The 56291-nt window shown below is 55.4% G+C and carries 54 protein-coding genes, 1 other RNA gene and 1 pseudogene (2 of these 56 cut by a window edge); 32 read left to right on the top strand and 24 right to left on the bottom strand.

Going from position 1 to position 56291, the window contains the following annotated elements:
- A protein-coding gene (gene panE, locus ACNQ0W_RS02735) for a 2-dehydropantoate 2-reductase (RefSeq protein ID WP_047051146.1) crosses the window boundary here: on the bottom strand, positions 1-65 show its 5' end (the start). 847 nt of this gene lie to the left of the window's left edge; the window shows 65 of its 912 coding nt (coding positions 1-65); its start codon is at positions 63-65; its stop codon lies beyond the left edge, outside the window.
- A gap of 125 nt (positions 66-190) precedes the next feature.
- On the opposite strand from panE, the gene ACNQ0W_RS02730 reads away from it, so the two are divergent.
- Positions 191-682 carry a YajQ family cyclic di-GMP-binding protein gene (locus ACNQ0W_RS02730; RefSeq protein ID WP_017383179.1) on the top strand — a complete coding sequence of 164 codons (492 nt, stop codon included), beginning with the start codon at positions 191-193 and terminating at the stop codon, positions 680-682.
- Between the two features lie 32 nt (positions 683-714).
- Here ACNQ0W_RS02730 and ACNQ0W_RS02725 read toward each other — a convergent pair whose 3' ends face one another.
- From ACNQ0W_RS02725 to ACNQ0W_RS02695, 7 genes are all read right to left on the bottom strand, one after another.
- Positions 715-2076 (bottom strand): MFS transporter, encoded by a 1362-nt coding sequence (locus ACNQ0W_RS02725; protein ID WP_180261498.1) that lies wholly within the window; start codon positions 2074-2076, stop codon positions 715-717.
- A 115-nt stretch (positions 2077-2191) separates the two neighbouring features.
- Entirely contained in the window at positions 2192-2839 is a 648-nt protein-coding gene (gene fucA, locus ACNQ0W_RS02720; protein ID WP_023296022.1) for an L-fuculose-phosphate aldolase, read from the bottom strand.
- A 28-nt stretch (positions 2840-2867) separates the two neighbouring features.
- Complete coding sequence (locus tag ACNQ0W_RS02715; protein WP_062932303.1) at positions 2868-3863, bottom strand: LacI family DNA-binding transcriptional regulator; 996 nt, start codon at positions 3861-3863, stop codon at positions 2868-2870.
- Positions 3864-3924: 61 nt separating this feature from the next.
- On the bottom strand, positions 3925-5514 hold the full coding sequence (locus ACNQ0W_RS02710; RefSeq protein WP_062932302.1) for an FGGY-family carbohydrate kinase: 1590 nt from the start codon (positions 5512-5514) through the stop codon (positions 3925-3927).
- Positions 5515-5525: 11 nt separating this feature from the next.
- Positions 5526-6476, bottom strand: coding sequence for an ABC transporter substrate-binding protein (locus ACNQ0W_RS02705; RefSeq protein ID WP_000858088.1), 951 nt, complete (start codon positions 6474-6476; stop codon positions 5526-5528).
- 46 nt (positions 6477-6522) lie between these two features.
- Complete coding sequence (locus tag ACNQ0W_RS02700) at positions 6523-7506, bottom strand: ABC transporter permease (RefSeq protein WP_417933169.1); 984 nt, start codon at positions 7504-7506, stop codon at positions 6523-6525.
- A 2-nt stretch (positions 7507-7508) separates the two neighbouring features.
- Positions 7509-9008: a sugar ABC transporter ATP-binding protein gene (locus ACNQ0W_RS02695; RefSeq protein ID WP_017383184.1), complete on the bottom strand. Its 1500-nt coding sequence runs from the start codon at positions 9006-9008 to the stop codon at positions 7509-7511.
- Positions 9009-9415: 407 nt separating this feature from the next.
- Between ACNQ0W_RS02695 and fucI the strand changes: the two genes are divergently transcribed.
- From fucI to fucU, 3 genes are read left to right on the top strand one after another with little or no spacing between them, the layout of a single operon-like run.
- A complete protein-coding gene (gene fucI, locus ACNQ0W_RS02690) occupies positions 9416-11194 on the top strand; it encodes an L-fucose isomerase (protein ID WP_062932301.1) in 1779 nt (592 codons plus the stop codon).
- A gap of 49 nt (positions 11195-11243) precedes the next feature.
- A complete protein-coding gene (gene fucK, locus ACNQ0W_RS02685) occupies positions 11244-12647 on the top strand; it encodes an L-fuculokinase (RefSeq protein WP_062932314.1) in 1404 nt (467 codons plus the stop codon).
- Positions 12640-13068, top strand: a complete 429-nt coding sequence (fucU, locus tag ACNQ0W_RS02680) for an L-fucose mutarotase (protein ID WP_022650472.1) — start codon at positions 12640-12642, stop codon at positions 13066-13068. Before fucK ends, fucU begins: the two co-directional genes overlap by 8 nt.
- A 41-nt stretch (positions 13069-13109) precedes the next feature.
- On the opposite strand, the gene cyoE is transcribed toward fucU, so the two are convergent.
- From cyoE to ACNQ0W_RS02645, 7 genes are all read right to left on the bottom strand, one after another.
- Positions 13110-13997, bottom strand: coding sequence for a heme o synthase (cyoE, locus tag ACNQ0W_RS02675; RefSeq protein ID WP_003859062.1), 888 nt, complete (start codon positions 13995-13997; stop codon positions 13110-13112).
- 11 nt (positions 13998-14008) lie between these two features.
- Positions 14009-14335, bottom strand: coding sequence for a cytochrome o ubiquinol oxidase subunit IV (locus tag ACNQ0W_RS02670; RefSeq protein WP_006809888.1), 327 nt, complete (start codon positions 14333-14335; stop codon positions 14009-14011).
- Positions 14335-14949, bottom strand: coding sequence for a cytochrome o ubiquinol oxidase subunit III (locus tag ACNQ0W_RS02665; protein WP_003859057.1), 615 nt, complete (start codon positions 14947-14949; stop codon positions 14335-14337). The genes ACNQ0W_RS02670 and ACNQ0W_RS02665 overlap by 1 nt, the downstream gene beginning before the upstream one ends.
- Positions 14939-16930 (bottom strand): cytochrome o ubiquinol oxidase subunit I, encoded by a 1992-nt coding sequence (cyoB, locus tag ACNQ0W_RS02660; protein ID WP_022650473.1) that lies wholly within the window; start codon positions 16928-16930, stop codon positions 14939-14941. Before cyoB ends, ACNQ0W_RS02665 begins: the two co-directional genes overlap by 11 nt.
- A 16-nt stretch (positions 16931-16946) precedes the next feature.
- Complete coding sequence (gene cyoA, locus ACNQ0W_RS02655) at positions 16947-17894, bottom strand: cytochrome o ubiquinol oxidase subunit II (protein WP_062932300.1); 948 nt, start codon at positions 17892-17894, stop codon at positions 16947-16949.
- 478 nt (positions 17895-18372) lie between these two features.
- Complete coding sequence (gene ampG / locus ACNQ0W_RS02650; RefSeq protein ID WP_062932299.1) at positions 18373-19848, bottom strand: muropeptide MFS transporter AmpG; 1476 nt, start codon at positions 19846-19848, stop codon at positions 18373-18375.
- Between the two features lie 45 nt (positions 19849-19893).
- A complete protein-coding gene (locus ACNQ0W_RS02645) occupies positions 19894-20472 on the bottom strand; it encodes a lipoprotein (protein ID WP_062932298.1) in 579 nt (192 codons plus the stop codon).
- Between the two features lie 303 nt (positions 20473-20775).
- Here ACNQ0W_RS02645 and bolA point away from each other — a divergent pair, with 303 nt between their 5' ends.
- The 11 genes from bolA (at position 20776) to ACNQ0W_RS02590 (ending at position 31854) form a co-directional block, all read left to right on the top strand.
- A complete protein-coding gene (gene bolA, locus ACNQ0W_RS02640; protein WP_417933168.1) occupies positions 20776-21093 on the top strand; it encodes a transcriptional regulator BolA in 318 nt (105 codons plus the stop codon).
- Between the two features lie 331 nt (positions 21094-21424).
- Entirely contained in the window at positions 21425-22723 is a 1299-nt protein-coding gene (gene tig, locus ACNQ0W_RS02635) for a trigger factor (RefSeq protein ID WP_015571277.1), read from the top strand.
- Positions 22724-22983: 260 nt separating this feature from the next.
- Positions 22984-23607, top strand: coding sequence for an ATP-dependent Clp endopeptidase proteolytic subunit ClpP (gene clpP / locus ACNQ0W_RS02630; protein ID WP_006809880.1), 624 nt, complete (start codon positions 22984-22986; stop codon positions 23605-23607).
- 127 nt (positions 23608-23734) lie between these two features.
- Complete coding sequence (clpX, locus tag ACNQ0W_RS02625) at positions 23735-25009, top strand: ATP-dependent protease ATP-binding subunit ClpX (RefSeq protein WP_006809879.1); 1275 nt, start codon at positions 23735-23737, stop codon at positions 25007-25009.
- 184 nt (positions 25010-25193) lie between these two features.
- Positions 25194-27548, top strand: a complete 2355-nt coding sequence (lon, locus tag ACNQ0W_RS02620) for an endopeptidase La (protein WP_006809878.1) — start codon at positions 25194-25196, stop codon at positions 27546-27548.
- 210 nt (positions 27549-27758) lie between these two features.
- Positions 27759-28031 carry a nucleoid-associated protein HU-beta gene (gene hupB, locus ACNQ0W_RS02615; protein WP_002444653.1) on the top strand — a complete coding sequence of 91 codons (273 nt, stop codon included), beginning with the start codon at positions 27759-27761 and terminating at the stop codon, positions 28029-28031.
- 212 nt (positions 28032-28243) lie between these two features.
- Entirely contained in the window at positions 28244-30115 is a 1872-nt protein-coding gene (gene ppiD, locus ACNQ0W_RS02610) for a peptidylprolyl isomerase (RefSeq protein ID WP_045142051.1), read from the top strand.
- A 148-nt stretch (positions 30116-30263) separates the two neighbouring features.
- On the top strand, positions 30264-30644 hold the full coding sequence (locus ACNQ0W_RS02605; protein ID WP_062932296.1) for a helix-hairpin-helix domain-containing protein: 381 nt from the start codon (positions 30264-30266) through the stop codon (positions 30642-30644).
- Between the two features lie 97 nt (positions 30645-30741).
- On the top strand, positions 30742-31140 hold the full coding sequence (locus ACNQ0W_RS02600; RefSeq protein WP_017694410.1) for a YbgC/FadM family acyl-CoA thioesterase: 399 nt from the start codon (positions 30742-30744) through the stop codon (positions 31138-31140).
- Between the two features lie 47 nt (positions 31141-31187).
- Entirely contained in the window at positions 31188-31538 is a 351-nt protein-coding gene (locus ACNQ0W_RS02595) for a type II toxin-antitoxin system RelE/ParE family toxin (RefSeq protein WP_062932295.1), read from the top strand.
- A complete protein-coding gene (locus ACNQ0W_RS02590) occupies positions 31525-31854 on the top strand; it encodes a DNA-binding protein (protein WP_062932294.1) in 330 nt (109 codons plus the stop codon). Before ACNQ0W_RS02595 ends, ACNQ0W_RS02590 begins: the two co-directional genes overlap by 14 nt.
- A gap of 3 nt (positions 31855-31857) precedes the next feature.
- Here ACNQ0W_RS02590 and queC read toward each other — a convergent pair whose 3' ends face one another.
- Both queC and ACNQ0W_RS02580 read right to left on the bottom strand, forming a co-directional pair.
- Positions 31858-32553, bottom strand: coding sequence for a 7-cyano-7-deazaguanine synthase QueC (gene queC / locus ACNQ0W_RS02585; protein WP_045142053.1), 696 nt, complete (start codon positions 32551-32553; stop codon positions 31858-31860).
- A 66-nt stretch (positions 32554-32619) separates the two neighbouring features.
- Positions 32620-34320, bottom strand: coding sequence for an SgrR family transcriptional regulator (locus ACNQ0W_RS02580; RefSeq protein WP_062932292.1), 1701 nt, complete (start codon positions 34318-34320; stop codon positions 32620-32622).
- A 101-nt stretch (positions 34321-34421) separates the two neighbouring features.
- Between ACNQ0W_RS02580 and cof the strand changes: the two genes are divergently transcribed.
- On the top strand, positions 34422-35240 hold the full coding sequence (gene cof / locus ACNQ0W_RS02575) for an HMP-PP phosphatase (RefSeq protein ID WP_045142054.1): 819 nt from the start codon (positions 34422-34424) through the stop codon (positions 35238-35240).
- 42 nt (positions 35241-35282) lie between these two features.
- Here the strand turns inward: cof and ACNQ0W_RS02570 are convergent, their stop codons facing one another.
- The gene (locus ACNQ0W_RS02570; RefSeq protein WP_062932291.1) at positions 35283-36329 is read right to left on the bottom strand and encodes a PLP-dependent cysteine synthase family protein; all 1047 of its coding nucleotides are present in this window, start codon (positions 36327-36329) and stop codon (positions 35283-35285) included.
- A 115-nt stretch (positions 36330-36444) separates the two neighbouring features.
- Between ACNQ0W_RS02570 and ACNQ0W_RS02565 the strand changes: the two genes are divergently transcribed.
- The 5 genes from ACNQ0W_RS02565 (at position 36445) to amtB (ending at position 42334) form a co-directional block, all read left to right on the top strand.
- Positions 36445-36903 (top strand): Lrp/AsnC family transcriptional regulator, encoded by a 459-nt coding sequence (locus tag ACNQ0W_RS02565; protein WP_015571267.1) that lies wholly within the window; start codon positions 36445-36447, stop codon positions 36901-36903.
- A gap of 30 nt (positions 36904-36933) precedes the next feature.
- Positions 36934-38688, top strand: a complete 1755-nt coding sequence (locus ACNQ0W_RS02560) for a SmdA family multidrug ABC transporter permease/ATP-binding protein (protein ID WP_062932290.1) — start codon at positions 36934-36936, stop codon at positions 38686-38688.
- Entirely contained in the window at positions 38681-40462 is a 1782-nt protein-coding gene (locus tag ACNQ0W_RS02555) for a SmdB family multidrug efflux ABC transporter permease/ATP-binding protein (protein WP_417933167.1), read from the top strand. Before ACNQ0W_RS02560 ends, ACNQ0W_RS02555 begins: the two co-directional genes overlap by 8 nt.
- 211 nt (positions 40463-40673) lie before the next feature.
- On the top strand, positions 40674-41012 hold the full coding sequence (gene glnK / locus ACNQ0W_RS02550; protein WP_006809867.1) for a P-II family nitrogen regulator: 339 nt from the start codon (positions 40674-40676) through the stop codon (positions 41010-41012).
- A gap of 35 nt (positions 41013-41047) precedes the next feature.
- A complete protein-coding gene (amtB, locus tag ACNQ0W_RS02545; RefSeq protein ID WP_022650485.1) occupies positions 41048-42334 on the top strand; it encodes an ammonium transporter AmtB in 1287 nt (428 codons plus the stop codon).
- Between the two features lie 95 nt (positions 42335-42429).
- Here amtB and tesB read toward each other — a convergent pair whose 3' ends face one another.
- A complete protein-coding gene (tesB, locus tag ACNQ0W_RS02540; protein WP_062932288.1) occupies positions 42430-43290 on the bottom strand; it encodes an acyl-CoA thioesterase II in 861 nt (286 codons plus the stop codon).
- 203 nt (positions 43291-43493) lie between these two features.
- Here tesB and ACNQ0W_RS02535 point away from each other — a divergent pair, with 203 nt between their 5' ends.
- Positions 43494-44021: a YbaY family lipoprotein gene (locus ACNQ0W_RS02535; RefSeq protein ID WP_006809864.1), complete on the top strand. Its 528-nt coding sequence runs from the start codon at positions 43494-43496 to the stop codon at positions 44019-44021.
- Positions 44022-44058: 37 nt separating this feature from the next.
- Here the strand turns inward: ACNQ0W_RS02535 and ACNQ0W_RS02530 are convergent, their stop codons facing one another.
- Complete coding sequence (locus tag ACNQ0W_RS02530) at positions 44059-44370, bottom strand: MGMT family protein (protein ID WP_003859016.1); 312 nt, start codon at positions 44368-44370, stop codon at positions 44059-44061.
- Between the two features lie 170 nt (positions 44371-44540).
- On the opposite strand from ACNQ0W_RS02530, the gene ffs reads away from it, so the two are divergent.
- The 3 genes from ffs to ACNQ0W_RS02515 all read left to right on the top strand — a co-directional run bounded on the left by ffs (position 44541) and on the right by ACNQ0W_RS02515 (position 45348).
- Positions 44541-44637, top strand: an RNA gene (gene ffs, locus ACNQ0W_RS02525) — signal recognition particle sRNA small type.
- A 247-nt stretch (positions 44638-44884) separates the two neighbouring features.
- Positions 44885-45136 carry a hypothetical protein gene (locus ACNQ0W_RS02520; RefSeq protein WP_006809862.1) on the top strand — a complete coding sequence of 84 codons (252 nt, stop codon included), beginning with the start codon at positions 44885-44887 and terminating at the stop codon, positions 45134-45136.
- Entirely contained in the window at positions 45133-45348 is a 216-nt protein-coding gene (locus ACNQ0W_RS02515) for a hypothetical protein (RefSeq protein WP_015571263.1), read from the top strand. The genes ACNQ0W_RS02520 and ACNQ0W_RS02515 overlap by 4 nt, the downstream gene beginning before the upstream one ends.
- Positions 45349-45418: 70 nt before the next feature.
- Here the strand turns inward: ACNQ0W_RS02515 and ACNQ0W_RS02510 are convergent, their stop codons facing one another.
- Positions 45419-46840, bottom strand: a complete 1422-nt coding sequence (locus ACNQ0W_RS02510) for a PLP-dependent aminotransferase family protein (RefSeq protein WP_062932287.1) — start codon at positions 46838-46840, stop codon at positions 45419-45421.
- Between the two features lie 84 nt (positions 46841-46924).
- Between ACNQ0W_RS02510 and ACNQ0W_RS02505 the strand changes: the two genes are divergently transcribed.
- From ACNQ0W_RS02505 to ACNQ0W_RS02495, 3 genes are all read left to right on the top strand, one after another.
- Positions 46925-47536 (top strand): YczE/YyaS/YitT family protein, encoded by a 612-nt coding sequence (locus tag ACNQ0W_RS02505; RefSeq protein WP_062932286.1) that lies wholly within the window; start codon positions 46925-46927, stop codon positions 47534-47536.
- 77 nt (positions 47537-47613) lie between these two features.
- A complete protein-coding gene (locus tag ACNQ0W_RS02500) occupies positions 47614-48684 on the top strand; it encodes a LacI family DNA-binding transcriptional regulator (RefSeq protein WP_062932285.1) in 1071 nt (356 codons plus the stop codon).
- A gap of 103 nt (positions 48685-48787) precedes the next feature.
- The gene (locus ACNQ0W_RS02495) at positions 48788-51877 is read left to right on the top strand and encodes a beta-galactosidase (protein ID WP_048973760.1); all 3090 of its coding nucleotides are present in this window, start codon (positions 48788-48790) and stop codon (positions 51875-51877) included.
- Positions 51878-51912: 35 nt separating this feature from the next.
- On the opposite strand, the gene ACNQ0W_RS02490 is transcribed toward ACNQ0W_RS02495, so the two are convergent.
- The gene (locus ACNQ0W_RS02490) at positions 51913-52728 is read right to left on the bottom strand and encodes a nickel/cobalt efflux protein RcnA (protein WP_062932284.1); all 816 of its coding nucleotides are present in this window, start codon (positions 52726-52728) and stop codon (positions 51913-51915) included.
- A 134-nt stretch (positions 52729-52862) separates the two neighbouring features.
- Here ACNQ0W_RS02490 and ACNQ0W_RS02485 point away from each other — a divergent pair, with 134 nt between their 5' ends.
- Complete coding sequence (locus tag ACNQ0W_RS02485) at positions 52863-53135, top strand: metal-sensing transcriptional repressor (RefSeq protein ID WP_015571258.1); 273 nt, start codon at positions 52863-52865, stop codon at positions 53133-53135.
- Here ACNQ0W_RS02485 and ACNQ0W_RS02480 read toward each other — a convergent pair.
- Positions 53128-54696: an EAL domain-containing protein gene (locus ACNQ0W_RS02480; protein WP_062932283.1), complete on the bottom strand. Its 1569-nt coding sequence runs from the start codon at positions 54694-54696 to the stop codon at positions 53128-53130. The genes ACNQ0W_RS02485 and ACNQ0W_RS02480 overlap by 8 nt on opposite strands.
- Before the next feature lie 217 nt (positions 54697-54913).
- Between ACNQ0W_RS02480 and ACNQ0W_RS02475 the strand changes: the two genes are divergently transcribed.
- Positions 54914-55174 (top strand): type B 50S ribosomal protein L31, encoded by a 261-nt coding sequence (locus tag ACNQ0W_RS02475; RefSeq protein ID WP_015571255.1) that lies wholly within the window; start codon positions 54914-54916, stop codon positions 55172-55174.
- A gap of 2 nt (positions 55175-55176) precedes the next feature.
- Entirely contained in the window at positions 55177-55317 is a 141-nt protein-coding gene (ykgO, locus tag ACNQ0W_RS02470; protein WP_003859006.1) for a type B 50S ribosomal protein L36, read from the top strand.
- On the opposite strand, the gene ACNQ0W_RS02465 is transcribed toward ykgO, so the two are convergent.
- Positions 55314-56024, bottom strand: a complete 711-nt coding sequence (locus tag ACNQ0W_RS02465; protein ID WP_062932282.1) for a GNAT family N-acetyltransferase — start codon at positions 56022-56024, stop codon at positions 55314-55316. The two genes, ykgO and ACNQ0W_RS02465, sit on opposite strands and share 4 nt — an antisense overlap.
- A 101-nt stretch (positions 56025-56125) precedes the next feature.
- Between ACNQ0W_RS02465 and ACNQ0W_RS02460 the strand changes: the two are divergent.
- A pseudogene (locus ACNQ0W_RS02460) lies at positions 56126-56291 on the top strand (PLP-dependent aminotransferase family protein) (it continues 1278 nt past the right edge of the window).

The following is a 56291-nucleotide window of genomic DNA, read 5'->3' as shown; positions in this document are numbered from 1 at the left end:
TGTTTGCATAGCGCTGTAAGCCAGAGTTGGCCAAGGGCTCCGCATCCAAGCACTGTTACTTTCATCGTTCCTCCTCACCTGCAACGGCGCCAGGTGCTATGACGCTAAGTATAGCGCCATCAGCTAAGCTTCTCGTTATGCCTCGTTGCGGGTATTATGCAACGCAACAAAAATGAAGGGAGAAGAAAAGATGCCATCTTTCGATATTGTTTCTGAAGTTGATTTGCAGGAAGCGCGTAACGGCGTAGAAAATGCTGTCCGTGAGGTTGAGTCACGTTTCGATTTTCGTGGCGTTGAGGCGACCATTGAACTGAACGACGCGAACAAGACGATCAAAGTCCTGAGCGAGTCTGATTTCCAGGTTAACCAGTTGCTGGATATCCTGCGCGCCAAGCTGCTCAAGCGCGGCATTGAAGGGACCTCACTCGATGTACCGGAAGATTTTGTTCACAGCGGCAAAACCTGGTTTGTGGAAGCGAAGCTGAAGCAGGGGATTGAGAGCGCGGTGCAGAAAAAAATCGTTAAGCTTATCAAAGACAGTAAGCTCAAAGTGCAGGCGCAGATCCAGGGTGAAGAGATCCGCGTGACCGGAAAATCCCGTGATGACCTGCAATCCGTGATGGCGCTGGTGCGTGGCGGCGATCTCGGTCAGCCATTCCAGTTTAAAAACTTCCGCGATTAAGACAATCATGCCCGGCTAAACCGGGCATTTTTTCAGGCCTTCAGCGCCTGCTCCACCTCAAAGCGGTTAGTCACTTTGCTGTCAATTTTGACATACGCACTGCGCTCTTCCGGGACAATCAGCACTTCGCTCACGCCCTCTGTCGCTTCCAGACGCTGTTTTAAGGCGTCACCGATTGCCACGTCATCGGGAATTTCTACCCGCAGGCTACTTACATAGCGCGGCTCTTTCATGGTGCTGGCAACAAACAGCCAGAGCATCGCCAGCAGCGCACCGGCGAGGAAAACGGTCTGGGAGTCAAACAGACCGTCCACCCAGCCGCCGAGCGACCCGCCGATCGCCACGCCGAGAAACTGGCTGGTGGAGTAAATGCCCATCGCGGTGCCTTTGTATCCTGCCGGAGACTCTTTGCTGATAAGCGACGGCAGCAGGGCTTCCATCAGATTAAACGCCAGGAAGAACAGCTGTACGCCGGCGATCAGTTCCCAGAAATGCGGGCCGGCGCCCCACAGCACAATCTCGGCAATCAGCAGTAACGCCACGCAGCCCACGAAGACGCGTTTCATTTTGCGCTTCACTTCGGCGTAAATAATGAAGGGCACAACGGAGACAAACGAGATCAGCATTGTGACCAGATAAATTTTCCAGTGCTCTGCCGCCGGGAAACCGGCTGCGGCAAGTTGACCGGGCAGGGCGACGAAGGTGGACATCAGCAGAATGTGCAGGCACATAATGCCGAAGTTCAGCTTAAGCAGGCGCGGCTCGACGATGACTTTGCTGAAGCAGCCTTTCACCATCCCGGATTCACGGTTCAGGACATGGTTTTTACTGTCAGGCACAACCCACAGCGTGAGTGCGATCCCGATGGTCGCCAGCCCCGCAATCATCCAGAACAGGGCGTGCAGGCCGAGCGCATGAGTGATGACAGGCCCCAGCACCATGGCAATGGCAAACGTGACCCCGAAGCTGACGCCGATAAACGCCATGGCTTTGGTGCGGTTTTGCTCGCGGGTTAAGTCTGACAGCAGCGCCATCACGGCGGCGGCAATCGCCCCGCAACCTTGCAGGGCGCGCCCAAGAATAATTCCCCAGATGGAGTGGGAGAGGGCGGCGATGATGCTGCCAAGTACAAACACCAGCAGCCCGCCGACAATCAGCGGTTTGCGACCCACGCGGTCGGAGAGCAGGCCAAAGGGGATCTGGAATATCGCCTGCGCCAGACCGTAGATACCAATCGCCAGACCGATCAGCGCTTCGCTGGCGCCCTGTAACGCCATGCCATATGTGGTCAGAACGGGCAGGACCATAAACATGCCAAGCATCCGCAGCGAGAAAACAGTCCCTAAACCCCAGGTCGCACGCAGTTCGCCTGGCGTCATTTTATAATCGTTCATTACCACCTCTACCAAAAAGCAGGCCATAGTTTAGGCGGGGTGATAAGTGCGGTAAATAGGTGTTTGTTTAAGAGATATTACGAGGGTGTGATAAAAGCACCCCCGGATAAAAAAATTACGCCTCGACGCGCAATCCGTAGCTTTTGAATTTCTCAAGAACAATGGCAATTTCATCGTCACTGAGTACCGGAACGGGATCCACTATCGCCAGCGTGGTCAGGTAGAGTTTTGCCAGCACCTCTACCTCCTGCGCCAGCCACAGTGCCTTTTCAAGATTTTCTTCGCAGGTTATCAGGCCGTGGTGCTGCAAGAGCGTCGCTTTGCGATCGCGTAACGCGACCGCGACATGCTCTGACAGCGCGCGCGTCCCGAAGGTCGCGTAAGGGGCGCAGGGAATGGAGTTTCCCCCGGCGGCGGCAATCATATAGTGAATAGCAGGAATGGGGCGGTTGAGTATCGAGACGGCGGTACAGTTAACCGCATGGTTATGGACGACGGCGTTAGCATCCGGGCGGGTCTGATACACAACCTGATGAAAACGCCATTCGCTGGAGGGCAGTTTATCTTCTTCGTGTCGCCCCTGTGCATCTACATAGACGATACTCTCTTCGGTCAGATGCTCGTAGGGAATTCCGGTCGGCGTAATCAGCATGCCGTCGCGATAGCGAACGCTGATATTGCCGGCGGTGCCCTGATTTAACCCCATGCGGGTCATCTCAAGGCAGGTGTCGATAATGTCTCTGGCTAATCGGGCTCGTTCCATTTTTTATTCTCCGGGTACAGTTTTATTTTTACTGGCGGGAACGTTTGACCAGCTTCATATCGACTTTCGCCGTCTCGTTGACCGCTTCGCCGTCGATGGCTCGCTGCATCAGTTCAAACGCTTTTTCCGCCCAGGTATCTTCATCCTGCTGCATGGACCAGACGCTGTTAGGCAGGAACCCCAGCATGGGGTGCTCATCGAAGGTGCCGATATTGATGTGTTGGGGCACGGTGCCGGTACGCGTCCGCAGGGCTTCGATTGCCCCTTCCAGAACGGGTAACGATGAGGCGATAAATGCCTGCGGAACACCCTGGCTGTCGATAAGCGAATCCATCAGGGCATATCCGCCCTCCGGCGTATTGTCCGGCCCTTCGATGACCCACTCGCGATGGTGAATACCGGCTGTTTTCAGGGCCTGTAAGTAGCCGTTCAGACGGTCCGTAATACTGGGCAGTGCGGTATCGCCCACAAGGAACCAGAGCGGCGTTTTTCTCTCTGCCAGCATGTTGCGGGCCAGTTCATCCCCCCCGGCCTCGTTATGACTCTCAACCAGCGCGTTGTCAGTAAAGCCAAAATCCCGGTCGAGGAGCACCAGTGGTTTTTGGATCTGCCGCAAATGATGCTGCTGGTTTTCCAGCGTTGAGGGAACGATAAACAAGCCGTCCACGTTGCGCGCCATCAGGGCTTTTACCAGCTTGTTTTCGTAATCCACATCGTTGTAAGTACAGCTGATCATCAGCTGGTAGCCCGAACGGCGGCAGCGCAGTTCGAGTTTCTCGGCGAGCGTTGCAAAGAACACGTTCGAGATGTTGGGCACGATGAGCCCCAGCGTCTCGGTTTTGTTTAGCTTAAGACTGCGCGCCGAATGGTTGAGGATATAGCCGAAGCGCTCGACGTGTTCATTAATTCGGGACTGTGTTTTCACGCTGATCCGATACTGTTCGGCTTTCCCGCTCAGTACCAGCCGCACGGTGGTGACGGATAAATTCAGATCCTTCGCTATCTGTTCAACTGTTTTGGCCATCGCTACGCCTCAATCCTTAACGTACGTAAAAAACTGCTGATAAAGCATACGCATCCTGCCATTACATTTCCTGCTGCATCAGGAGATTAAGCGCCTGCTGCTGGGTCCACAGCATCAGGTACGCCTCATATTTTTGCCGGTGGAAAGCCGCGGTTTCCGGCCGACGGGTGATGATGTCGCCGGCTTTGACCATTTCCCGGGTGGCATCGGTGAGCGTTGCCCATGCACCGCTCGCCACAGCGCCGCAAATGGCCGCGCCGAGAGTGACGGCATCTTCTTCGGCTAAGAGATGAATATCGCAGCCCGTGGCATCGGCATACTCCCGCAGCCAGAGCCGGTTATGGGTGGCTCCTCCACAAATGACAATGCGCGACAAGGTGTGCCCGTGATGTTTCAGGGTATCCATAATATGTCGTGTGCCATAGGCTATGGCCTGTAGCGTGGCCAGGTAGAGCCTCGCCAGCGCACGTTCACCTGTTTCTAATGTCAGACCGACCACGCTGCCCCGAGCATCCGGACGCGAACGCGGCGAGCGGTTGCCGTGGTGATCGGCCAGAATGTGCAGGTTGCGGGTGGGATATTTTTCTTCCTGTTCAAGTGCGGCTACCCAGTCGTTGAGCAGCGCCACCGGATGGCGTTGCGCCGCTTCTGCTTTTGCAAACAGGTCTGCGCTGGCTCCGTGCTCGCGCAACGTCCAGTCGACCAGCGCCCCGGCAGCACTTTGCCCGCCTTCCGTCAGCCAGTAGCCCGGCAGCATGGCGCTCCAGTAAGGCCCCCAGACGCCGGGCGTATGGATCTCCGTCTGACTGGCAAGCATATGGCAGTTCGAGGTTCCGCTGATGAGCGCCAGCGTGCCCTCCGGGTGTGAGCCCGTCAGCGCCACGCCACCCGCGTGGGCATCGATCATGCCGCTTGCCACAACCACCTCTTCGGGCAACCCCAGAGCTTGCGCTGCCTGTGGGCTGAGTTTCCCGACGCATTCAGCGACGTCCAGAATAGTATCGGGAATTTTTGTCAGTAAGGTCTCCAGCCCCACCTCCCTGAGCAGCGATTCGCTGAACTGCGCCTCATGCGCAAGGTAGTTCCATTTGCAGGTGAGGGTGCACAGGCTGGCGGCGTCCTGGCCCGTCGCTTTCCAGACCAGAAAATCGGCAAGGTCGAAAAAGCGCCAGGCCTGATTCCAGGTTTCAGGATGATGTCGCTGCAACCACAGCAGTTTTGGCAGTTCCATTTCAATACTCACCTCGCCGCCCACGTAGCACAGGGCCGGATCGCGTGTGGCATTGATGCGAACGGTTTCTTCGTGAGCACGATGATCCATCCACATAATGATGTCCTGCGATGCCGGACTGTCGGGGGACACGCTCAGGCCGTTACCCTCAGCATCCAGCGCGACCAGCGAGCAGGTGGCGTCGAAGCCAATCGAACGAATGGCGTCGGGTGAGATCCCAGAGGAGTCGACGGCTTCCCGCACCACCGCGCAAACCTGCTGCCAGATCTCCGCGGAGGACTGTTCCACGCGCGCGTTGCTGGCGTGAAACTGCGAAATCGGACGGGTCGCGAAGCTCAAACGCTCGCCTTGCGCAGAGTAAACCCCAGCACGAACGCTGGCTGAACCCACATCGACCCCGAGGAAATAGCCGTCACTCATCATGAACTTCCTTATTTTTTACCAAACGGATGTAACAGTTTATCAATTTCAGGGGTGTTGATATTCTGCGCATTGACATATTTCACTGGAATATCAATTTCTTTAGCCACCGTCTGTCCGGAAATCACCGCGTTCAGCGCCTTTATGCCCTGATAACCAATCTGGTACGCGTCCTGCACCACGAAGCCCTGAATCACGCCGTTTTTGAGGAAGTTAATGATGGCTTCGGTGCTGTCAAAACCGATGACTTTCACTTTGCCCTTCAGATTCTGGCTGTCGATAGCGTTCGCAACGCCCAGGGTTGAGCCTTCGTTGGTGGCATAAATACCGGCGATATCCGGGTTGGCCTGAACCATATCAATGGTTTTATCCATCGCTTTTTGCGGGTCGCCATCGCTATATTGCACCGGCAGTACCTGAATATTCGGGTACTTCTCTTTCATTCGCTCGCTGAATCCTTCAGAGCGCTCAATGGCGGACGTCGTTCCGGCTACGTGGGCGATAATACCCACTTTCCCCTTCTGGCCTACCTGCTCCGCCAGCGCATCCGCAGCCTGTGCGCCCGCCTTACGGTTATTGGTGGCGACAAAGCTGGCCGGGATATCGGAGTTCACGCCCGAGTCGAAGGTCACCACTTTGATCCCCCGGCTGTTGGCGGTTTCGACCAGCGGGGCAAGGGCGTTTGCATCAAGCGCGGCCAGCAACAGGCCGTTTGGCTTTTGTGCCATGGTGTTTTCGACTAACTGGATCTGCTCGGCGATTTGCGTTTCATCGGCAGGGCCAACGTAGCTGGTTTTGTCACCCAACTCTTTTGCGGCAGCTTCCGTCCCCATTTTGACCGTCTGCCAGAATTCGTGCTGGTAACCTTTACTGACTACCGGCAGGTTTAAATCTTTTGCCAGCGCGCTGCTGGACAGGATGGCAACGAGCGACAGGGCGCTCAGGATATGGCTGGTTTTCATTATTTTGCTCCGTTGTAGGGTTGGCAGGGCTTGTTGTATCGAGAACCTAACGCATTCTTTTACGTAACGTGTCCAGGTAGACGGCGGCAACGACGACCACGCCCATCGCCACCATCTGCCAGAACTGGGACACGCCCATGAGATTGAGGCCGTTTTTCAGCACGCTCATAATGAACGCGCCTATGACGGTGCCGCCAATCGTGCCCACGCCGCCCATCAGACTGGTACCGCCGATCACTACCGCCGCAATGGCTTCCAGCTCATAACCCACGCCTACGGTTGGCTGGCCTGAATTGAGACGAGAGGCGAGGATCACCCCGGCCACGCCGGTTAACAGGCCGCATAAGGCGTAAACGAAAATTTTCACTCGCTGGACTTTGATCCCGGAAAGATGTGCCGCCGTTTCATTGCTGCCGACAGCGTAGATATAGCGGCCCATCACCGTTTTCTTCAGGATCCACATGGCGATCAGTGCCACGATGACCAGGTAGAACACCGGGTAAGGCAGGACGTCGAACAGGCGACCCTGCGCTAGCAACTTGAACTGCGGGTAGTCAGAAAAATAAATCGCGCGGCCATCGGTCATCACCATATTGATGCCGCGTACCGACATCATTAAGCCGAGGGTGGCAATAAACGGTGGTATGGTCATTTTGGTGACCAGAAACGCGTTCACATAGCCGCAAAGCCCGCCGGCGAGCACGCCTGCCAGAATACAGACCGGCAGCGGCATACCAAACCCGGCGGCGATGCCCACCGCAACCCCTGAGAACGCCACCACCGATCCGAGCGACAGGTCGATCCCGGCGGTAATAATCACAAAGGTTACGCCAATGGCCATGATGCCAATCACCGCCGTTTGCAGGGCGATAGTCATGATATTTTCAGTATTAAAGAAGAACGGTGAGCTGAAGCTGAAAAACAGAACCAGCAATACCAGGCTAAAAAGAGGCGCCAGACGCATCAGGAGCGCTTTATTTATTTTCATCGTATGACTTCCGCTTTGCGGCGATGGAACGGTAACGGACATGATTAATCCTCCAGCGTGGCGTATTGCATGATTTTTTCCTGGGTGGCGTGCTCAGCCTCTATTTCGCCGGCAATGTGGCCGCTGCGCATCACAAGTATGCGGTCGCACATTCCTAATACTTCCGGCAGTTCGGATGAAATCATGATGATCGATTTACCTTTAGCGACAAGGCGGTTCATTAGTTCATAAATTTCCAGCTTGGCGCCAACATCAATTCCCCGGGTTGGCTCATCAAAAATTAAAATATCGGTATCTTTACAGACCCAGCGGGCAATAATGATCTTCTGTTGATTACCGCCGCTTAAATTCAGTGCCGCCTGTTCCAGATGCGGCGTTTTTATTCGCAGCGCATCCACCAGTTTCTGGCTGGACTCCCGGCAGCGTTTTTCATCGACATTACCCGCGGCGCCGGCGTAGTCCGGGTAATTGCCGAGCATAATGTTCATCTCAACGGAAAGGCCGAGGGCGAGTCCCTCTTTTTTGCGGTCTTCTGTTAAATAGCTGATGCCTTTCTCAATGGCGTCAGCCACGTCTTTAATCCGTGTGGGGGTGCCGTTCAGCGTCAGGGTACCGGCGTCGATCGCATCGGCGCCAAACAGGGCCCGGCCCAGTTCCGTTCGGCCTGCGCCCATTAAGCCAGCGAGGCCGAGGATCTCACCGCGCCAGAGGGTAAAGTTGATGTCGTGCAGTACACCATTTCGCGTCAGGCCGTTCACCTCCAGCACTTTTTCTCTGCGCTGATGCGGCGGGCGTTTTGGGTAGATGTTATCGAGATTGCGGCCAACCATCATGGCGATAAGCTCGCCGATCTGAACCGTTTCATAATCTACGGTGGCGATGTATTGTCCGTCGCGCATGACGGTCGCGCGATCGGCGATCAGCGCCAATTCTTCCAGACGGTGCGAGATGTAGACTATCCCCGTGCCCTGAGCCTTGAGCATCCGCGTGACGTCAAATAAACTCTCGATTTCACTTTCGGTCAGCGCGGCGGTGGGTTCATCCATTATTAGCACTTTGGCATTGACCGAAATCGCTTTGGCAATTTCCACCATCTGCTGCTGGGCTACGGTTAATTCACTGACGCGGGCGTCCGGGGCGATTTTTAAATTCAGCGTGTGCAGTATTTTCTCAACCGCCTGTCGCTGGGCGCGTTTATCTAACTGCCAGCGACTATTTTTGCAGAATTCACGGCCAATAAAGATATTCTCTTCCACGGTTAAATCGGGAAAGAGATTAAATTCCTGATGGATAATCGTAATACCTGCGTGCTGAGCACTTAGCGGATCGCTGAATGATACGGATTGCCCTTCAAAGCGAATTTCACCGGAATCGGGTTGGTAAACACCGGATAATATTTTCATCAGCGTCGATTTGCCGGCACCGTTTTCACCTAACAGGGCATGAACTTCGCCGCGGCGTAAATCGAAATCAACCTGATTCAGCGCCAGCACGCCGGGAAAGCGTTTGGTGATGCGCGTCATCTGAATAAGAGTCTCTGACATTGCAAAATTCCTGTGTTGGAAAGGCAATGAATCACAAGCCACAGTGATTTAGTTATTAAGCTAACTCGACTTAGCTTTCGTCCTTAAAAGCTATTTTAGGGTCATAATTTAGCCAAATCATTTGTATTCAAATTGTGACGTCGTGCAAAGGTATTTTGTTATTTAATTGAATTTAAACGGTATGTTTAGTTTTTGCTGAATCGTAATACCTGACGCTGATCGAATTTTGACCTCTCATCGTGAAACTGCTCACAGATTCTGCACATTTATCTTGTCTCATTTTTAGTGAGAACCCTAAGCTAATTCGAGTTAGCAAATTTCACCGCTTTCCGTTCACGGTGCTGCCCGGGCGCTTTTTCACGGCTATGCCCCTGAGACGGAGAGGTTAACCAACGTGAGGAAGGGCTATGAAAACGATAAAAGCGTTACCCCGGATTGGCATTCGACCTGTTATTGATGGCCGCCGAATGGGCGTACGTGAGTCTCTGGAAGAGCAGACCATGAACATGGCGAAAGCCACGGCGGCGCTACTCAGTGAAAAATTACGCCACCCCTGCGGTACGCCCGTAGAGTGCGTAATTGCCGACAGCTGCATTGCCGGAATGGCGGAATCCGCCGCTTGCGAAGAGAAGTTCAGCACGTGCCACGTTGGTCTGACGATCACCATCACCCCCTGCTGGTGTTACGGGAGTGAAACCATTGATATGGATCCGCTGCGCCCGAAAGCGATCTGGGGCTTTAATGGCACCGAGCGTCCGGGGGCGGTATACCTCGCAGCGGCGCTGGCAGCGCATAACCAGAAAGGGATCCCGGCGTTTTCCATTTACGGCCACGATGTACAGGATGCGGGCGACGAGACCATCCCGGCAGACGTTGAGGAAAAATTGTTGCGCTTCGCCCGGGCGGGCCTGGCGGTCGCCAGCATGAAGGGGAAAAGTTATCTGTCGGTGGGCGGGGTCTCAATGGGGATCGCGGGCTCGATTGTCGATCACAACTTCTTTGAATCCTGGCTGGGGATGAAGGTGCAGGCGGTGGATATGACCGAACTGCGTCGCCGCATCGATCATAAGATTTACGACGAACAAGAACTTGAGCTGGCCCTGAGCTGGGCGAAGGCACATTTCCGTTTCGGCGAGGATAAAAACGCAGAGCATTATCGTCGCAATGAACAGGAAAATGCCGCGATCCTGCGGGAGAGCCTGCTAATGGCGATGTGCATCCGCGACATGATGCAGGGCAACCCTAAACTCGCTGCGATGGGCCGCGTGGAGGAATCGCTGGGCTATAACGCCATTGCGTCCGGTTTCCAGGGGCAGCGCCACTGGACGGATCAGTATCCAAATGGCGATACCGCAGAGGCGCTGCTGAACAGCTCTTTCGACTGGAACGGTATTCGCCAGCCGTTGGTAGTGGCGACGGAAAATGACAGCCTTAACGGGGTAGCGATGCTGTTTGGGCATCTGATGACCGGCACCGCGCAGATTTTTGCTGATGTACGCACCTACTGGTCGCCGGAGTCGGTTGAGCGTGTTACCGGCCAGAAGCTCACTGGACGGGCTGAGCACGGCATTATTCATCTGATCAACTCCGGCTCGGCGGCGCTGGACGGTACAGCGGAGCAGAAAGACGCCGAGGGGAAACCGACCCTGAAACCACACTGGGACATTACTGAGCAGGAAGCCAACGCGTGCCTGGCCGCAACCCACTGGTGTCCGGCGGTGCATGAATACTTCCGCGGGGGCGGTTTCTCATCAAACTTCCTCACCCGGGGTGGCGTGCCATTTACCATGACCCGCGTAAACCTCATCAAGGGTGTGGGTCCGGTATTACAGATAGCGGAAGGCTGGAGTGTTGAGCTGCCGGAACACGTACATGACATTCTGAATAAGCGCACCGATTCAACCTGGCCCACCACCTGGTTTGCCCCACGCCTGACCGGTAAAGGCCCGTTCAGCGACGTCTATTCAGTGATGGCGAACTGGGGCGCTAACCACGGGGTATTAACCGTCGGGCACGTCGGCGCTGATTTCATCACCCTGGCGTCCATGCTGCGCATCCCTGTATGCATGCATAACGTACCGGAGGCGCTGATTTATCGGCCGACGGCCTGGGGCGCTCACGGTATGGATCCGGAAGGGCAGGATTACCGCGCCTGTGAAAATTACGGACCGTTATACAAACATTAATCCGGCCTGCCAGCCTGCTCCGGCGGGCTGGCAGCCTGTGGGGACCGCGATGAAAAAATGTTTTCTGGTTCTCGATTGTGGCGCGACGAACGTGCGCGCCATTGCGCTGGATCCCGAAGGGAATATTGTGGCGCGCGCCGCAGTGGCGAACGAAAGCGAAAGCGCCGCTGAAAATCCGGCCTGGCACCAGTGGTCGCTCGACGCCATCATGCAACGGTTTGCCGTCTGTTGTCAGAAAATCAGCGCAGCGCTGAGCGAGCATCACCTGTGCGGAATGAGTGTGACGACCTTTGGCGTGGATGGCGCACTGGTAGATGAGCGGGGAGAACTGCTTTACCCGATCATCAGCTGGAAGTGCCCGCGAACCGTGCCGGTGATGGAAGCGGTTGCCCGTTCATGCTCCCCGGCAGAACTACAGCAGATCACCGGCGTTGGGCAGTTTAGTTTCAACACGTTGTATAAGCTAGGCTGGCTTCAGGACAACCGTCCCGATCTGTTACAGCGTGCTCACGCCTGGCTTTTTATCTCCTCGCTAATCAACCATCGCCTGACCGGAAAGATGACGACCGATCTCACGATGGCCGGTACCAGTCAGATGTTCGATCTGCATCGGCAGCGCTTCAGCGAAACGATCTTAAGCAAGATCGGCGTGCCTCATTCCCTTTTCCCGCCGCTGGTTTCCCCCGGAGAAAGGATTGGTGAATTGCGGCCCGACGCTGCATCCAGGCTCGGATTGCCTTGCGGTGTGCCGGTGATCTCCGCCGGGCACGACACGCAGTTTGCCCTTTTTGGCGCCGGAGCGGGAATTAATGAGCCAGTTCTCTCTTCGGGTACCTGGGAGATTTTAATGGCGCGCACCACGCAGGTTGATACCGCTTTGCTGGGGCAATACCCGGGCGCGACCTGCGAACTGGATAGCCGGACGGGGCTCTATAATCCGGGAATGCAATATCTGGCGTCTGGCGTACTGGAGTGGATCCGCGCGCTGTTCTGGTCGCCTGGTACCGACTGGGACACTATTCTGGCTCAGGCGGCGGCAATTCCGAACGGCGCGGATGGCGTCACGATGAATACCCAACTGCTCGACTCTCCACTCGCCGGCTGGCAGGGCGTTACGCTCACCACCACGCCAGCCCATTTTTACCGCGCAGCCCTGGAAGGACTCACGGTGCATCTGCAAGAAAAATGCCTGGCGCTGGAGGCGATCGCGCAATTTAAGGCGCGTGAACTCCTGCTGGTGGGGGGAGGTAGCCGCAATATGCTGTGGAATCAGCTCAAGTCCAATGCGCTTGGGATCCCGGTGAAGGTTCTTGAAGAGGCTGATACGACCGTGCTGGGGGCGTCTTTGTACGGATGGTGGGGCGTCGGAGAAACGGCCAGCGCTGAGGCTGCTCGCGATCGGGTCCACTATCGTTACCGTTATTTCTATCCTGAGGAGCAACCTTGTGCTTAAAACGATATCCCCTCTGATTTCACCCGAGCTGCTGAAAACGCTGGCAGAGATGGGTCATGGTGACGAGATTATTTTTGCAGATGCTCACTTTCCCGCACACAGCCTGGGGCCAAAGACGATCCGCGCAGATGGCCTGCTCATCAGCGATTTGCTGGCCGCGGTGATACCGCTGTTTGAACTGGACAGCTATGCGCCACCGCTGGTGATGATGGCCCCTGTCGACGGGGATACGCTCGATATCCAGGTCGAAGCGCGCTATCGCAACGCACTCTTTGGTGAGGCGGAAGGGGAGGGGATTACGCGTATTGACCGTTATGCGTTTTATGCGCGGGCACAGAAAGCGTACGCCATTGTGGTGACGGGCGAGACCGCGAAATACGGCAATATACTGTTAAAGAAAGGGGTTACGCCGTACCCATAAAAAAACGCCGGGTTAAACCCGGCGTTTTTACTTCAGTCTTCTTACCAGACGTAAGTCAGCAGGTTTTGTGAATCAGGCACCATGAAGTCTACGGACATCATCACGGACAGGGAGGTGATGGCGACAATCGAGAACACAAACAGCTTGCGAGCCCAGACCTTGTCATCTTCCACTTTGTAACCGCGCAGGGCCATGCCGAGCCACCAGACGCTCACCGCAGCTGCTACCACCAGATATTTATATCCGGCGTAACCGCCCAGAGAGAGCATCAGCGTTGCCACGGCAAAAGCGATGATGTAAAGCGTGATGTGGTTTTTGGCAACCGAAATGCCTTTCACGACCGGCAGAACCGGAATGTTCGCCGCCTGATAATCCTTAAAGCGGAAAATCGCGATGGCGTAGGAGTGCGGCATCTGCCACAGGCTAAAGATAGCCAGCAGGATCAGCGCACCGCTGTCGAACTCGTTCGTGACGGCGCAGTAGCCAATCACCGGCGGCGCAGCGCCGGAGAGAGAACCAATCAGCGTGCCGTAGACGGAGTGACGTTTCATATACAGGCTGTAGACGCCCACATACACCACGAACCCCATCACCCCCAGCCAGCAGGCCAGCGGGTTAGCACCAAACCACAGCAGCATAAAGCCAGCAATACCCAGCAAGGTGGCGTACACCAGCGAGACGGAAGGAGCAATCAGGCCTTTAACCAGCACCCGATTTTTGGTCCTTTCCATCTTCTTGTCGATATCCATGTCGATGTAGTTGTTAAATACACAACCGGACGCAACCACCAGTGACACACCGACCAGCGTGTAAATAAAGAGGGTGTAATCAATGCTGCCCTTAGAGGCCAGCAGGAACCCTCCGATTACGGAGATCAGGTTGCCAAAGATGATGCCTGGTTTCGTGACTTGCAGGTATTGCTTAAACATACTCGCCGCTCTTAGTGAACCATCATGTTGTAGTTAAGGTTCCACATAATCCAGATGGAACCGACTACCAGGATAGCGATGATAATCACGGTAAAGATAAAGGCCGTCATGTTCCAGCCTTCATCGGACTTGGTGTTCATGTGCAGGAAGCAAACCAGATGCACCAGAATCTGAATCACCGCGGTCACCAGGATTGCGCCCAGGATAACCGGCTTAGATGCAGAACCGTTCATCACCATCCAGAACGGGATCACCGTCAGAATGATCGACAGGATGAAACCTGTCATGTAGGTTTTTACGCTGCCGTGGGAAGCGCCATGATCGTTAGAATGACTCATTACATCGCCCCCATCAGATAGACAACAGAGAACACACAGATCCATACCACGTCCAGGAAGTGCCAGAACAGGCTCAGGCACATAATACGGGTACGGTTAGTACTGGTCAGGCCGCGACGGGAGATCTGGAACATCAGCACCGCCATCCAGATCAGACCCGAGGTCACGTGCAGACCGTGGGTGCCTACCAGCGCGAAGAACGCTGACAGGAAGCCGCTACGATCCGGGCCGAAACCTTCCATGATCAGGTGATGGAATTCATAGATTTCCATCCCGATAAAGCCAGCACCAAACAGCCAGGTCAACGCCAGCCAGGAGACAACCTGGCTCTTGTTGTTTTTGTACATGGCGATAGCCGCCATGCCGTAGGTGATGGAGCTGAATAACAGCAGTGCGGTTTCAACCAGAACGAACGGCAGTTCAAAGATGTCCTTACCGGTCGGGCCGCCCGCTGTGCCGTTCACCAGAACGGCATAGGTTGCGAACAGACAGCAGAACAGGATGCAGTCGCTCATCAGGTAGATCCAGAAACCGAAGACTTTCGTCGGTCCTGTATCATGGTGCGCATGTTCATGCGCGTGGGCAGTTGAGTGCGCCAGAGTATCAGTTGCCATTTTTCAGCCCCGCTTTAGAAATCTCGTCAAAATGCTGGTTTTCCAGCTTTTCAACTTCACGGACTGGTACGTAGTAGTCCACGTCCTCGTCAAAGCTCTTCACAATCCAGCTGATTACGATGCCAGCGAAGCCAACAATCGCCATCCACCAGATGTGCCAGATCATTGCGAAACCAAATACCGTTGCGAAGGCGGCAATCACGATGCCTGCACCGCTGTTTTTCGGCATATGGATCTCTTCGTAATGTTCAGGTTGCTTGTACGCTTCACCTTTTTCTTTCATTTCCCAGAATGCGTCACGCTCGTGAATGTGCGGCACTACGGCAAAGTTATAGAACGGAGGTGGAGAAGAGGTAGACCACTCCAGCGTACGGCCACCCCACGGGTCACCGGTCAGATCGCGGTTCAGGTTACGGTCACGGATAGACACGTAGTACTGAATCAGCTGGCACAGAATACCGCAGGCAATCAGCGCTGCGCCGCCCGCTGCAATCATCAGCATTGGGTGGAACTGCGGATCGATCTGCTGGCTCAGACGACGGGTCATCCCCATGAAGCCCAGCACGTACAGCGGCATAAACGCCACGAAGAAGCCGATGATCCAGAACCAGAACGCGCGTTTACCCCATTTTTCGTTCAGGGTGAAACCGAACGCTTTTGGCCACCAGTAGGTCACACCAGCGAAGCAGCCGAAGACCACGCCACCGATGATAACGTTATGGAAGTGCGCAATCAGGAACAGACTGTTGTGCAGAACGAAGTCAGCACCCGGTACCGCCAGCAGTACGCCGGTCATCCCACCTACGGAGAAGGTCACGATGAAGCCGATGGTCCACAGCATGGCTGAGTGGAACACGATACGGCCCTGGTACATGGTGAACAGCCAGTTGAAGATCTTAACCCCGGTCGGGATCGCGATAATCATGGTGGTAATACCGAAGAAGGCGTTTACGTTGGCGCCCGCACCCATGGTGAAGAAGTGGTGCAGCCAGACGATGAACGACAGAACGGTAATACATACGGTTGCCCACACCAGAGAGGTGTAACCAAACAGACGTTTACGCGAGAAGGTTGCCGCGATTTCGGAGAACACACCGAACACCGGCAGAACCAGGATGTACACTTCCGGGTGACCCCAGGCCCAAATCAGGTTGATGTACATCATCATGTTGCCACCCATATCATTCGTGAAGAAATGGGTACCCAGATAGCGATCCAGGGTCAGCAGCGCGATGGTGACGGTCAGAATTGGGAACGACGCGATAATCAGGACGTTGGCGCACAGAGATGCCCAGGTAAATACTGGCATCTTGAACATCGTCATTCCTGGTGCACGCATCTTCAGGATGGTCACGAAGAAGTTGATACCGGTCAGGGTGGTACCGACACCGGAGAGCTGAAGCGCCCAAATCCAGTAGTCAACGCCCACGCCCGGACTGTACTCAATTCCCGACAGCGGCGGATAGGCCAGCCAGCCGGTCTGAGCAAATTCGCCCACACCCAGTGACAGGTTAACCAGGATAACGCCGACAACCGTGAACCAGAAGCTCAGGTTGTTCAGGAACGGGAACGCAACGTCGCGCGCGCCGATTTGCAGCGGAACGACCACGTTCATCAGACCAATTACCAGCGGCATCGCCACGAAGAAGATCATGATAACGCCGTGGGCGGTAAAGATCTGATCGTAGTGGTGCGGCGGCAGGAAGCCGGCTTCGCCCGCAGACGCAAGCGCCTGCTGGCTACGCATCATGATTGCATCCGCAAAGCCACGAATTAACATGACGATACCGACGATGCAGTACATGATACCGAGTTTTTTGTGGTCAACCGAAGTCAGCCACTCATTCCACAGGTAGCTCCACTTACCGAAGTAAGTGATCAGGCCAACTAAGGCCGCGCCACCAATGATAATTGCAGCCACCGTAACCATAATAATCGGTTCATGGTAGGGCACTGCATCCAGTGTCAATTTTCCGAACATTTTCTTCCTCGGCCCCTTAGTGAGCGGTTTCCGCGTGGCTCATGTTCATGCCTTCCATACCCTGGTGCGTGTTGTGCTCGCCTTCAGGCTGGGTCATGTCCATGCTCATGCCGTGATCCATAAATTTGCCAATAACGTCTTTGAACAGATTCGGTTTCACGTTAGAGAAGTACTCCACCTTGTTGTATTCGCTAGGTGCAGCCACTTTTTCGAACGCCGCCATGTCAGACATGGTGTTTGGAGACTGCTTCGCTTTTGCAACCCACTGGTCGAAAGTCGCGCGGTCTGGCGTAGCGATAGCTTTGAACTTCATACCCGAGAAGCCCGGGCCACTATAGCTGGCGGAGATACCGTCGTAGGTGCCTGCTTCATTCGCGATCAGGTGCAGGTTAGTCTGCATACCGGCCATCGCGTAAATCTGGCTGCCCAGACGTGGGATGAAGAAGGAGTTCATTACGGAGTTGGAGGTCACTTTGAACTGAACCGGAGTGTTCGCCGGGAAGGCGATTTCATTCACGGTAGCAATGCCCTGTTCTGGATAGATGAAGAACCATTTCCAGTCCATGGAGACCACTTCAATGGTAATAGGTTTTTCATCGTGAACCAGCGGTTTGCTCGGCTCAAGTGCGTGAGTGGTTTTCCAGGTCAGTACAGCAAGGAACAGGATGATCAGAATAGGTACCGTCCAGACCACAGCTTCCACTTTATTGGAGTGTGACCAGTTAGGGCTATACTTCGCATCTTTATTGCTCGCACGATACTTCCAGGCGAAACCAACAGCCATCAAGATGGCAGGAATAACCACAATCAACATCAGGCCGAAAGCCGTCAGTATCAATGAACGTTGTTCCAGTCCAATCTGTCCTTTGGGGTCTAGTAGTGCAGAATCGCAGCCACTGAGTAATACAGTGCCTGCGAATAATGACAACCATCCCAAACTTTTATTGTATTTCCTGAGTCTCATTTAACGACCTCAATTCCACGGGAGTCTGGTGGCGTTTAAAGTGTGGGGGCATTTTACGGGAAGGTTACATTACTGTAAACATCATTAGCCCTGTGTCAGGAAGGTGTTACCGGGTTCTGCCGCACATGTCACAAGTGTTGCAAATTATGTCGCGTTTCCCGAGGGAAGCCGCACGGAGTGGGCGTTATAACGAAAGGGTGTCCCAGCATACCGCAAAAGGGACAATTGGTATAACCATTGCGGAAAATACACAAATAATTAACAATTAATTATCAATAAAAAGACAACTAAAAAACGAAAATTCAATCTTTCGAATGCTGAATCGTTTAACGGAAAATAGCGTAGCGAAATAAGCTCCAATAATTTCCGAATGCTATCCCGCACAAAACAACAAATATTTTTTTTGCCGATGGCGGTTATTTCACCGTTATAATTTCGTGTCGTTATTACAACAGGAAATAACCTTTCGCTTTTTACTTCATGTCATCTGCGTTTTCCGCAGTGACATGAAATCCAGCAACCCACCGGTCAGGATACCCACGATGGCGAGAAACACGCCAGCATCAAGCAGGTGGGTTTCAAAAGGAAGCGACAAGGTGGTCGTCGCATTCATGATGAGTACCGCGAGCCACACTACCAGCGCAAGACAACCAGCCATCAGCAGACGCAGGGCAAACCGATAGGCAGCCTGATATTCCGTGCGCGGCATGAAGTGTTCCGTCCGCTGGGTATATTCCAGCGTCTGGCGACAGACCAGCAGCAATAAAATCCCCGGCACGGCCGCCACCACTGAGAAGAGATAAAACGTCGGCCAGCCGTGGGCTTCAACAAACCAGCCCGCGACGGGGCCAACGTATACGCGACCGACGGCAGAAAGGGCAGAGAGCAGCGCAAACTGGGTGGCGGAAAATGACTTATTGCACAGCGTCATCAGCAGGGCGACAAATGCCGCAGTGCCCATACCGCCACACAGGTTTTCAAAAAATACCGCCGTCGCCATGCTGATCATATGCTTGTCGGTGATCGACAGCAGCCAGTAACCGGCATTCGATGCGCCCTGAAGGATGCCAAAGATCAGCAGAGCACGGAACAGCGACAGGCGCTGCATCAATACGCCGCCGTACAGCGCGCCGACGATCGTGGCAAACAGCCCCAGGGTTTTGTTCACCACGCCAACCTCGCCCGCATCAAATCCGACGCCGCGGATCAGGAAGGTGGTGGTCAGACTCATGGCGAAAGCGTCGCCGAGCTTATAAAGGACAATCAGCAGCAGGATAAGCCAGGCATTATTGCGACCAAAGAAGTCACGGAGCGGTGCGGCGACGGCCTGCTCCAGCGAGCGGGGGACCGGAATCACATCGCTCGGTTCAGGCGCGAATAGCGTGGCAATAATGCAGGGGATCAGCAGAGCGGCCATCAGCCAGTACATTCCCTGCCAGCCGAGATAGCGATCGGCAAGCCAGAGGGCCAGCCCGCCGGAAACCAGCATACCCAGGCGGTAGCCAAGCACGCTGATTGCCGCACCGGCGCCACGCTCTTCTGCTGGCAGGACGTCCGTCTTCCAGGCGTCAAAAACAATGTCCTGCGAAGCGGAGCAGAAGGCGATGACCACCGCAAGCGCGGCCATCCAGCGCAGCTGTGTTGACGGCTCAAGGAAACCCATTGCGGCAATGGCCAGCAACAGCAGCACCTGCGTCATCACTAACCAGCCGCGACGGCGCCCGAGGAACGGTGGGGTATAGCGATCCATCACCGGCGACCACAGGAACTTAAAGACGTAAGCCTGGCCGACGAGCGAGAAGAAACCAATGGTTTTAAGATCGATGTTCTCAACCGTCATCCACGCCTGTAACGTGCCGGAGGTGAGCGCAAGGGGTAAACCGGAGGCGAAACCAAGGATCAGCAGAATAGCTGATTTCGGTTGCTGGAAAATACGTAAGTAGTGACTGGACATGTTTTTATGAACTGACCCGGTGAAGCACCGGGTCAGTCAGCAGGATTAACGGGCGTTCTGCTTGATGAAGTCGTGAATGCTGGTGTCCTGTGCCATGTCGGCAATGGTGTCAGTCAGCACGCTGTTAACCGCGTCAGCGATATTTTTGTTGGAGGCCTGGAATGCGCCTTCAACGGAATAGCTTGCACGGTAGTTTTTGTTCATTTTGTTGCCGTTCTTCGCGGTAGCGATGATGGCGATATCGGCTTTGGTCGCAATGTTGTAGCGAACGTTACCCTGGGAGACGTCAGCGTACAGGTTGTTCACGATGATTTGCAGATCAACCGCGCCGCTTGGGCCAATCATGTAGCCACGGGAGGTCATCTGTTTCTCCAGCACTTCCTGCAACAGGAAGCGCAGGTCGCGGGAGGCGGTCAGCGTGACCTGCTGGTTGTCGCGAGTCATTTTCGCCAGCGCCTGGTCCTGACGCTGATCGGCGCCATTAATGCTGACCGTGACGCCCATCAGGCTTGGATCCTGCTGAGGCAGGGTAATTTTTGGTGAAACGTCAATGGTCGTCGGCGGAGTCGCGCAGCCGGCGAGCATAAAGAGTGCTACCAACGGAAAGAAGAGTTTTTTTAACATTTTCGGGTTCTCAACGAATCGTAAGCAAAGAGAGAAAAATTGCCGCCATCATAACATCGCCAACGGCCAGGGGAAGTGGTCAACGCATGTAAATTCATCGCCTTGTCCGAAAACTGACCACCTTTCCGCTTTTCTCTGCCTGTAAGGGACAAAACGTATGAACCACATAGTGAACTTCATTCGTTTGGATGAGAAAATCAGACGAAAGCTAAATATTTGTTGTCAAGGTGTAATGGAACCGGTAAAAGCGGCTAATATTTAAAGGGATGGGTGACATCTTAGCGTTGTCGGAGGAGTGATTTCATGATGATACGTGAACAGATAGAAGAAAAATTAAGGGCAGCGTTCAACCCTGTGTTTCTCGAAGTTGTCGACGAAAGCTATCGTCATAACGTGCCGGCAGGTTCTGAAAGCCACTTTAAAGTGGTTCTGGTCAGGGATCGCTTCACGGGAGAACGTTTCCTGAACCGACACCGCTTGATCTACAGCACCTTGACGGAAGAACTCTCCACAACCGTACATGCGCTGGCGCTGCATACCTACACCATTAAGGAATGGGAAGGGCTACAGGATACGGTATTCGCATCACCGCCTTGTCGGGGTGCAGGCTCCATCGCCTGATAAATCGGATTTGCAACCGCCGGAGTTTTTCCAGTATGTTGCTTACAGATTTCGTCAAGACGGCCTTCGGGCCGTTTTGTTTTGTCTGATTTTTGAGCGGATGGCGCGTTTTTAAGGCTAAAAATAGCCTTAAAGTGTGAAAAAAGCCGCAGCAACATGCTCCAACCGTTCTCGACTCACCTAAGTGATGCCGCTATAATGCCGCGTCTTATTGAATGTCTTCGGGATGATTCTGGCGACAGGGAATGTGAATCTGCACATAAGAGAGCATCCCGGTATAACAGACAGATTCAGAGTTGACCGAGCACTGTGATTTTTTTGAGGTAACAAGATGCAAGTTTCAGTTGAAACCACTCAAGGCCTTGGCCGCCGTGTAACGATTACTATCGCTGCTGACAGCATCGAAACTGCTGTGAAAAGCGAGCTGGTCAACGTAGCAAAAAAAGTACGTATTGACGGCTTCCGCAAGGGCAAAGTACCAATGAATGTTGTTGCTCAGCGTTATGGCGCTTCCGTGCGTCAGGATGTGCTGGGTGAACTGATGAGCCGCAACTTTATCGACGCGATCATCAAAGAAAAAATCAATCCAGCCGGCGCGCCGAACTACGTTCCAGGCGAATACAAGCAGGGCGAAGACTTCACCTACTCCGTAGAGTTCGAAGTGTACCCGGAAGTTGAGCTGAAAGGTCTGGAATCTATCGAAGTTGAAAAACCGATCGTTTCCGTGACCGACGAAGACGTTGACGGCATGCTGGATACCCTGCGTAAGCAGCAGGCGAACTGGAAAGAGAAAGAAGGCGCTGTTGACGCGGAAGACCGCGTAACCATCGACTTCACCGGTTCTGTAGACGGCGAAGAGTTCGAAGGCGGTAAAGCGTCTGATTTCGTACTGGCGATGGGCCAGGGTCGTATGATCCCAGGCTTCGAAGACGGTATCAAAGGCCACAAAGCGGGCGAAGAGTTCACCATCGACGTGACCTTCCCTGAAGAATACCACGCTGAAAACCTGAAAGGTAAAGCAGCGAAGTTCGTTATCAACCTGAAGAAAGTGGAAGAGCGCGAACTGCCAGAACTGACTGAAGAATTCATCAAGCGTTTCGGCGTGGAAGATGGTTCTGTTGCGGGCCTGCGTACCGAAGTGCGTAAAAACATGGAGCGCGAGCTGAACGGCGCTGTACGTAACCGCGTGAAGTCTCAGGCGATTGAAGGTCTGGTGAAAGCGAACGACATCGACGTTCCTGCTGCCCTGATCGACAGCGAAATCGACGTTCTGCGCCGTCAGGCTGCACAGCGCTTCGGTGGCAACCAGCAGCAAGCGATGGAACTGCCACGCGAGCTGTTCGAAGAGCAAGCGAAACGTCGCGTTGTTGTTGGCCTGCTGCTGGGCGAAGTGATTCGTACCCACGAGCTGAAAGCTGACGAAGAGCGTGTGAAAGGCCTGATCGAAGAGATGGCTTCTGCATACGAAGATCCATCAGAAGTGATCGAGTTCTACGGTAAGAACAAAGAGCTGATGGACAACATGCGCAACGTCGCGCTGGAAGAGCAGGCTGTTGAAGCGGTACTGGCGAAAGCGAAAGTGACCGAAAAAGAGACCTCTTTCACCGAACTGATGAACCAGCAGGCGTAATTTCGCCCCAACGGTTTAAAGTTTGAACAAAAAACCCGTTGCCCTCCGGCGACGGGTTTTTTTTATCACAGCTTTAGTCCTGGAAGGGTGCTAAAACGCCCTTTCAGTGTTAGCGTTACAACAAAACGTTGTTATGCTTGAAATAGGGCATGGCGACCCCCATTAGTATGTAATCACGATGATTGAGACTGGCTGATAATCCGTCCATAAGGTTACAATCAGTACAGCAGGTGTTTTCAATTTTGAACCAGGAGACGGAAATGTCATACAGTGGCGAACGAGATAACTTTGCACCCCATATGGCGCTGGTGCCAATGGTTATTGAACAGACCTCACGCGGTGAGCGTTCTTTCGATATCTATTCCCGTCTGCTCAAGGAACGCGTTATCTTTCTGACCGGCCAGGTGGAAGACCATATGGCTAACCTGATCGTGGCGCAGATGCTGTTCCTGGAAGCGGAAAACCCGGAAAAAGACATTTACCTGTACATCAACTCGCCGGGCGGTGTGATTACGGCGGGCATGTCTATTTACGACACCATGCAATTCATCAAGCCGGATGTCAGCACCATCTGTATGGGTCAGGCGGCGTCCATGGGGGCTTTCCTGTTAACCGCAGGGGCGAAAGGTAAGCGTTTCTGCCTGCCTAACTCCCGCGTGATGATTCACCAGCCGCTGGGTGGTTACCAGGGCCAGGCGACGGATATTGAAATCCACGCCCGAGAAATTCTGAAAGTAAAAGCGCGCATGAATGAACTTATGGCGCAGCATACGGGTCAACCTCTCGAGCAGATCGAGCGCGATACCGAGCGCGATCGCTTCCTCTCTGCACCAGAGGCAGTTGAGTACGGCTTAGTCGACTCCATTTTGACCCATCGTAATTGATGCCCGCGACGCGAGTGTGCCGCTATACTAAGGTAGGGCGGCACGTTGCCTGTAAGCAGCTTGCGTCTGAGAATGGCATTTGCGTCGTCATGTGCGGCACATAGAACTTAAAAAGAGGTTTGGACTCATGACAGATAAACGCAAAGATGGTTCGGGCAAACTGCTGTACTGCTCTTTTTGCGGCAAAAGCCAGCATGAAGTGCGTAAACTGATTGCCGGGCCGTCCGTGTATATCTGCGACGAATGCGTCGATTTATGTAACGACATCATTCGCGAAGAGATTAAAGAAGTCGCGCCGCACCGTGAGCGCAGCGCGTTACCAACGCCACACGAGATTCGCCACCACCTGGACGACTATGTCATTGGTCAGGAGCAGGCGAAAAAAGTGCTGGCGGTGGCGGTATACAACCACTACAAACGTCTGCGTAACGGCGATACCAGCAATGGCGTAGAGCTGGGCAAAAGTAACATTCTGCTGATCGGGCCTACGGGTTCTGGTAAAACCCTGCTGGCGGAAACGCTGGCGCGCCTGCTGGATGTTCCGTTCACCATGGCGGATGCCACCACCCTGACCGAAGCCGGTTATGTGGGTGAAGACGTTGAAAATATTATCCAGAAGCTGCTCCAGAAGTGCGATTACGACGTACAGAAAGCCCAGCGCGGGATCGTCTATATCGATGAGATCGACAAAATCTCCCGTAAATCAGACAACCCGTCGATCACCCGTGACGTCTCGGGCGAGGGCGTGCAGCAGGCGCTGCTGAAGCTGATCGAAGGTACGGTTGCGGCTGTTCCACCGCAGGGTGGGCGTAAACATCCGCAGCAGGAATTCTTGCAGGTTGATACCTCCAAGATCCTGTTTATCTGCGGTGGTGCGTTTGCAGGCCTGGATAAAGTGATCTCTCACCGTGTGGAAACCGGCTCCGGCATTGGTTTTGGCGCAACGGTGAAAGCCACGTCTGAAAAACCAAACGAAGGCCAGCTGCTGGCGCAGGTTGAGCCGGAAGATCTGATCAAATTCGGTTTGATTCCGGAATTTATCGGCCGTCTGCCGGTTGTGGCGACCCTGAACGAACTGAGCGAAGACGCGCTGATTCAGATCCTGAAAGAGCCGAAAAACGCGCTGACCAAGCAGTATCAGGCGCTGTTTAATCTGGAAGGCGTTGAGCTGGAGTTCCGTGACGAAGCGCTGGACGCGATTGCCAAGAAAGCGATGGCGCGTAAAACCGGTGCCCGTGGCCTGCGTTCTATTGTAGAAGCAGCATTGCTCGACACGATGTACGATCTTCCTTCTATGGAAGACGTCGAAAAAGTTGTGATCGACGAGTCCGTCATTGGTGGCCAGACCAAGCCGTTACTGATTTACGGTAAACCGGAAGCGCAGCAGGCATCTGGCGAATAATTCACCATTTCATACAATCAGTTAATCAAAAAGGGGGGATTTTATCTCCCCTTTACTTTTTCCGTATTCATGGCGTTGAATGTATGGGAAACATCCCCATATACTGGATTACATGTTAATGGTTGTGTGAAGCACAGTTACATGACCAGTTTACCTGGCGGACACTAAACTAAGAGAGAGCTCTATGAATCCTGAGCGTTCTGAACGCATTGAAATCCCCGTATTGCCGTTGCGCGATGTGGTGGTTTATCCGCACATGGTCATACCCTTATTTGTAGGGCGGGAAAAATCTATCCGTTGCCTCGAAGCCGCCATGGATCATGATAAAAAAATCATGTTGGTCGCGCAGAAGGAAGCATCAACGGATGAGCCGGGTGTAAACGATCTTTTCACCGTCGGGACCGTGGCCTCTATTTTGCAGATGCTGAAGCTGCCAGACGGCACCGTGAAGGTGCTGGTGGAAGGCTTACAGCGTGCGCGTATTACCACTCTGTCAGACGATGGCGAGCACTTCTCTGCGAAGGCAGAGTACCTTGATTCACCGGAACTTGATGAGCGCGAACAGGAAGTGCTGGTACGCACCGCGATCAGCCAGTTCGAAGGCTACATCAAGCTGAATAAGAAAATCCCACCTGAAGTGCTGACGTCGCTGAACAGCATCGACGATCCTGCACGTCTGGCGGATACCATCGCTGCGCACATGCCGCTGAAGCTGGCTGACAAACAGTCCGTGCTGGAAATGTCCGACGTTAACGAACGTCTGGAATACCTGATGGCGATGATGGAGTCGGAGATCGATCTGCTCCAGGTTGAGAAGCGCATTCGCAACCGCGTCAAAAAGCAGATGGAAAAATCGCAGCGTGAGTACTATCTGAACGAGCAAATGAAAGCCATTCAGAAAGAGCTCGGCGAGATGGACGATGCGCCGGATGAAAACGAAGCGCTGAAGCGTAAGATCGACGCGGCGAAGATGCCGAAAGAGGCGAAAGAGAAAGCCGAAGCTGAGTTGCAAAAGCTGAAAATGATGTCTCCGATGTCGGCGGAAGCGACCGTTGTACGCGGCTACATTGAGTGGATGGTGCAGGTTCCGTGGAATGCCCGCAGCAAGGTCAAAAAAGACCTGCGTCAGGCCCAGGAAATCCTCGATACCGACCACTACGGCCTGGAACGCGTGAAAGACCGCATTCTTGAGTACCTCGCGGTACAGAGCCGTGTGAACAAAATCAAGGGCCCAATTCTGTGCCTGGTAGGGCCTCCAGGGGTGGGTAAAACCTCTCTGGGCCAGTCCATCGCCAAAGCGACCGGGCGTAAGTACATCCGTATGGCGCTGGGCGGCGTGCGTGATGAAGCGGAAATCCGCGGCCACCGTCGTACCTATATTGGTTCCATGCCGGGCAAGCTGATCCAGAAGATGGCGAAAGTGGGCGTCAAAAACCCGCTGTTCCTGCTCGATGAGATCGACAAAATGTCGTCAGACATGCGTGGCGATCCGGCGTCGGCGCTGCTGGAAGTGCTTGATCCAGAGCAGAACGTCGCGTTCAGCGATCACTATCTGGAAGTCGACTACGACCTGAGCGACGTGATGTTCGTGGCGACCTCCAACTCCATGAACATTCCTGCGCCGCTGCTGGACCGTATGGAAGTGATCCGTCTCTCCGGTTATACCGAAGACGAGAAGCTGAACATTGCTAAACAGCACCTGCTGCCGAAGCAGATTGAGCGTAACGCGCTGAAGGCTAACGAGCTGACCGTTGAGGACAGCGCCATTGTTGGCATTATTCGTTACTACACCCGTGAAGCGGGCGTGCGTAGCCTCGAGCGTGAGATCTCTAAGCTGTGCCGTAAGGCGGTGAAACAGCTGCTGCTGGATAAGAGCCTGAAGCACATCGTGATTAACGGCGACAATCTGCATGCGTACCTGGGCGTTCAGCGCTTCGACTATGGTCGCGCGGATAACGAAAACCGCGTTGGCCAGGTGACCGGTCTGGCATGGACGGAAGTGGGTGGCGATCTGCTGACCATCGAAACCGCCTGTGTCCCGGGCAAAGGCAAGCTGACCTACACCGGTTCACTGGGTGAAGTGATGCAGGAGTCCATCCAGGCGGCGCTGACCGTGGTGCGCGCGCGCGCGGAAAAACTGGGTATCAACCCGGATTTCTACGAAAAACGCGACATTCACGTTCACGTTCCGGAAGGGGCGACGCCGAAAGATGGCCCAAGCGCGGGTATTGCCATGTGTACGGCGCTGGTTTCCTGCCTGACAGGGAACCCGGTTCGTGCTGATGTGGCCATGACCGGTGAAATTACGCTGCGTGGTCAGGTACTGCCTATCGGCGGGTTAAAAGAAAAACTGCTGGCGGCCCACCGGGGTGGGATCAAAACCGTATTGATCCCTTACGAGAATAAACGCGATCTGGAAGAGATTCCGGACAACGTTATTGCCGATTTGCAGATCCATCCGGTGAAACGCATTGAGGAAGTTCTGACTCTCGCACTGCAAAATGAACCGTCCGGAATGCAGGTTGTAACCGCAAAATAGTGACCTCGCGCAAAGAGCGCCAATAAAAACAAGGCTGGTAAGTCATTTCGTACTTGCCAGCCTTTTTTTGTATAGCTAATTTAGATTGCTGATTGGGTTAGCCATCAACAACGGGTGTTGTAAGGTCATAGCAGGACTGATATAACTGCTGCGCGGTCGCGCTGTGAAGGATTCAGGTGCGATATAAATTATAAAGAGAGGAAGAGAACAGTGAATAAATCTCAACTGATTGACAAAATTGCTGCGGGTGCTGATATTTCTAAAGCTGCAGCGGGACGTGCTTTAGATGCTTTAATTGCTTCTGTTACTGAATCTCTGCAAGCTGGGGACGACGTTGCACTGGTAGGCTTCGGTACTTTTGCGGTTAAAGAGCGTGCAGCCCGTACTGGCCGCAACCCTCAGACCGGCAAAGAGATCACCATTGCTGCCGCTAAAGTGCCGGGTTTCCGTGCAGGTAAAGCGCTGAAAGACGCAGTAAACTGATTGCTTTCCCGCTCCAGGGAAGCTGAAAAGTACAAGGGCGCATCGTTTGATGTGCCTTTTTTGTTTGTCCAGACCTGATTTGTGCGAGTTTATGCGAGTTGTGGGCTGACAATTGCCCTGTTTTCTTGTCACAATACGCCTTTACGCGCGACGGTCAGGATTTTCCGTCAGCGTCAGGTAACCAGTCACCTACAGCGGAGTGTTGTTACACCATGATGGACAGCTTACGCACGGCTGCTAACAGTCTCGTGCTCAAGATTATTTTCGGTATCATTATCGTGTCGTTCATATTGACCGGTGTGAGTAGTTACCTCATCGGCGGTGGCGCGAACTACGCCGCAAAAGTGAATGGCCAGGAAATTAGCCGTGGGCAGTTCGAGAACGCTTTTGCTGGTGAACGTAACCGCATGCAGCAACAGCTGGGCGACCAATACTCTGAACTTGCAGCCAACGAAGGCTATATGAAAAACCTGCGTCAGCAGACGCTGAACCGCCTTATTGACGAGGCGCTGCTGGATCAGTACGCGAAAAGCCTCGGTCTGGGCATCAGCGATGAGCAGGTTAAAAAAGCCATCTTCTCAACGCAGGCTTTCCAGTCTAATGGGAAGTTCGACAACGCGCGTTACAACAGCATTGTTAACCAGATGGGTATGACGGCTGACCAGTACGCTCAGGCGCTGCGTAACCAGTTGACCACGCAACAGCTGATCAACGCGGTGGTGGGCACCGATTTCATGCTGAAAGGCGAAACTGAAGAGCTGGCGGCACTGGTGGCGCAGCAACGCGTGGTGCGTGAAGCGACAATTGATGTCAACGCACTGGCAGCGAAACAGCAGGTCAGTGACGCTGAAGTTAATGCTTACTACGAGCAAAACAAGAACAACTTCATCTCTCCGGAACAGTTCCGCGTAAGCTATATCAAGCTGGATGCAGCTGCAATGCAGGAAAACGCGACTGACGCCGAGATCCAGTCTTATTACGACCAGCATCAGGATCAGTTCACTCAGCCGCAGCGTAACCGTTACAGCGTGATCCAGACCAAAACGGAAGCAGAAGCGAAAGCCGTGCTGGACGAGCTGAACAAAGGCGCTGATTTCGCCACCTTAGCGAAAGCAAAATCCACCGACATTATTTCTGCCAAAAACGGCGGTGATATGGGCTGGCTGGAAGAGTCTACTACCCCGGACGAGCTGAAAAATGCAGGCCTGAAAGAGAAAGGCCAACTGTCTGGTGTAATCAAATCCTCCGTTGGTTTCCTGGTGGCGCGTCTGGACGATGTTGTGGCGGCGAAAACCAAGCCGCTGGCTGACGTTCGTGATGATATCGCCGCGAAAGTGAAGCAGGAGAAAGCGCTGGACGCCTTCTATGCTCTGCAACAGAAAGTGAGCGATGCCGCAAGCAATGACAACGAATCACTGGCGGGCGCTGAGCAGGCTGCTGGCGTTAAAGCGGTTGAGACGGGCTGGTTCAGCCACGAAAACCTGCCGGAAGAACTGAACTTCAAACCAGTTTCAGATGCCATTTTCAATGGTGGTCTGGTCGGTGAGAACGGTACGCCGGGCAGCAACTCAGACATCATTACCGTTGATGGTGACCGAGCGTTCGTACTGCGCGTCAGCGAGCACAAAGCCGAGGCAGTGAAGCCCCTGGCGGAAGTGAAAGATCAGGTGGTGGCGCTGGTCAAACACAACAAAGCGGCACAGCAGGCAAAACTGGATGCAGAGAAAATTCTGGCCGACCTGAAAGCCGGTAAGAACGATGCGCTGAAAGCGGCTGGCCTGAGCTTTGGCGAAGCAAAAACGCTGAGCCGTACCGGTCAGGATCCTGTCAGCCAGGCGGCCTTTGGCCTGAGCCTGCCGGCGAAAGACAAACCTGTCTTTGGCACCACGACCGATATGCAGGGTAACGTGGTGGTTCTGGCGCTGGATGAAGTGAAAGCCGGCACGCTGCCAGACGCGCAGAAGAAGGCCATGGTTCAGGGAATTACCCAGAACAATGCCCAGATTGCTTTCGAAGCGTTGATGAGCAACCTGCGTAAAGAAGCCAAAATCAAGCTGGGTGATGTGGTCACTCAGGAGCAATAATTACGTATCTGCTCGCAGATTTTCGTAACGCTCTGCAAAAACTAAAGGCCGCTTTCGCGGCCTTTTCCATTTCTGCAATCTGCTGTTTGTCCCGGTTTTCACGTGCGGTTATCGTGGCGTGGCTGTCAACAAACAAGGAGAAAACAGCATGAAATGTGGAATCAAAGCACTGTTAATTACCCTGGCGATTGCCACTTCCGGGATGAGTGCGGGCGCGCTGGCGGCGTCCCCCTCGGCTAAAGCCCAGGCTGCACAAACTCAGGCCGATGCAACGTCACAAGGTCAGGTTAAAGCCAACGCGACGGCCAGCACGAAAGCCATTGAGGTCGAGGGTACGCGGGTCAGTATCAATACTGCCTCTGCGGACGATCTTGCCCGCGTAATGAATGGCGTGGGCCTCAAAAAAGCGCAGGCCATCGTCAGCTATCGTGAAGAGTATGGTCCTTTCAAAACCCTTGACGATCTCAAGCAGGTGCCGGGTATGGGCAGCGCGCTGGTTGAGCGCAATCTCGCACACCTGACGCTGTAATCGCGTAATCACTTGCACTGCGGCAAAAATTTGCCAGGATAAAGAGGTCATACCAGTTATGACCTCTGAACCTATAACAACTAAAGGCTATTGCGCTATGCAGACACAAATCAAAGTCCGTGGTTATCACCTCGATGTTTACCAGCACGTCAATAACGCCCGCTACCTTGAATTTCTTGAAGAGGCGCGCTGGGACGGCCTGGAGAACAGCGAAAGCTTCCAGTGGCTGACCGCACACAACATCGCGTTTGTGGTCGTCAACATCAACATTAACTACCGCCGCCCGGCTGTGCTGGGGGATGTGCTCACCGTGACGAGTGAGGTCCAACAACTGAATGGCAAAAGTGGTGTATTGAGCCAGGTCGTTACGCTGGAGCCAGAAGGGCAGGTGGTGGCCGATGCGCTGATCACTTTTGTCTGTATCGATCTCAAAACCCAGAAAGCGTTGCCGCTGGAAGGGGAGTTGCGCGAAAAGCTGGAGCTGATGATCGCGTAAATTTTTGTCTTTTATAAAAGACAAAAAGGGTTTTCAGGGATAAAATCATGAACAGGGACTACGTTGTTAAACGTTACCGAACCCGCGACGGAAAAATACCGTTTGAGGATTGGGTAGCAAAGTTGAGACGAAAGGATCCGGAGCTGGCGTTTCGGATCCTTCTGCGAATCGACCGCGCGGAGAAGGGGAATTTTGGCGATTACCGTTATCTCAGAGAGGGTGTCTGGGAGTTGAAGGTTGATTGTGGTCCCGGTTATCGAGTCTATTTTGCAGTCCAGCATCGGGAAATCTTATTATTGCTGATCGGCGGTGACAAAAAGAGCCAGAAAGCGGATGTGATGCTGGCAATAGACTACTGGAAAGATCATCATAAGGATAAACCCCATGAGCAAAAGTGAGCGAAAATTCTCAAGTACCGTCAGCCATGATGAAGCTGTAGTCAAAATGCTGCGCAAAAATCCTTCTTACGCGCAACTCTATCTGCAAATTGCACTGGATGAAATTTACGAAGACCAGGGGATCCCAGCCTATTTGATTGCCCTCAGACGCGTTATCGAAGCGCGCGGCGGTATCGGAGAGATTTCAGCCAAAGCGGGGCTTTCACGTCAGCAGCTATACCGCACCCTGTCCGAAAATGGTAACCCAACGCTGACTACACTGATGAAGATCACCCGTGCTGCCGGTGTAAAACTGTTCGACAGCACGGTCAGGTAGCCCTTATTTCAGCCCGGTCTTTTTCTGCATTGCGGCCATCACGCCCGCTTTATCCGCAAGGTAATGATTCAGACCGTTCGCGCGCAGGTTACAGGCGGCACACTGCCCGCAGCCGTCCCCTTTAATGCCGTTGTAGCAGGTCAGGGTCTCGTTGCGAACAACATCCAGCTTGCCCCAGTAGTCGGCGAGCGCCCAGGTTTCAGCCTTATCCAGCCACATCAGCGGCGTTTCGAAGCGGGTCTCTTTTGCCATTCCCAGATCGACGGCGTGATTGAGTGCTTTCACGAATTCATCCCGACAGTCCGGGTAGCCAGAGAAGTCCGTCTCACACACGCCCGTGATCACCGCTTCGGCTTTCACCTGGTAGGCATAGATCGCCGTCAGGGTCAGGAAGAGAATGTTGCGGCCCGGTACGAAGGTGTTCGGAATGCCGCTGGCATCCGGTTCGTAATCAGGCACCGGAATGCTGTCGCGGGTGAGGCTGCTGACGGCCAGTTCATTCAACAGCGTGACGTCCAGCACTTTATGAGCGCGGGCGCCCAGTTTGAGAGCCAGTTCACGAGCGACATCGATTTCAGCGCGATGACGCTGACCATAATCAAAAGTGACGCAGTGCACTTCATCATACTGGTGAAGCGCCTGAATCAGGCAGGTGGTGGAATCTTGTCCTCCGCTGAACACGACGACGGCACGTTTCATAGATCATCTCGACAGTTACAGTAAAAGCGTCATGTTAACGCCTGGCTAAAGCGGCGACCAGCTTCTTCACGCGTTTGGGGGAGGAAGCCAGGCTTCGGTGAAGTCAAACCAGCCGCGAGTGTTAAGGCGTATGCCGTTGACGCCCGGAGGCGCGCTGATTTGATACTGGTAGTTAAAGAGCGGCGTCAGGACGGCTGACTCCATTAACCGGCTGAATATAGCCTGAAGTCCTGCGTGTCGGTCACGCTCGTCGGCCTGCGTCTGCACCGCATCCAGCGTGGCCTGCAAATGGGCGTATGCCGGTGCGCTCAGCAGATGCGGCCAGAGCGCATCGCAGCGGAGCCACTGCTCAAGCGTGTACGCTGGCGCTTCGCCAATCAGTCTGTCTCCCATCATGATGTCTGCATCGGCAAGCTGCTGGCACCCGTCCCACGTTTTGGCGTCGTGAAAGATGACGGTCAATTCACAACCCTGCCGCGCAAGGTATGCTTTTAACTGGCTGGCCATGGTGTGAAGCTCAACCGGCAGGTGGTAGACCAGCGTCAATGCCTCTGGCAGCGCAACGTCGGTTAAATCAGGCCATTGGGGGATCGCCCAGCCGGGAAGCAGTTCCTCGGTAGGGGTGATGAGCCCTTCGTTCAGGGGAAGCGTGTGCAGCAGCGTTGAGAGATGAATGATATTAATCAGCCGCTTTGCCTGAAGTTCGCTCAGACGCGGGCTCTGTTTCAGCGTGAGGTAGCAGAAACCCAGACTGGTGCTGTTACTCACCAGCCGCAGGCTGGCCAGCTCGTCGGCCTCGCCAATGGCGATTTGCACCGGGTGGCGACAGCTGGTGCCCAGACTGTAGTCAAAAAGCTGGGGCGTGATCCAGTACTCGATAGCCTTAAGCAACGGATGGCCAAGGTGATACTGCTCGTGGCTTTCCAGACGCACCAGTTCAGGCTCAAAAACGCTCAGCCGAAAGGGACCGCTGCCCACCACGGGGTAATAGGGATGCGCCAGACGGCTACAGTAGGTTGCCAGCCTGTGCGCCAGCCAGTAGTCAGGTTGATGGAGAATAAACGTCAGGCACTGCGGATGCGTGGTTTCGATACGTAAGACGCTGCGGAAAAGCGTGCCCATGCCGGGCTGCGATAACAGCGCCGTCAGGCTTTGCCGGAGCTGTGCCGTCTCTATTTTATCGCCGTTATGCCAGTGCAGGGTGGAGCGAATGTAGAAATGCCAGCGCAGGCCGTCAGCAGAGACTTCCCAGTGATGCGCCAGATCGCCCGTGGGTTCACTGCTGTTTCCATTAAAACGCGTCAAACCAGAGAATACCTGTCCCGCCAGATGCTGCTCCGCCCGGCCAGGGAGAAACCCCGGCTGAAGCGGCTCCAGCGAGCGATAGTAGGGAATACGCAGCGTCGGCGTATCGTTCTGCCACTGCCCGCCCATAAACGGATGCAGCAGCGATCGCAAATCTTCAGGCGCGAGCTGGGCCAGCTCCAGCGCGTTGTGCTGCTGTCCACTTTTCAGGGCCTCTTCCATCATCGTATTACGCAACGAGTCCGGGGTGACGTGAAAGCGTAATTCCCCACGCTTACCTCGTCCGGAGCGGGCGTGCCAGCTTAACCAGCCCGCCTCCTGCGCCTGGCGCAGCAGGGTGCGAACATGTCGCTCGCTGCAAAAGCAGCGGCTGGCAAGCTCGCTGATGGTCACCTGCTGCGGTGCGCCGGCGGAGGGGTGCCACAGACGCTGATACTGGTTAAGACGATTAAGCTGGCGCATGAAAAACCCGGAACAATAATTATCATCTATTCACTATTACTTCCGTATATCTCACGTAATACTGATGCACAAGTTAACCGCATCACATTTCGGGAGTAATCATGGCTCGGCTCGCTGCATTTGATATGGACGGCACGCTGTTAATGCCGGATCACCGTTTAGGGGAGAAAACCCTGAACACACTTAAGCGCCTGCGCGAGCGTGAAGTCACCCTGACGTTTGCCACTGGTCGTCATGTGCTGGAGATGCGCCATCTGCTGGGGACATTTGCCCTCGATGCGTTCCTGATCACCGGCAACGGGACGCGCATTCACTCCGTCGACGGCGATGTGCTGCACCGTCAGGATCTGAACCCGGAAGTGGCGGACATTGTCCTGCACAGCACCTGGGATACGCAGGCCAGCGTGCATGTTTTCAATGATGAAGGCTGGTTTACCGGGCGTGAGATCCCGGCCTTGCTGCACGCTCACGTTTACAGCGGCTTTAAATATCAGCTTATCGATTTGCGCCGCATTCCGGCACACAAGGTGACCAAGATCTGCTTCTGTGGCGATCACGACGATCTCTGCCGTCTGCGTATTCAGCTTAACGAGGCGCTGGGCGACCGGGCGCACCTGACTTTCTCGGCGGTGGACTGCCTTGAAGTGCTGCCGGTGGGCTGTAACAAAGGATCTGCGCTGGCGGTGTTGAGCGATCATCTGGGGCTGACGATGCAGGACTGTATGGCCTTTGGTGACGCCATGAACGACCACGAGATGCTGAGCAGCGTGGGCCGTGGGTTGATTATGGGGAACGCGATGCCGCAACTTATCGCCGCGCTCCCGCATTTACCGGTTATCGGACACTGTCGTAACGAAGCGGTGTCCCATTTTTTGACGCATTGGCTGGACAAAAATAACCTCCCATATTCCCCCGAATAGTGAGACCCTTCCAGCAAGCCAGGCTAAAGCCTGGCTTTTTTTTTATTTCACCAGCTGCGAAATCTGCGCTTTCCACGGTTCGACATCGCCAATATTGGCCTGCACCCATTCTGCGTTGTAATAGGTGTCCAGGTAGCGCTCCCCGCTGTCGCACAGCAGCGTGACGACAGAGCCGGTACGGCCTTCTTCGCGCATCCTCGCGGCCAGCTGTAGCGCGCCCCACATATTGGTGCCGGTAGAGGCTCCGACTTTACGGCCAAGCTGTGTCTCCAGCCAGTGCGCCGTCGCGACGCTGGCGGCGTCCGGCACGCGGAGCATCTCATCCACAACGTCCGGAATGAACGAGGGTTCGACGCGCGGGCGACCAATCCCTTCGATCTTGCTCCCCACGGGGCTGCGCAGGCTGGCATCGCGGGATTGCCAGTAATCGAGGAACACCGAGTTTTGCGGGTCAACCACCATCAGCTGCGTATCATAACCCTGACAGCGGATATAACGTCCGATGGTGGCGGAGGTTCCGCCCGTGCCCGCGCTCATGACAATGTAAGAGGGGACAGGATGCGGCTCGTGGGTCATCTGGCGGTAAATGCTGTCCGCAATGTTATTATTGCCGCGCCAGTCGGTGGCGCGCTCGGCGAAGGTAAACTGGTCCATATAGTGACCATTTAGTTCGCGAGCCAGCATTTCGGAGGCCGCATAGATTTCGCAGGCGCTTTCCACAAAGTGGCAGCGTCCGCCGTAAAATTCGATCTGTTCGACTTTACGTTTCGCCGTGCAGGAAGGCATCACGGCGATAAACGGCAGACCCAACAGGCGGGCAAAGTAGGCTTCGGAGACGGCAGTTGATCCGGACGACGATTCAATAATCGTGGTGCCTTCTTTAATCCAGCCGTTACATAAACCGTATAAAAAGAGTGAACGCGCCAGGCGATGCTTCAGGCTGCCGGTAGGATGGGTGCTTTCATCCTTCAGGTAAAGCTGAATGCCGGGAAATCCGGGCAGAGGCAGGCGGATCAAGTGGGTGTCTGCCGAGCGCTGATAGTCGGCATTTATTTCGCTGATGGCATGTTTAACCCAGGTGCTATTCATCGTAGTTATCCGTTTGTCATTTTGTGCCCAGCATAGCGAAAAGCACAGAAAAAATTGTTGCTATCTGACCTTTAAAATAGAATGTAAGGAGAATAATTTTCTCTTCGAGGTGGCTATGTTAGATAAAATTGACCGTAAGCTGCTTTCTTTGCTGCAAAGCGACTGCACCCTCTCTTTGCAGGCGCTGGCAGATGCCGTTAATCTGACCACCACACCGTGCTGGAAGCGCCTCAAGAAGCTGGAAGATGATGGCATTCTGCTGGGACGTGTGGCGTTGCTGGATCCCGAAAAACTGGGGCTTGGACTGACCGCCTTCGTCCTGATAAAAACGCAGCATCACAGTAGCGAATGGTACTGCCGCTTCGTCACGCAGGTTTCCGACATGCCTGAGGTGCTCGGCTTCTGGCGCATGGCGGGGGAATACGACTATCTGATGCGCGTTCAGGTGGCAGATATGAAGCGCTACGATGATTTTTACAAGCGGCTGGTCAATAGCGTACCGGGCTTGTCCGATGTCACCTCCAGTTTCGCCATGGAACAGATTAAATACACCACAGCGTTACCCATTGAATAACTTCTTAAAATACCTTCAGGAAAAGACCGCGTGCGATTATTTGCCCAATTAAGCTGGTACTTTCGTCGGGAGTGGCAACGCTACCTCGGCGCGGTGGCCCTGCTTATTATCATTGCCATTCTGCAACTGATCCCGCCCAAAGTGGTGGGCTACGTCGTGGATGGCGTTACGGAACAACATTACACCGCCGCACGGGTGATGATGTGGGTCGGTACGCTGGTGCTGACGGCCGTGGTGGTTTACCTGCTGCGTTATGTCTGGCGCGTGCTGCTGTTCGGCGCGTCCTATCAGCTTGCCGTTGAGTTGCGCGAGGACTTTTATCGCCAGCTGAGCCGCCAGCACCCTGAGTTTTATCTGCGTCACCGTACCGGGGATCTCATCGCCCGCGCCACTAACGATGTAGACCGCGTGGTGTTTGCCGCCGGTGAAGGGGTGTTAACGCTGGTGGATTCCCTGGTGATGGGCTGTGCAGTATTGATTGTGATGTCTACGCAAATTAGCTGGGAGCTCACGCTGCTGGCGCTGCTGCCGATGCCGCTGATGGCGCTGGCAATTAACCGCTACGGCGAGCAGCTCCATGAACGCTTCAAGCTGGCGCAGGCGGCGTTCTCGTCGCTGAACGATCGCACCCAGGAGAGCATGACCAGCATCCGCATGATCAAAGCGTTTGGTCTGGAAGACCGCCAGTCCGCGCTGTTTGCCGCCGACGCCGCCGATACCGGCGCGAAAAACATGCGCGTGGCGCGTATTGATGCCCGTTTCGATCCAACAATTTATGTTGCGATTGGCATGGCGAACCTGCTGGCGGTGGGCGGCGGCAGCTGGATGGTGGTGCGAGGCACGATGACTCTCGGGCAGTTAACCAGCTTTGCGATGTACCTTGGGCTGATGATCTGGCCGATGCTGGCGCTGGCCTGGATGTTTAATATCGTTGAACGCGGGAGCGCCGCTTACAGCCGTATCCGCGCCATGCTGGCGGAAGTGCCGGTCGTGAACGATGGCAGCGAGCCGGTACCGGAAGGTCCGGGTATTCTCAAGGCTGATATCCGCGCCTTTATTTACCCGCAAACGGAACATCCGGTGCTTGAGAACGTCAGTTTCACGCTGCGTCCTGGTCAGATGCTGGGCATCTGCGGCCCGACGGGCTCCGGTAAAAGCACCATTCTGTCACTGATTCAGCGCCATTTTGACGTGAGCGAAGGCGATATCCGTTTCCACGACATCCCGCTGCCACGTCTGCTGCTGGATGACTGGCGCAGCCGCCTGGCGGTTGTCAGCCAGACGCCGTTTTTGTTTTCAGACACCATTGCCAACAATATCGCGCTCGGGTGTCCGACGGCGACACAGGACCAGATCGAGCACGTGGCGCGTCTGGCCAGCGTCCACGAGGATATTCTGCGCCTGCCGCAGGGCTACGACACGGAAGTGGGTGAGCGGGGCGTTATGCTCTCCGGCGGACAAAAACAGCGTATCTCTATTGCCCGCGCGCTGCTGCTGGACGCTGAGATCCTGATACTGGATGATGCGCTGTCCGCGGTTGACGGGCGTACTGAACATCAAATTTTGCATAACCTTCGCCAGTGGGGGGAGGGGCGTACGGTCATCATCAGCGCGCACCGTCTGTCGGCCCTAACCGAAGCCAGTGAAATTCTGGTGCTTCAGCACGGGCATATTGCTCAGCGTGGTCAGCATGAGCAGCTTGCCGGGCAGACCGGGTGGTATCGGGATATGTACCGCTATCAACAGCTTGAAGCCGCGCTGGATGAGGAGGTCGCCGATGCGTAAGTTTGGACAGATGTGGCCGACGTTAAAACGGCTGCTGGCCTATGGCTCACCGTGGCGCAAACCGCTTTCCATCGCCGTGCTGTTGCTGTGGATCGCCGCGATAGCGGAGGTGACCGGTCCGCTGCTTATCAGCTATTTTATCGATAACATGGTGGCGAAAAGCTATCTGCCGCTGGGGCTGGTGGCTGGGCTGGGAGTGGCGTATGTCGGGCTACAGCTGACGGCGGCGGGGCTGCACTATGCGCAGTCGCTGCTGTTTAACCGGGCCGCCGTGGGCGTGGTCCAGCAGCTTCGCACGGATGTGATGGATTCCGCGCTGCGCCAGCCGCTGAGCGAGTTTGATACTCAGCCGGTCGGGCAGGTTATTTCGCGCGTTACCAATGACACCGAGGTGATCCGCGACCTCTATGTAACCGTTGTCGCAACGGTTCTGCGCAGTGCCGCGTTAATTGGCGCGATGCTGGTGGCGATGTTCAGCCTGGACTGGCGTATGGCGCTGGTGGCGATCGCTATTTTCCCGGCGGTGCTGATTGTGATGGTGATTTACCAGCGCTACAGCACGCCGATTGTTCGTCGCGTGCGCGCTTACCTCGCAGATATCAATGATGGCTTCAACGAAGTGATCAACGGCATGAGCGTTATCCAGCAGTTTCGCCAGCAGGCGCGTTTTGGCGAGCGAATGGGGGAAGCCAGCCGCTCACACTATATGGCGCGGATGCAGACGTTACGTCTGGATGGCTTCCTGTTACGCCCGCTGCTGAGCCTCTTCTCAGCGCTGGTACTGTGCGGGCTGTTGATGCTGTTTGGCCTGACGACGCGCGGAACCATCGAGGTGGGGGTGCTGTACGCATTTATCAGCTACCTTGGACGCCTTAACGAACCGCTGATTGAACTCACCACGCAGCAATCGATGCTGCAACAGGCAGTGGTCGCGGGCGAGCGTGTATTCGAGCTGATGGACAGGCCGCGTCAGACCTATGGCGATGACGAACGCCCGCTGGAAAGTGGATCTATCGCGTTTGATCATGTCTCGTTTGCCTACCGCGACGACCAGCTTGTCTTGCAGGATATCAACCTCGAGGTACCGTCGCGCGGTTTTGTCGCCCTGGTTGGGCATACCGGTAGCGGCAAAAGCACGCTCGCCAGTTTGCTGATGGGCTACTATCCGTTGACGCAGGGGGAGATCCGTCTGGACGGACGGCCCCTTTCCTCGCTTAGCCACAACGCGTTGCGTAAGGGCGTCGCGATGGTGCAGCAGGATCCGGTGGTACTGGCGGATACCTTTTATGCCAACGTGACGCTGGGACGACCTTTCACCCCTGAGCAGGTGTGGGAGGTGCTGGAAACGGTGCAGCTGGCGGATCTGGCGCGCGGGTTAAGCGAGGGGATCAATACCCGGCTGGGCGAGCAGGGCAATAACCTCTCCGTCGGGCAAAAGCAACTTCTGGCGCTGGCGCGCGTGCTGATTGAGACGCCGCAGGTGTTAATTCTGGATGAAGCGACAGCAAGCATTGACTCCGGTACCGAGCAGGCGATCCAGCAGGCGCTGGCTGCCGTGCGGGATCGCACTACGCTGGTGGTGATCGCCCACCGCCTGTCAACGATCGTCGATGCCGATACTATTCTGGTGCTGCACCGTGGTCAGGCCGTTGAACGGGGGACGCACAGAGCGCTGCTTGAGGCAAAAGGACGCTACTGGCAGATGTATCAGTTGCAGCTGGCAGGCGACGAGCTGGCCGCCAGCGTGCGTGAGGAAGAGTCACTCAGCGCCTGATGCACCATAACAAGGCAATGCGCTAACAGTCTTAACCGTTGGTGCAAAACTGAAACGCACCCTGCACTGCCATGGTGCGTTTTTTTTCACCTCTTCCCGGCGCATGCGCGCCGCGGCGCTTTCCTCCTCACCTTTCACTTCTGGCACACCCTTTGCAATATCCCTCTCGTGTTAGCTGCGGCCATTACCGAATTCTGACTGGAGGGGATATATGAAGCTGGTTACGGTGGTAATCAAACCATTCAAACTCGAAGACGTGCGTGAAGCGCTGTCTTCCATGGGTATTCAGGGACTGACTGTCACCGAAGTGAAAGGCTTTGGGCGTCAGAAAGGTCATGCCGAGCTTTATCGCGGGGCGGAATACAGCGTTAACTTCCTGCCAAAAGTGAAGATTGATGTGGCGATTGCCGACGATCAGCTTGATGAGGTGATTGATGTCGTCAGCAAAGCGGCCTACACCGGAAAAATTGGCGACGGCAAAATTTTCGTTGCCGAACTACAGCGCGTCATTCGCATCCGTACCGGCGAATCTGACGAAGCGGCGTTGTAAGTAACTCCTGGCACACAGTGATAGGGATCGAGAAAATGAAGAAAGCAACAATGAAAACAGGTCTGGGTTCGCTGGCACTGCTGCCGGGCCTGGCAATGGCTGCACCTGCTGTGGCAGACAAAGCCGATAACGCCTTTATGATGATTTGCACCGCGCTGGTGCTGTTCATGACGATTCCGGGGATCGCGCTGTTTTACGGCGGCCTGATCCGCGGCAAGAACGTACTCTCCATGCTGACGCAGGTTGCCGTCACGTTCGCGCTGGTGTGCGTGCTGTGGGTGGTTTACGGTTACTCGCTGGCCTTCGGGGAGGGCAACGCCTTCTTCGGCAACGTTAACTGGGCGATGCTGAAAAATATCGAACTGACCGCGGTGATGGGCAGCTTTTATCAGTATATTCATGTCGCGTTCCAGGGCTCATTCGCCTGCATCACCGTGGGGCTGATTGTGGGCGCACTGGCTGAGCGTATCCGCTTCTCTGCGGTACTGATTTTCGTGGTGGTCTGGCTGACGCTCTCCTATATCCCGATTGCGCATATGGTCTGGGGCGGTGGTCTGTTGGCTTCCCATGGCGCGCTGGACTTTGCGGGCGGTACCGTTGTGCACATCAACGCCGCGGTAGCAGGCCTGGTAGGCGCCTACCTGATTGGCAAGCGCGTGGGCTTCGGGAAGGAAGCATTCAAGCCGCACAACCTGCCGATGGTCTTTACCGGCACCGCCATCCTCTATTTTGGCTGGTTCGGCTTCAACGCAGGTTCAGCCAGCGCCGCTAACGAAATCGCCGCGCTGGCCTTCGTGAATACCGTTGTGGCAACCGCCGGCGCTATCCTCTCATGGGTATTTGGCGAGTGGGCCGTTCGCGGCAAGCCATCGCTGCTGGGTGCCTGTTCCGGGGCGATTGCCGGTCTGGTAGGTATTACGCCAGCGTGCGGTTACGTGGGCGTGGGCGGTGCGCTGCTGATCGGTATCGTCGCAGGTCTGGCGGGGCTGTGGGGCGTTACCGCACTGAAACGTGTTCTGCGCGTTGACGATCCGTGTGACGTATTCGGCGTACACGGTGTGTGCGGCATCGTTGGCTGTATCATGACCGGTATCTTTGCTGCCCAATCTCTGGGCGGTGTGGGTTACGCAGAAGGCGTGACCATGGGACATCAGGTGCTGGTGCAGCTGGAAAGTATCGCGATCACCGTTGTCTGGTCGGGCGTTGTGGCCTTTATCGGCTACAAGCTGGCCGATATGACCGTGGGGCTGCGCGTACCAGAAGAGCAGGAGCGCGAAGGTCTGGACGTCAACAGCCACGGCGAGAATGCCTATAACGCATAATTTGAGTGCTTTGCCGGGCGGCGGCTTCGCCTTACCCGGCCTGAAAAAGCATAATTCGCAGGCCCGGTAAGCGCAGCGCTACCGGGCTTTTTACATCACCCGCGATTGCGCATCACACCTTCCTGAACGGTAGAAGCCACCAGCACGCCATCCTGAGTGTAAAACTCCCCGCGTACAAAGCCGCGCGCGCTGGACGCAGAGGTACTTTCCACGCTGTAAAGCAGCCATTCATTCATATCGAACGGACGGTGGAACCACATGGAATGGTCAATCGTGGCGACCTGCATCCCTTTTTCGAGGAAGCCCACGCCGTGCGGCTGTAGCGCAACCGGCAGGAAGTTGAAATCTGACGCATACCCCAGCAGGTACTGATGCACGCGTAAATCTGCCGGTACGCTGCCGTTGGCGCGGATCCACACCTGGCGGGCGGGCTCAGCGGTATGCCCCTTCATTGGGTTATGAAATTCGACCGGGCGGATCTCCAGCGGTTTATCGCACAGAAACTTCTCTTTTACCTGCGGCGGCAGCAGATGCGCGAGTGCGCGGGCAATTTCGGTTTCTGATTTCAGATCGTCCGGAGACGGGGCAGGCGGCATCGTTTTTTGATGCTCATAGCCCGGCTCTGGCGCCTGGAACGAGGCGGTCATGTAGAAGATGGGTTTCCCATGCTGGATGGCCGCCACGCGACGGGCGCTGAAGCTTTGACCGTCACGCAGAACTTCCACGTCGTAAACAATCGGTTTAGCGCTGTCACCGGGGCGTAAAAAGTAGCTGTGAAACGAGTGCACCAGACGGTCTGCCGGGACGGTCTCCCTGGCGGCATACAGCGCTTGCCCCACGACCTGGCCGCCAAAAACCTGGCGTAAGCCTAAATCTTCGCTCTGTCCGCGAAATAGCCCTTCTTCTATTTTTTCCAGGTTCAGCAATGTCAGCAGATTGTTCAGTGCCTGACTCATAGTGGTCCTCAATAAACGCCGTGGCGAAAGATACGCTGAGTATAACCCAGAAATGAAAGTGGTCCGATGGGTAGAATAATCTTAATATCCGGACGAAATTAGGCATAAATCCGTGATTTGTGCCACACTTGTATTCGTTGTGTGAATAAAACGACATCAGATGGGATCGATCCCGCTGGTGCATTGATGATAAGGAGACTTCAATGAAACTCGTGCCTATGCTCAGTGGTGTAGCAATTGCGGTAGCGTTGTCCGCCTGTGCTGGTAAGAGTGCCGATGTACCGGTGCCAACAGCAAGCGCAAACGGGATTAACACCCTTTCACAGCAAGCTATTCAGCAGCCAAATGTTTCCGGTACGATCTGGATCAAACAGAAGGTTGCGCTGCCGCCGGATGCGGTTTTAACGGTCACGCTGTCTGATGCTTCCCTGGCGGATGCGCCGTCCAAAGTGCTTGCGCAGCGCGCGGTTCGTACAGAGGGTAAACAGGCGCCGTTCAGCTTTGTGCTGCCGTACAACCCGTCTGACGTGCAACCCAATGCGCGTATCCTCCTGAGCGCGGCGGTAACGATCAACGATAAACTGGTCTTTATCACCGATACCGTGCAGGAAGCGGTCAACAAAGGTGGCACCAAAATCGACCTGACCCTGGTACCGGTGCAGCAAACTGAAGTACCTGTTGCAACGCAGACCAATCAGCCGACTCTGCCTACACCGCCAACACAGATGTAATTTTCTCTCGCCCTCTCCATGTTGACGGGAGAGGGCGTCAGTACTCCCAGCGATACTTCTGCATATCAATCTGTCCTGCCCCGGACACCTGCACCCCTTCTGAGAGTAATGCCTGACGCTGGCGCTGCAAGTCCGGCCCGGTGAGGGAAATGGCGCCATGGCGATTGACGACCCGGTGCCACGGTAACGTGCTTCCTTCCGGTAGTCTCCTTAGGACGCCGCCTACCTGACGCGCCGCACGCGGAGAACCCGCCAGCCGGGCGACTTCCCCATAGGTCGTGACACAGCCTTCCGGAATCGAAGCCACGATTTGCCACACTCGCTGTGGGAAAGTGTCATGTTCGTCCATTGTTTCTCCTGCGGGAAATCAGCGAAGGGTAATGTTATACGAAGATAAAGAAGATTGTCGGGGCAGTTTGCGCAATAATCCAGCATCCGATTGCCAGCGGCTTGCAATTGAGGTGCTCCACAGGGATAATGCGCCAGCGCGTTGGTTATCAACGCTCTCAATGGGGGCTCTGTTGGTTCTCCCGCAACGCTACTCTGTTCACCAGGTCAGGTCCGGAAGGAAGCAGCCAGGGCAGACGACGTGGGTGCCGGGATGTAGCTGGCAGGGCCCCCACCCATTTGTGCTCCTCTCCAGTCGTTCCCCTGAATAAACCTTCTAAATTATGTGTCTATTGTATTTTCTGTAATACAGTCTTCATTTAACTGAAATAATAATGTCATAAACCTGTAATAATAGACTGTCATTTTATTTTCGGATGCCTTTATTCTGTCATAAGCTAAAAAATATATATCTGGATAACAAACTTATCTTCGTGTATTAAATTAAACACGTGTTCCGAAAGGATGTGACAATCATGGTTACTGCGGTTTTAAACGTTAAAATTGATGAAGCGCTAAAAGAAAGACTTCGCCACTATGCGGAAGACAATAATGAGAATTTAAGCGTGACCACAGAGAAACTGCTGCTGCTGGCATTTGAAGCAGTAGAAGAGGCGGGAGTATCGGAAGAGGATGTTGATAATCAGCATACGGAAGAAGAGAGCGTAACTCCATTTACTCCTAAAGAAATCAAAGCACTACGTAAACTTCTGAAGAAGAGAAAATGAAACAACAACTATCGACTGCCAGTGACTACAACGAGGCCTGCAATCTGTTACGTTCCGGCTACGTGAAACATGTTCGTCTTGGCTGGAATGTAGGAAGTGATGAGTTCTTTCGAATTGCGTCTGACTGGTGTGATACCGGTGCAAAAATAAAGAAAGAAGGGGATAATTTCATTATTTCGCTGAAAGGCTTCCCGATTCCTCCTCAACATTAAGCTGTTCTTCATGAAAACTGCTGACTGCATGCGTTACAGTCAGCAGTTTTTATTGTTTCTGGCAAATAATTTACACCAGGCTCCGTTTTACTGGCGCTACACTTTTATTTAATGCACGCCACAGCGGTTTGATCCGCAATAATGCCTCTTCAAGTTCTGGCGGACTGAGTGAGAAGGGCATTCGCAGGTAGCGGTCAAACGCGCCTGAAAGCCCAAAGCGCGTGCCGGTGCCCATAATGATGCCTGTCGTTTCGGCGCGTGCCGCCAGTTGCGTCGCCAGCATGCCGGGTAACTCAATCCAATATGAAAGCCCTCCCTCCGCTTCCTGAAACCGCCATTCGGGGAAATGTTCCCGCAGCATCTGGCCGCAGCGGTCGCGCCGTTCTGCCAGCATTTGCCGCCGGGCAGGCAGGAAGGTTTCACTGTTTTCGATAAGCCACAGCGTGGCCAGCTGTTCCAGCACCGGAGAGCCCAGATCCAGCGTGTCGCGCGTCTGCGCGAGGGTGGCGATAGTGCGTGACGAGGCGCGGATCCAGCCGAGACGCAGCCCACCCCAGAAGCTTTTGCCTGCGGAACCCAGCGTCATCACCGTGGCCTCCGGGTTAAAGGCGGCGAGCGGCGGCGGCGGGGGAGCATCGAACCAGAGATCGACCATGGTTTCATCCACCACCAGCGTGGTGCGGGTTTGCGCGGCGATGTCGGTTATGGTCTGGCGCGTCGCGGCATCCATGCAACGCCCGGTCGGATTATGAAAATCCGGCATCAGATAGGCCAGACGCGGGGCGGTCTGGGCAAGCGTTGCGGCAAAACCGTCGGTATCCCAGCCCGTTTCAGGCAGCGAGACGCCCACGGGCCGGCATAGTGCCCCCTGAATAGCGGCTATCGCCAGCGGGTAAGTGGGATGATCCACCACCACGCGATCCCCGGGGCCAGTCATCATTCTTAAGATCAGGGCAAAGCCGCTGACGGCGCCGTTCACTACCATCACTTCGTCTGCCCGGGTGGGGAGACCGCGTGCGGTGTAGCGGGCGGCGATAGCTTCACGTAGCGCCGGAAGCCCAAGCTGATCGTACCCGGTCAGCGCCAGATTCGGCGTGATGGCCGTTAGCGCGTGGGCGTAGGCCTGGTGGATCTCTGGCCCCGCGTTGAGCGCGGCGGTTGAGAGATCCAGCGCCGCGCTGGCAGTGGAAAGCGTGGGCACGGCGCGGCTGTCTGGCAGGATCGCCCGCGAACCGCTGCCGTGACGGCTCTCCAGATAACCCTCCTCCCGCAGATGCGCCAGCGCGCTGCTGATGGTGGTGCGGCTTACGCTCAGCGCGGCGGCCAATTCCCGCTCTCCGGGCAGGCGTGTGTTTAGCGCCAGCCTGCCATCCAGAATTAACAGGCGTAACGCGTCAGCCAGCTGGCGCCACAGCGGGGTGCGGGAAGAGGCTTGCTGCCAGTGCCCTAACAGGCGTACCAGAGACTGGCTTCCAAAACGACGTGATGACATATGCAGTCCACTATTTGAAAACTGGACATTAATCATAGTGCCATTTTCAACGAAGATGGAACCTGGTTCTTCGGAGAAGAGAAAATGGTACGTCGTCTGGTACAACTTTATGTCGGTTTAGGCCTGTACGGGCTTTCAACCGCGATGTTTATTCGTTCGGATCTGGGTGTCGACCCGTGGGATGTCTTTCACCTTGGCGTCGCTATCCAGACCGGGATGAGCATTGGCACGGTGATTATTTTAACCGGGGCCGCGGTGCTGCTGCTGTGGATCCCGCTGCGTCAGCTGCCGGGGCTGGGCACTATCAGTAATGTGATTTGTATTGGTCTGGCGGCAGATGCGTCAATGACGCTGATCCCTGAGCTCACCTCGCTGCCCGTGCGCATCACCCTGCTGGTTTCCGGCATTGTGGTTAACGCCCTTGCCACCGGGATGTATATCGGCGCGGGTTTTGGCGCAGGCCCGCGCGACGGTCTGATGACCGGCATACATGCCCGGCTGGGCTGGTCGATCCGCAGCGTGCGTACCGCGATCGAGGTGACCGTGTTGATCGTCGGCTACCTCCTCGGGGGAGCGTTTGGCGTTGGAACCGTACTGTATGCATTAACCATCGGCCCGCTGATCCAGCTCTGTTTGCCGTGGTTTCGTCAGGGACCGCGCATTCAGAAAGCCGCGCGGCCGGAGCGGATTGTTTAATTTTGCGAAGCGCTCACAGGCTATGATGGCGTAACTGTGTCAGAATAGAGACTTCTCTTTTTACGACGCCAGAATGTATGAAAGCGATCACTCTTTATGACGTTGCCCGCATGGCGGGCGTTTCCTATCAGACCGTTTCCCGGGTGATTAACGACGCAGAACACGTTTCTGCCCGTACGCGGGAAAAGGTCCGGCAGGCCATGGCGGCGCTACACTATGTGCCTAACCGTGGCGCGCAGCAGCTGGCCGGGAAACGTACCCGCACGCTGGGGCTAATGACCAGCGATCTGGCGCTGCATGCGCCGTCGCAAATCGCCTCAGCTGTAAAATCCCGGGCAGTGGAGCAGGGGGCTAGCGTACTCATCTCCATGGTGGAGCAACCCGCGCAGTGTCAGGCTGCTTTGCAGGAATTACTGGCGCAGCGCGTGGAGGCGCTGCTGGTGAACGTTCCGCTGGAAGATGCACAGGCAGAAATGCTTCAGGAAATGGCCTCGCCGACCCCGGTTCTTTTTCTCGATGTTTCCCCCACAGCTCGGGTTAACAGCCTTGTTTTCAATGCCGAACAGGGCGCTGGCCTGGGGGCAGAGCATCTGCTTTCGCTGGGGCACCAGCGAATTGCGCTGCTCGCCGGGCCGGAAAGTTCTGTCTCTGCCCGGGCTCGTCTGGCGGGATGGAAAACCACGCTGGCCCGGGCCGGCGTGGAGGCGTTTGCGGTGGCGCAGGGCGACTGGAGCGCGGCCTCGGGCTATGAGAAAGGGCATCAGCTCCTGGCGGGCGCGCAGCTGCCGGAGGCGATCCTCGTCGCTAACGATCAGATGGCGCTTGGCGTTTTACGCGCCTGTGCGGAAAAAGGCGTTGCGGTACCGGGGCAGATCTCGGTTGTCGGGTTTGATGATACGGCTGACAGCGCGTGGTTTTCACCTCCGCTCACCACCGTTCGGCAGGCGTTCCGCGAGGCCGGTGAGCGCAGCGTGGAGTGGCTGATGGCACCTGACCATCACGACGAACGCTGGCAGGAACAACTTCCCGTTACGTTGGTCGTGCGTCATTCCACCGCGCCGCGCGCCGCACGGCAGGCCGATCGTGAAGATCTGGCACAACAGCTCAGAACGCTGGCGCTGCTGGCGGAGAAACTGGCGCGCAGCTAGCACTTTTGTGATCGTGCTCGCCTGGTGACGATCAAAGTCTTTACCGCCACCGTTTACTAGGGCATGTTGGCTGAAATTGTGAGCGCTTCGCAAAGAGGTTGATATGTCTTCTACATTGCCGCTGACCCTCAGCGCACTTCTGGCGCGTCGTGACTGGGAAAACCCGGGCGTGACGCAGTGGAATCGTCTGGCTACACACGCGCCTTTTCATAGCTGGCGCGATGAAACCTTCGCCCGCGAGGATAAACTTTCGCTAAGCAAGCGTCTGCTTAACGGCGTCTGGCGATTCAGCTTTTTCCCGGCGCCAGAGCAGGTTCCCGAGGCATGGATAACGGACGATCTGGCTGACGCCGTTGGGATGCCCGTGCCGTCGAACTGGCAGATGGAGGGATTTGACACTCCCATCTATACCAACGTCACCTATCCGATAAATGTGAACCCGCCGTATGTTCCGGCTGAAAACCCAACTGGTTGTTACTCGCTCACATTTGAGATGAATGACGCCTGGCTGTGCAGCGGGCAAACCCGCATTATTTTTGACGGGGTGAATTCAGCTTTTCATCTGTGGTGTAACGGCCAGTGGGTGGGCTATTCGCAGGACAGCCGTCTGCCTGCGGAGTTCGATCTCAGCGCGGTGCTGCGACCGGGGCAGAACCGTCTGGCGGTGATGGTGTTACGCTGGTGCGACGGAAGCTACTTGGAAGATCAGGACATGTGGCGGATGAGCGGCATTTTCCGTGACGTCTCGCTGCTGCACAAGCCGGAAACGCGAATTGCCGATTATCAGATCGTGACCGATCTGAATGCCGAATGCGATCGGGCGATACTCCAGGTTGACGTTGCGCTGGAAGGCTCACGCTACGCCGAATGCGAGGTGGCGTTTACCCTGTGGCGTAACGGCGAAGCCTGCGCGCAAACCACGCAGCAGCCCGGATCGGCCATCGTGGACGAACGCGGCAGTTGGGCAGAACGGCTCACGGTGGCGATCCGCGTGAACGCTCCCGTGCTGTGGAGCGCTGAAACACCGGAATGCTATCGGCTGACAATGTCGCTTCGGGATGCGCAGGGTAACGTGCTGGAGACTGAAGCCTGCGATGTCGGTTTCAGACGCGTCGAAATCAGCAACGGCCTGCTGAAGCTTAACGGCAAACCGCTGCTGATCCGCGGCGTGAACCGTCACGAACATCATCCTGAGAAGGGGCAGGTGATGGATGAGGCGACCATGCGCCGCGACATCGAATTGATGAAGCAGCATAACTTCAACGCCGTGCGCTGCTCACATTATCCGAACCATCCTCTGTGGTACACGCTTTGCGATCGCTACGGCCTGTACGTGGTCGATGAGGCGAATATTGAAACCCACGGCATGGTGCCGATGAGCCGCCTGGCGGACGATCCGCGCTGGTTGCCTGCCATGAGCGAACGCGTAACGCGTATGGTGCAGCGGGACCGGAATCATCCGTCCATCATCATCTGGTCCCTGGGGAATGAGTCCGGGCATGGGGCGAATCACGATGCGCTGTACCGCTGGCTGAAAACCGCCGATCCCACGCGGCCGGTGCAGTACGAAGGCGGTGGCGCCAGTACGGCCGCTACCGATATTGTCTGCCCGATGTATGCCCGCGTCGATCAGGATCAGCCGTTCCCGGCGGTGCCAAAGTGGTCGATTAAAAAGTGGATCGGCATGCCGGACGAAACCCGTCCGCTGATCCTGTGCGAGTATGCCCACGCGATGGGCAACAGCTTTGGCGGCTTTGCCAGCTACTGGCAGGCATTCCGCAGCCATCCCCGGTTGCAGGGCGGGTTTGTCTGGGACTGGGTCGATCAGGCGCTGACGAAAAAAGCGGAAGACGGCACGGCATACTGGGCCTACGGCGGCGATTTTGGCGATAAGCCCAACGACCGTCAGTTCTGCCTCAACGGGCTGGTGTTTCCCGATCGCACTCCGCACCCCGCCCTTTACGAGGCGCAGCGTGCCCAGCAGTTCTTTACCTTTACGCTGGTGAGCACCGTTCCGCTGGTCGTCGATATCCAGAGCGATTATCTGTTCCGTCATACTGACAACGAGCATCTGCGATGGTCAGTGGCGCGTGACGGTGCGGTATTGGCTTCCGGCGAAACACCCCTTTCTGTTGCGCCTCAGGAGACGCAGCGCGTTGAGATCCCGCTGCCTGAGCTTGACGCTGAGCCGGGCGAGGTCTGGCTCAACGTGGAGATCGTTCAGCCGCAGGCCACGCCGTGGTCGCCGCCCGGCCACCGTTGTGCCTGGGATCAGTGGCCGCTCCCGGCTCCGCTGTACCTTGCGCCACCGAAAGCAGGCGGAACCCCTCCGCAGCTAACGGTGCAGGACGAAGCGCTGGACATTACTCATCAGCAGCAGCGCTGGCAGTTTAGCCGTCTCACCGGAAACCTGACCCAGTGGTGGAACGAGGGCGCTGAAACGCTCCGTTCCCCGCTAACGGATAACTTCACCCGCGCGCCGCTGGACAATGACATTGGTGTCAGCGAGGCGACCCGCATCGATCCGAACGCGTGGGTGGAACGCTGGAAAGCGGCAGGGATGTATGGGATGTCCGCGCGCCTCCTCCAGTGTGAAGCGGAGCAGCATGCCCGTGAGGTGGTGGTGACCACGCAGCACGTCTGGGAGCATCAGGGTAAAGCGCTGTTTATCAGCTGCAAGCTCTGGCGGATTGATGACCACGGGGTGCTGCACGGTGATGTGCAGGTGACGGTGGCGTCTGACATTCCGGAGCCCGCTCGCGTGGGCCTGAGCGTTATGCTGGCGGATATCCCGGAAACGGTGCGCTGGCTGGGGCTAGGCCCGCTGGAGAACTATCCGGACAGAAAACTGGCGGCGCAGCAGGGGCGCTGGGCGTTACCGCTGGAAGAGATGCAGACGCCGTATATCTTCCCGACGGAGAACGGTTTGCGCTGCGACACCCGCGAGCTGACGTTTGGCTCCCATCAGTTGCAGGGACAGTTCCATTTCTCCCTGAGCCGTTATAGCCAGCGGCAGCTGCATGAGACAACGCATCAGCATTTGCTGCGGGAAGAGGCTGGCTGCTGGTTGAATCTTGATGCGTTTCACATGGGCGTAGGGGGGGACGACTCATGGAGCCCGAGCGTAGCCCCGGCCTTCATTCTGCAAAACCGCCGGCTGCGCTACACGTTTAGCTGGCAGCAGAACGGCTGAGCCGACACGTGCGGCCACTGCCGTGGCCGCAATGCTTATCTCAGGATCCCGCTTGCGCCGTGAATGCTCATATAAATCCCGACTACCGCGATCAGTGCCGCTGAGATCCACGGCGCCTTGCGCGAAAAGGCGCTAAAGCCGGGCCAGCGCTTCGCCGCATGTTTCAAGCTTAATGCGGCAATTGCGCCAGAGGCGACGAGAGTGAGCGCCAGTCCGATACTGAAACTGAACACCAGCGTGGCGCCGAGCGCGAAATGTTTCAGTTGCAGGCAGATCAGCAGCACCGTAATGGAGGCCGGACAGGGGATAAGCCCACCGGTCAGGCCGAATAGCGCGATTTGCCCGGTGGTGACCTCTTTACCGTTGAAGCGTCGGTTAATGTCCTGGGCGTGTGCGCGCTGGTGGGCATCCTGCCACTCCTCTTCAACCAGAGGAGACGTGTGGTCGTGATGATGCGCGTGGTCGTGATGATCATGATGGTGATGATGATCATCATGGTGGTAATGCGGTTGGCTCTCATGCCAGGTTCGCCACGCCATCCACAGGGCGATCAACACGATCAGAACCCCGGAAATCAACTGAAACCAGGGCTCAGACGTATCTGCATCCCATCCCCGACCAAACCATAATCCCGCCATCGCAATGATCCAGACGACCGCCGTATGAGACAGCGTTGCGGACAACCCAAGCAACACAGCCTGTTTGAGCGTACCGCGGATCGCCACGATGAAAGCCGCCATCATTGTTTTTGAATGGCCTGGCTCGAGGCCGTGGAGCGCGCCAAGCAGGATGGCGCTGGGAACAAACAGCCAGGCGTTGCCCTGCTGAAGAAGAGAAGAAAAATCGTTCATGGAACATTCCGGGGTGGAAAACATGTCGCGAATACTACCCCCCCCCAGTAGTATAATACTACCCCCCAGTAGAAAAATACCCAGGGGGAGTAGAGCGTGATATGCTTTTTACGCCACCAAAGAGGAGCTAAGCGATGTCACACACGGTTCGTGATAAAAAGAAGTTATTGACCCGTTTGAAAAAAATTCAGGGGCAGAGCGCTGCGCTGGAAAAAATGCTCAACAGCGATCATGAATGCGCCGAGGTGTTACAGCAGCTGGCGGCGATCAGGGGCGCGGTAAACGGCATGATGATGCAAGTGATTGAGGGACATTTAACCGATCACGTGGTGAAAGAGCCAGAGGAAGCGCAGCGCGAAGCCGATCTCGGGGTCGTGATGCAGGTGATCAAATCGTACCTTAAGTAAGGTGCTTCTCCAGGTTGTGCCCGGCCCAGAGAATGAAATCCTCTTTAGGCAGCGCCTTGCTGAAATACCAGCCCTGGCCGTACTGCACGCCGTGGCGATGCAACCATTCGATCTGCCCTTCAGTTTCAATGCCTTCTGCGACCATCGCCAGTTTAAGCGATTTGGCCATTTCGATGATGTGGGGAGTCACGTTCTTGTACTCCAGCGCATCCACAAAGGATTTATCGATCTTCAGGGTATCGACATCCAGATCCTGCAAATAGCTCAGGCTGGAGTAACCCGTGCCAAAATCATCAATGTAGATAGCGTGTCCGGCGCGGCGAAACGCAGCGATGGCAGGCACGCTGAGGGCGGGATCGGCAAAGCCGCGCTCGGTCAATTCAAGGGCGATCTGGCGCGGGTGGACGCCCCATTTATTGAGCAACTGGCTCAACTGGCGAGGCAGCTCGGGGGACGTTAAATCCGATGGCGCAAGGTTGACAGAAATGTGCAGTTCCGGGTGATGGTGCAGCCAGGCGCCTAGATCCTCAAACACCTCATTCACCACCAGCTGCGTGAGCTTTGAAATAAGCCCCGTCTGCTCAGCCAGCGGAACAAAGAGATTAGGCGACAGGTTACTGCCATCCGGCTGCGGCCAGCGCATCAGCGCTTCAGCACCCACCAGTTTTCCACTACACAGCGCCACGATGGGCTGGTAGTGAACCTCGATCTCCCGGTTGTTGATCGCGTCGATCAGGCGGTGACGCGGGGACAGCAAACGGCGGAGGATGCGCAGGACAATAAGGGCAGCAACCAGGCTTAGCAAGATGCCAGCCGGTAGCCAGACGATCAGCTGCTGGTGCCAGGATTCCGCCAGCGGTTTTAACGACGCCCACGCGATCACCGTAAACCCCAGTTCGGGTACAGGCTTCAATACGTACATCGAGCCGTTGTATTGCACGCGCGTAACGTCCTGCTGCTCCTTAACGACAGAAAGAATATACGGGTCGACAATATTGCTTCTGGCAAATATCCGATGGGTTTCGCTGCCCACCAGGGCGGCATCCATCGAAATATCACCGAAAGGAACAACATCCACAAGCGAGGCCGGATCAACCATCACCAGATAATGTCCTTTCCCCAGAACGGCCATATAACGATCAATGCCAAGGTCGTTTTGCGAGGTGAGCCACGCGCTAAACCCGTCTGCGGTGATCCGCATCGGGGGCGGCAAGATCGCCGTATTACTGGATTGTTCCAGGGATGAGCAGAGCGGTTTCAGGCTATCGATATACATCACTTCCTGGATATAGCGCCATGAGAACGCGACCCGGCGCATTTCGCGTAAATGCGGGGGAGTGCAGGGCGGGGCGTGGAATGTCTGTAGGTGCGTGAGCGCCTGTTTTGCCTGCGCAACGACTCTGTCGGTACGGATCAGGACGCGCGAGGCATAGCTGTCCAGCGCTTCCACAAATTTCTCCTCAGCCTGACGATGCGCCAGCCAGATACTGAGGCACACAGGGACCAGCACAGAGAAAATCAGTACGCCTGTCACCAGGCTGACCAGATGTCGGGTTCGCATGCTGCTTTATCCTTCCCATATGCCCGCCTCGGGCCTGGAGTTTGCGCGCCAGAGGAAAAAGTTTTTTATCGCTAAATGATATAGTTATAGCATGCAACAGTCTCAGGCAGGTACCTGAATAAACCTTTCAAAAACAGGCTGAGCGTCACAGGGGTTGTTTTTGCAGCAAAGCTCAGATAGTATTTTGTTATGTTATAACAATACATGAAGGCCAGAGATGAAACCGAATATCCATCCAACCTATCGCACCGTTGTGTTTCACGACACCACGGCGAATGAATACTTTAAAGTTGGCTCAACGATTAAGACAGACCGTGAAATTGAGCTTGAGGGAAAAACGTATCCCTACGTTACCCTTGATGTCTCCTCTAAATCACATCCGTTTTATACCGGGAAGCAGAAGACCTTCTCGACGGATGGCAGCGCGGCGCGCTTCCGCAAGCGTTTTGGCGGCTTTCTTGATGCGAAGCGAGGCTAATCATGCAGGTGCTGAACTCATTGCGCAGTGCAAAACAGCGTCACCCGGATTGCCAGATAGTCAAACGCAAGGGACGCTTATACGTGATTTGCAAATCTAACCCGCGCTTTAAGGCGGTGCAGGGGCGTAAAAAAAGACGCTAGACGCGCGTTTCTCGCCAGCTTTCCAGGGATCTTTTCTGTTTGCCATCGGCGGTAAAATTGTCGGTGGCAAGCCAGCTTTCAAACGCGCTCGCCAGCGCTGGCCACTCTTTGTCGAGAATTGAAAACCAGTCGGTGTCCCGGTTTCGGCCTTTTATGACCAGCGCCTGGCGAAAACGCCCTTCAAACTGAAAGCCCAGACGCAGGGCCGCTTTGCGGGAGGGTTCGTTCAGGCTGTTGCACTTCCACTCATAACGCCGGTAGCCCAGGGTATCGAACACGTACCGCATCAGCAGATACTGCGCTTCTGTCGACATGGGCGTGCGGCTTAACAGTGACGAGAAGTGAACATGTCCCACTTCCACAACGCCGTTTTTAGGATCGATCCGCATCAGGGACAGCGTCCCGACAGGAGACTGGGTCTGGTTATCGATAACGGTAAAGTGGATGGGATCGGCTAATTCGCTCACGCTCGCCACCCATTCGGCAAACTCCTCTGCGGTGGCATCGGGTTCACGCAGCAGCCACGTCCAGCTTCGGGTATCTCCGGCCAGGGAATACGCAGAGAACAACGCGTGGGCATGCTCCACGCGCAGCGGCTCAAGCCGACAATAGTGACCCTGAAGGACCACCCGGGACGGGTGCGGCCGAGGCTGCCAGTCGATAAGGCTTTCCCCTACAGGTTGTCCAAACTCATTGAATGTATTCATCTTTATTCCCATGACGTTAAGAAGATCTCCAGATTAATGAATTGCTGGTTCCTTAAAAAGAACCACCAGGCTATGTTTTTCTGGTACCACGAGGAGGAAAGATGAATATACCGGGTGATGAGCTATACACCTTGCTCCATGCTGCGCTGAAAAAACGTGGGGAAGAGACGCTCCAGCGTGCGCTCTATCTTGCTTTGCGGGAGGCTGCGGTCCGGCAGCCATTTGCCCGGCTCACGAACGCTGGCGCAGCAGATCTCTGTGTCCCGA

The organism is Enterobacter cloacae complex sp. 6730903, from assembly GCF_048283985.1.
GTDB classification, from domain to species: Bacteria; Pseudomonadota; Gammaproteobacteria; order Enterobacterales; family Enterobacteriaceae; genus Enterobacter; species Enterobacter hormaechei_C.
This window is presented reverse-complemented; position numbering and strand designations above follow the sequence as displayed.

Bases quoted from the DNA above. Each gene is read 5' to 3' on its own strand.
- ACNQ0W_RS02730 (WP_017383179.1), top strand. From the start codon at position 191: ATGCCATCTTTCGATATTGTTTCTGAAGTTGATTTGCAGGAAGCGCGT.
- ACNQ0W_RS02725 (WP_180261498.1), bottom strand. From the start codon at position 2,076: ATGAACGATTATAAAATGACGCCAGGCGAACTGCGTGCGACCTGGGGT.
- fucA (WP_023296022.1), bottom strand. From the start codon at position 2,839: ATGGAACGAGCCCGATTAGCCAGAGACATTATCGACACCTGCCTTGAG.
- ACNQ0W_RS02715 (WP_062932303.1), bottom strand. From the start codon at position 3,863: ATGGCCAAAACAGTTGAACAGATAGCGAAGGATCTGAATTTATCCGTC.
- ACNQ0W_RS02710 (WP_062932302.1), bottom strand. From the start codon at position 5,514: ATGAGTGACGGCTATTTCCTCGGGGTCGATGTGGGTTCAGCCAGCGTT.
- ACNQ0W_RS02705 (WP_000858088.1), bottom strand. From the start codon at position 6,476: ATGAAAACCAGCCATATCCTGAGCGCCCTGTCGCTCGTTGCCATCCTG.
- ACNQ0W_RS02700 (WP_417933169.1), bottom strand. From the start codon at position 7,506: ATGTCCGTTACCGTTCCATCGCCGCAAAGCGGAAGTCATACGATGAAA.
- ACNQ0W_RS02695 (WP_017383184.1), bottom strand. From the start codon at position 9,008: ATGTCAGAGACTCTTATTCAGATGACGCGCATCACCAAACGCTTTCCC.
- fucI (WP_062932301.1), top strand. From the start codon at position 9,416: ATGAAAACGATAAAAGCGTTACCCCGGATTGGCATTCGACCTGTTATT.
- fucK (WP_062932314.1), top strand. From the start codon at position 11,244: ATGAAAAAATGTTTTCTGGTTCTCGATTGTGGCGCGACGAACGTGCGC.
- cyoE (WP_003859062.1), bottom strand. From the start codon at position 13,997: ATGTTTAAGCAATACCTGCAAGTCACGAAACCAGGCATCATCTTTGGC.
- ACNQ0W_RS02670 (WP_006809888.1), bottom strand. From the start codon at position 14,335: ATGAGTCATTCTAACGATCATGGCGCTTCCCACGGCAGCGTAAAAACC.
- ACNQ0W_RS02665 (WP_003859057.1), bottom strand. From the start codon at position 14,949: ATGGCAACTGATACTCTGGCGCACTCAACTGCCCACGCGCATGAACAT.
- cyoB (WP_022650473.1), bottom strand. From the start codon at position 16,930: ATGTTCGGAAAATTGACACTGGATGCAGTGCCCTACCATGAACCGATT.
- cyoA (WP_062932300.1), bottom strand. From the start codon at position 17,894: ATGAGACTCAGGAAATACAATAAAAGTTTGGGATGGTTGTCATTATTC.
- ampG (WP_062932299.1), bottom strand. From the start codon at position 19,848: ATGTCCAGTCACTACTTACGTATTTTCCAGCAACCGAAATCAGCTATT.
- ACNQ0W_RS02645 (WP_062932298.1), bottom strand. From the start codon at position 20,472: ATGTTAAAAAAACTCTTCTTTCCGTTGGTAGCACTCTTTATGCTCGCC.
- bolA (WP_417933168.1), top strand. From the start codon at position 20,776: ATGATGATACGTGAACAGATAGAAGAAAAATTAAGGGCAGCGTTCAAC.
- tig (WP_015571277.1), top strand. From the start codon at position 21,425: ATGCAAGTTTCAGTTGAAACCACTCAAGGCCTTGGCCGCCGTGTAACG.
- clpP (WP_006809880.1), top strand. From the start codon at position 22,984: ATGTCATACAGTGGCGAACGAGATAACTTTGCACCCCATATGGCGCTG.
- clpX (WP_006809879.1), top strand. From the start codon at position 23,735: ATGACAGATAAACGCAAAGATGGTTCGGGCAAACTGCTGTACTGCTCT.
- lon (WP_006809878.1), top strand. From the start codon at position 25,194: ATGAATCCTGAGCGTTCTGAACGCATTGAAATCCCCGTATTGCCGTTG.
- ppiD (WP_045142051.1), top strand. From the start codon at position 28,244: ATGATGGACAGCTTACGCACGGCTGCTAACAGTCTCGTGCTCAAGATT.
- ACNQ0W_RS02605 (WP_062932296.1), top strand. From the start codon at position 30,264: ATGAAATGTGGAATCAAAGCACTGTTAATTACCCTGGCGATTGCCACT.
- ACNQ0W_RS02600 (WP_017694410.1), top strand. From the start codon at position 30,742: ATGCAGACACAAATCAAAGTCCGTGGTTATCACCTCGATGTTTACCAG.
- ACNQ0W_RS02595 (WP_062932295.1), top strand. From the start codon at position 31,188: ATGAACAGGGACTACGTTGTTAAACGTTACCGAACCCGCGACGGAAAA.
- ACNQ0W_RS02590 (WP_062932294.1), top strand. From the start codon at position 31,525: ATGAGCAAAAGTGAGCGAAAATTCTCAAGTACCGTCAGCCATGATGAA.
- queC (WP_045142053.1), bottom strand. From the start codon at position 32,553: ATGAAACGTGCCGTCGTCGTGTTCAGCGGAGGACAAGATTCCACCACC.
- ACNQ0W_RS02580 (WP_062932292.1), bottom strand. From the start codon at position 34,320: ATGCGCCAGCTTAATCGTCTTAACCAGTATCAGCGTCTGTGGCACCCC.
- cof (WP_045142054.1), top strand. From the start codon at position 34,422: ATGGCTCGGCTCGCTGCATTTGATATGGACGGCACGCTGTTAATGCCG.
- ACNQ0W_RS02570 (WP_062932291.1), bottom strand. From the start codon at position 36,329: ATGAATAGCACCTGGGTTAAACATGCCATCAGCGAAATAAATGCCGAC.
- ACNQ0W_RS02565 (WP_015571267.1), top strand. From the start codon at position 36,445: ATGTTAGATAAAATTGACCGTAAGCTGCTTTCTTTGCTGCAAAGCGAC.
- ACNQ0W_RS02555 (WP_417933167.1), top strand. From the start codon at position 38,681: ATGCGTAAGTTTGGACAGATGTGGCCGACGTTAAAACGGCTGCTGGCC.
- glnK (WP_006809867.1), top strand. From the start codon at position 40,674: ATGAAGCTGGTTACGGTGGTAATCAAACCATTCAAACTCGAAGACGTG.
- amtB (WP_022650485.1), top strand. From the start codon at position 41,048: ATGAAGAAAGCAACAATGAAAACAGGTCTGGGTTCGCTGGCACTGCTG.
- tesB (WP_062932288.1), bottom strand. From the start codon at position 43,290: ATGAGTCAGGCACTGAACAATCTGCTGACATTGCTGAACCTGGAAAAA.
- ACNQ0W_RS02535 (WP_006809864.1), top strand. From the start codon at position 43,494: ATGAAACTCGTGCCTATGCTCAGTGGTGTAGCAATTGCGGTAGCGTTG.
- ACNQ0W_RS02530 (WP_003859016.1), bottom strand. From the start codon at position 44,370: ATGGACGAACATGACACTTTCCCACAGCGAGTGTGGCAAATCGTGGCT.
- ACNQ0W_RS02520 (WP_006809862.1), top strand. From the start codon at position 44,885: ATGGTTACTGCGGTTTTAAACGTTAAAATTGATGAAGCGCTAAAAGAA.
- ACNQ0W_RS02515 (WP_015571263.1), top strand. From the start codon at position 45,133: ATGAAACAACAACTATCGACTGCCAGTGACTACAACGAGGCCTGCAAT.
- ACNQ0W_RS02510 (WP_062932287.1), bottom strand. From the start codon at position 46,840: ATGTCATCACGTCGTTTTGGAAGCCAGTCTCTGGTACGCCTGTTAGGG.
- ACNQ0W_RS02505 (WP_062932286.1), top strand. From the start codon at position 46,925: ATGGTACGTCGTCTGGTACAACTTTATGTCGGTTTAGGCCTGTACGGG.
- ACNQ0W_RS02500 (WP_062932285.1), top strand. From the start codon at position 47,614: ATGAAAGCGATCACTCTTTATGACGTTGCCCGCATGGCGGGCGTTTCC.
- ACNQ0W_RS02495 (WP_048973760.1), top strand. From the start codon at position 48,788: ATGTCTTCTACATTGCCGCTGACCCTCAGCGCACTTCTGGCGCGTCGT.
- ACNQ0W_RS02490 (WP_062932284.1), bottom strand. From the start codon at position 52,728: ATGAACGATTTTTCTTCTCTTCTTCAGCAGGGCAACGCCTGGCTGTTT.
- ACNQ0W_RS02485 (WP_015571258.1), top strand. From the start codon at position 52,863: ATGTCACACACGGTTCGTGATAAAAAGAAGTTATTGACCCGTTTGAAA.
- ACNQ0W_RS02480 (WP_062932283.1), bottom strand. From the start codon at position 54,696: ATGCGAACCCGACATCTGGTCAGCCTGGTGACAGGCGTACTGATTTTC.
- ACNQ0W_RS02475 (WP_015571255.1), top strand. From the start codon at position 54,914: ATGAAACCGAATATCCATCCAACCTATCGCACCGTTGTGTTTCACGAC.
- ykgO (WP_003859006.1), top strand. From the start codon at position 55,177: ATGCAGGTGCTGAACTCATTGCGCAGTGCAAAACAGCGTCACCCGGAT.
- ACNQ0W_RS02465 (WP_062932282.1), bottom strand. From the start codon at position 56,024: ATGAATACATTCAATGAGTTTGGACAACCTGTAGGGGAAAGCCTTATC.